47 protein-coding genes and 1 pseudogene (1 of these 48 running past the window's edge) are annotated in these 56,831 nt (G+C 74.0%); 24 read left to right on the top strand and 24 right to left on the bottom strand.

Features of this window, described 5'->3' with window-relative positions:
• The 3 genes from FB00_RS04200 to FB00_RS04190 all read right to left on the bottom strand — a co-directional run.
• Nucleotides 1-580 carry the 5' portion of a hypothetical protein gene (locus FB00_RS04200; protein WP_047231538.1) on the bottom strand. It extends 149 nt beyond the left edge of the window, so 580 of the gene's 729 nt are visible here — the first part of the coding sequence; its start codon is at nucleotides 578-580; its stop codon lies off the left edge, out of view.
• A gap of 168 nt (nucleotides 581-748) precedes the next feature.
• On the bottom strand, nucleotides 749-3,916 hold the full coding sequence (locus tag FB00_RS04195; RefSeq protein WP_082140956.1) for a family 43 glycosylhydrolase: 3,168 nt from the start codon (nucleotides 3,914-3,916) through the stop codon (nucleotides 749-751).
• A 501-nt stretch (nucleotides 3,917-4,417) separates the two neighbouring features.
• The gene (locus FB00_RS04190; RefSeq protein WP_052877419.1) at nucleotides 4,418-4,951 is read right to left on the bottom strand and encodes a potassium channel family protein; all 534 of its coding nucleotides are present in this window, start codon (nucleotides 4,949-4,951) and stop codon (nucleotides 4,418-4,420) included.
• 76 nt (nucleotides 4,952-5,027) lie between these two features.
• Here FB00_RS04190 and FB00_RS04185 point away from each other — a divergent pair, with 76 nt between their 5' ends.
• Nucleotides 5,028-6,488 carry a DNA repair protein RadA gene (locus tag FB00_RS04185; RefSeq protein WP_047231536.1) on the top strand — a complete coding sequence of 487 codons (1,461 nt, stop codon included), beginning with the start codon at nucleotides 5,028-5,030 and terminating at the stop codon, nucleotides 6,486-6,488.
• Between the two features lie 53 nt (nucleotides 6,489-6,541).
• On the opposite strand, the gene FB00_RS04180 is transcribed toward FB00_RS04185, so the two are convergent.
• Complete coding sequence (locus FB00_RS04180; protein ID WP_047231535.1) at nucleotides 6,542-7,207, bottom strand: GNAT family N-acetyltransferase; 666 nt, start codon at nucleotides 7,205-7,207, stop codon at nucleotides 6,542-6,544.
• 149 nt (nucleotides 7,208-7,356) lie between these two features.
• Between FB00_RS04180 and FB00_RS04175 the strand changes: the two genes are divergently transcribed.
• On the top strand, nucleotides 7,357-7,959 hold the full coding sequence (locus FB00_RS04175) for a TetR/AcrR family transcriptional regulator (RefSeq protein ID WP_047231534.1): 603 nt from the start codon (nucleotides 7,357-7,359) through the stop codon (nucleotides 7,957-7,959).
• Nucleotides 7,960-7,991: 32 nt separating this feature from the next.
• Here FB00_RS04175 and FB00_RS04170 read toward each other — a convergent pair whose 3' ends face one another.
• Both FB00_RS04170 and FB00_RS04165 read right to left on the bottom strand, forming a co-directional pair.
• Entirely contained in the window at nucleotides 7,992-8,642 is a 651-nt protein-coding gene (locus FB00_RS04170) for an NUDIX domain-containing protein (protein WP_047231533.1), read from the bottom strand.
• Entirely contained in the window at nucleotides 8,639-9,028 is a 390-nt protein-coding gene (locus tag FB00_RS04165; RefSeq protein ID WP_047231532.1) for an NUDIX hydrolase, read from the bottom strand. Before FB00_RS04165 ends, FB00_RS04170 begins: the two co-directional genes overlap by 4 nt.
• A gap of 51 nt (nucleotides 9,029-9,079) precedes the next feature.
• Here FB00_RS04165 and FB00_RS04160 point away from each other — a divergent pair, with 51 nt between their 5' ends.
• The gene (locus tag FB00_RS04160; protein WP_047231531.1) at nucleotides 9,080-9,832 is read left to right on the top strand and encodes a DeoR/GlpR family DNA-binding transcription regulator; all 753 of its coding nucleotides are present in this window, start codon (nucleotides 9,080-9,082) and stop codon (nucleotides 9,830-9,832) included.
• Nucleotides 9,833-9,846: 14 nt separating this feature from the next.
• Here FB00_RS04160 and FB00_RS04155 read toward each other — a convergent pair whose 3' ends face one another.
• The gene (locus tag FB00_RS04155) at nucleotides 9,847-10,815 is read right to left on the bottom strand and encodes a COX15/CtaA family protein (protein WP_082140954.1); all 969 of its coding nucleotides are present in this window, start codon (nucleotides 10,813-10,815) and stop codon (nucleotides 9,847-9,849) included.
• Nucleotides 10,812-11,654: an alpha/beta hydrolase gene (locus FB00_RS04150; RefSeq protein WP_052877418.1), complete on the bottom strand. Its 843-nt coding sequence runs from the start codon at nucleotides 11,652-11,654 to the stop codon at nucleotides 10,812-10,814. The genes FB00_RS04155 and FB00_RS04150 overlap by 4 nt, the downstream gene beginning before the upstream one ends.
• A 63-nt stretch (nucleotides 11,655-11,717) precedes the next feature.
• On the opposite strand from FB00_RS04150, the gene FB00_RS04145 reads away from it, so the two are divergent.
• The 3 genes from FB00_RS04145 to FB00_RS04135 all read left to right on the top strand — a co-directional run bounded on the left by FB00_RS04145 (nucleotide 11,718) and on the right by FB00_RS04135 (nucleotide 14,177).
• Nucleotides 11,718-12,206, top strand: a complete 489-nt coding sequence (locus FB00_RS04145; protein ID WP_047231530.1) for a MarR family winged helix-turn-helix transcriptional regulator — start codon at nucleotides 11,718-11,720, stop codon at nucleotides 12,204-12,206.
• 119 nt (nucleotides 12,207-12,325) lie between these two features.
• Nucleotides 12,326-13,411, top strand: a complete 1,086-nt coding sequence (disA, locus tag FB00_RS04140) for a DNA integrity scanning diadenylate cyclase DisA (RefSeq protein ID WP_047231529.1) — start codon at nucleotides 12,326-12,328, stop codon at nucleotides 13,409-13,411.
• A gap of 43 nt (nucleotides 13,412-13,454) precedes the next feature.
• Nucleotides 13,455-14,177: a class I SAM-dependent methyltransferase gene (locus FB00_RS04135; protein ID WP_047231528.1), complete on the top strand. Its 723-nt coding sequence runs from the start codon at nucleotides 13,455-13,457 to the stop codon at nucleotides 14,175-14,177.
• A 460-nt stretch (nucleotides 14,178-14,637) separates the two neighbouring features.
• Here FB00_RS04135 and FB00_RS04130 read toward each other — a convergent pair whose 3' ends face one another.
• Nucleotides 14,638-19,290, bottom strand: coding sequence for a discoidin domain-containing protein (locus tag FB00_RS04130; protein ID WP_231581706.1), 4,653 nt, complete (start codon nucleotides 19,288-19,290; stop codon nucleotides 14,638-14,640).
• A gap of 615 nt (nucleotides 19,291-19,905) precedes the next feature.
• Nucleotides 19,906-20,733 (bottom strand): hypothetical protein, encoded by an 828-nt coding sequence (locus tag FB00_RS20910; RefSeq protein ID WP_052877417.1) that lies wholly within the window; start codon nucleotides 20,731-20,733, stop codon nucleotides 19,906-19,908.
• A 208-nt stretch (nucleotides 20,734-20,941) separates the two neighbouring features.
• Here FB00_RS20910 and FB00_RS04120 point away from each other — a divergent pair, with 208 nt between their 5' ends.
• Nucleotides 20,942-21,871, top strand: coding sequence for an A/G-specific adenine glycosylase (locus tag FB00_RS04120; RefSeq protein ID WP_047231527.1), 930 nt, complete (start codon nucleotides 20,942-20,944; stop codon nucleotides 21,869-21,871).
• A 3-nt stretch (nucleotides 21,872-21,874) separates the two neighbouring features.
• On the opposite strand, the gene FB00_RS04115 is transcribed toward FB00_RS04120, so the two are convergent.
• The 4 genes from FB00_RS04115 to FB00_RS04100 all read right to left on the bottom strand — a co-directional run bounded on the left by FB00_RS04115 (nucleotide 21,875) and on the right by FB00_RS04100 (nucleotide 27,338).
• Complete coding sequence (locus FB00_RS04115) at nucleotides 21,875-23,860, bottom strand: glycoside hydrolase family 127 protein (RefSeq protein WP_082140953.1); 1,986 nt, start codon at nucleotides 23,858-23,860, stop codon at nucleotides 21,875-21,877.
• Nucleotides 23,861-23,997: 137 nt separating this feature from the next.
• Nucleotides 23,998-24,741, bottom strand: coding sequence for a carbohydrate ABC transporter permease (locus FB00_RS04110; protein ID WP_231581705.1), 744 nt, complete (start codon nucleotides 24,739-24,741; stop codon nucleotides 23,998-24,000).
• A 152-nt stretch (nucleotides 24,742-24,893) separates the two neighbouring features.
• The gene (locus FB00_RS04105) at nucleotides 24,894-25,913 is read right to left on the bottom strand and encodes a carbohydrate ABC transporter permease (RefSeq protein ID WP_082140952.1); all 1,020 of its coding nucleotides are present in this window, start codon (nucleotides 25,911-25,913) and stop codon (nucleotides 24,894-24,896) included.
• 108 nt (nucleotides 25,914-26,021) lie between these two features.
• Entirely contained in the window at nucleotides 26,022-27,338 is a 1,317-nt protein-coding gene (locus FB00_RS04100) for an ABC transporter substrate-binding protein (RefSeq protein WP_052877416.1), read from the bottom strand.
• 325 nt (nucleotides 27,339-27,663) lie between these two features.
• On the opposite strand from FB00_RS04100, the gene FB00_RS04095 reads away from it, so the two are divergent.
• Nucleotides 27,664-28,695: a LacI family DNA-binding transcriptional regulator gene (locus tag FB00_RS04095; protein ID WP_047231526.1), complete on the top strand. Its 1,032-nt coding sequence runs from the start codon at nucleotides 27,664-27,666 to the stop codon at nucleotides 28,693-28,695.
• Here the strand turns inward: FB00_RS04095 and FB00_RS04090 are convergent.
• Nucleotides 28,688-29,266 (bottom strand): amino-acid N-acetyltransferase, encoded by a 579-nt coding sequence (locus tag FB00_RS04090; protein ID WP_047231525.1) that lies wholly within the window; start codon nucleotides 29,264-29,266, stop codon nucleotides 28,688-28,690. The genes FB00_RS04095 and FB00_RS04090 overlap by 8 nt on opposite strands.
• A gap of 71 nt (nucleotides 29,267-29,337) precedes the next feature.
• The gene (locus tag FB00_RS04085; RefSeq protein WP_047231677.1) at nucleotides 29,338-30,288 is read right to left on the bottom strand and encodes a sugar-binding transcriptional regulator; all 951 of its coding nucleotides are present in this window, start codon (nucleotides 30,286-30,288) and stop codon (nucleotides 29,338-29,340) included.
• A gap of 230 nt (nucleotides 30,289-30,518) precedes the next feature.
• On the opposite strand from FB00_RS04085, the gene FB00_RS04080 reads away from it, so the two are divergent.
• The 6 genes from FB00_RS04080 to FB00_RS04055 all read left to right on the top strand — a co-directional run bounded on the left by FB00_RS04080 (nucleotide 30,519) and on the right by FB00_RS04055 (nucleotide 37,892).
• Complete coding sequence (locus FB00_RS04080; RefSeq protein WP_047231524.1) at nucleotides 30,519-32,267, top strand: glycerol-3-phosphate dehydrogenase/oxidase; 1,749 nt, start codon at nucleotides 30,519-30,521, stop codon at nucleotides 32,265-32,267.
• 194 nt (nucleotides 32,268-32,461) lie between these two features.
• Nucleotides 32,462-33,208: an MIP/aquaporin family protein gene (locus FB00_RS04075; RefSeq protein ID WP_231581704.1), complete on the top strand. Its 747-nt coding sequence runs from the start codon at nucleotides 32,462-32,464 to the stop codon at nucleotides 33,206-33,208.
• A 139-nt stretch (nucleotides 33,209-33,347) separates the two neighbouring features.
• Nucleotides 33,348-34,865, top strand: coding sequence for a glycerol kinase GlpK (gene glpK, locus FB00_RS04070; protein WP_047231522.1), 1,518 nt, complete (start codon nucleotides 33,348-33,350; stop codon nucleotides 34,863-34,865).
• Nucleotides 34,866-35,026: 161 nt separating this feature from the next.
• Nucleotides 35,027-35,536, top strand: a complete 510-nt coding sequence (locus FB00_RS04065; RefSeq protein ID WP_047231521.1) for a pyridoxamine 5'-phosphate oxidase family protein — start codon at nucleotides 35,027-35,029, stop codon at nucleotides 35,534-35,536.
• Between the two features lie 67 nt (nucleotides 35,537-35,603).
• The gene (locus tag FB00_RS04060) at nucleotides 35,604-36,569 is read left to right on the top strand and encodes an NAD(P)-dependent alcohol dehydrogenase (protein WP_047231520.1); all 966 of its coding nucleotides are present in this window, start codon (nucleotides 35,604-35,606) and stop codon (nucleotides 36,567-36,569) included.
• A gap of 18 nt (nucleotides 36,570-36,587) precedes the next feature.
• Nucleotides 36,588-37,892: an alpha/beta fold hydrolase gene (locus FB00_RS04055; protein WP_047231676.1), complete on the top strand. Its 1,305-nt coding sequence runs from the start codon at nucleotides 36,588-36,590 to the stop codon at nucleotides 37,890-37,892.
• 51 nt (nucleotides 37,893-37,943) lie between these two features.
• Here FB00_RS04055 and FB00_RS04050 read toward each other — a convergent pair whose 3' ends face one another.
• Nucleotides 37,944-39,464, bottom strand: a complete 1,521-nt coding sequence (locus FB00_RS04050; RefSeq protein WP_047231519.1) for an XRE family transcriptional regulator — start codon at nucleotides 39,462-39,464, stop codon at nucleotides 37,944-37,946.
• A gap of 119 nt (nucleotides 39,465-39,583) precedes the next feature.
• Here FB00_RS04050 and FB00_RS04045 point away from each other — a divergent pair, with 119 nt between their 5' ends.
• The 3 genes and pseudogenes from FB00_RS04045 to FB00_RS04040 all read left to right on the top strand — a co-directional run bounded on the left by FB00_RS04045 (nucleotide 39,584) and on the right by FB00_RS04040 (nucleotide 43,032).
• The gene (locus FB00_RS04045) at nucleotides 39,584-41,524 is read left to right on the top strand and encodes a phosphoenolpyruvate carboxykinase (GTP) (RefSeq protein ID WP_047231518.1); all 1,941 of its coding nucleotides are present in this window, start codon (nucleotides 39,584-39,586) and stop codon (nucleotides 41,522-41,524) included.
• A 94-nt stretch (nucleotides 41,525-41,618) separates the two neighbouring features.
• Nucleotides 41,619-41,891: pseudogene (locus FB00_RS22620) on the top strand (PRC-barrel domain-containing protein); the annotation flags it as partial.
• A gap of 454 nt (nucleotides 41,892-42,345) precedes the next feature.
• Nucleotides 42,346-43,032: a hypothetical protein gene (locus FB00_RS04040; protein WP_047231517.1), complete on the top strand. Its 687-nt coding sequence runs from the start codon at nucleotides 42,346-42,348 to the stop codon at nucleotides 43,030-43,032.
• A 110-nt stretch (nucleotides 43,033-43,142) separates the two neighbouring features.
• On the opposite strand, the gene trpS is transcribed toward FB00_RS04040, so the two are convergent.
• On the bottom strand, nucleotides 43,143-44,291 hold the full coding sequence (gene trpS / locus FB00_RS04035; RefSeq protein ID WP_047231516.1) for a tryptophan--tRNA ligase: 1,149 nt from the start codon (nucleotides 44,289-44,291) through the stop codon (nucleotides 43,143-43,145).
• 242 nt (nucleotides 44,292-44,533) lie between these two features.
• Here trpS and FB00_RS04030 point away from each other — a divergent pair, with 242 nt between their 5' ends.
• Nucleotides 44,534-45,457: a S1C family serine protease gene (locus FB00_RS04030; protein ID WP_047231515.1), complete on the top strand. Its 924-nt coding sequence runs from the start codon at nucleotides 44,534-44,536 to the stop codon at nucleotides 45,455-45,457.
• Between the two features lie 44 nt (nucleotides 45,458-45,501).
• The gene (locus FB00_RS04025) at nucleotides 45,502-46,374 is read left to right on the top strand and encodes an SMP-30/gluconolactonase/LRE family protein (RefSeq protein WP_331386736.1); all 873 of its coding nucleotides are present in this window, start codon (nucleotides 45,502-45,504) and stop codon (nucleotides 46,372-46,374) included.
• Between the two features lie 16 nt (nucleotides 46,375-46,390).
• Here the strand turns inward: FB00_RS04025 and FB00_RS04020 are convergent, their stop codons facing one another.
• The gene (locus FB00_RS04020; RefSeq protein WP_047231514.1) at nucleotides 46,391-47,245 is read right to left on the bottom strand and encodes a fumarylacetoacetate hydrolase family protein; all 855 of its coding nucleotides are present in this window, start codon (nucleotides 47,243-47,245) and stop codon (nucleotides 46,391-46,393) included.
• A 75-nt stretch (nucleotides 47,246-47,320) separates the two neighbouring features.
• Nucleotides 47,321-48,325, bottom strand: coding sequence for a C-terminal binding protein (locus FB00_RS04015; RefSeq protein ID WP_047231513.1), 1,005 nt, complete (start codon nucleotides 48,323-48,325; stop codon nucleotides 47,321-47,323).
• A gap of 70 nt (nucleotides 48,326-48,395) precedes the next feature.
• Between FB00_RS04015 and FB00_RS04010 the strand changes: the two genes are divergently transcribed.
• From FB00_RS04010 to FB00_RS03990, 4 genes are all read left to right on the top strand, one after another.
• On the top strand, nucleotides 48,396-49,208 hold the full coding sequence (locus FB00_RS04010) for an SDR family NAD(P)-dependent oxidoreductase (RefSeq protein WP_047231512.1): 813 nt from the start codon (nucleotides 48,396-48,398) through the stop codon (nucleotides 49,206-49,208).
• A 56-nt stretch (nucleotides 49,209-49,264) separates the two neighbouring features.
• On the top strand, nucleotides 49,265-49,597 hold the full coding sequence (locus FB00_RS04005) for a nuclear transport factor 2 family protein (RefSeq protein WP_047231511.1): 333 nt from the start codon (nucleotides 49,265-49,267) through the stop codon (nucleotides 49,595-49,597).
• A 505-nt stretch (nucleotides 49,598-50,102) separates the two neighbouring features.
• Complete coding sequence (locus FB00_RS03995; RefSeq protein ID WP_047231509.1) at nucleotides 50,103-50,627, top strand: TetR/AcrR family transcriptional regulator; 525 nt, start codon at nucleotides 50,103-50,105, stop codon at nucleotides 50,625-50,627.
• 56 nt (nucleotides 50,628-50,683) lie between these two features.
• Nucleotides 50,684-51,376: an NAD(P)H-dependent oxidoreductase gene (locus tag FB00_RS03990; protein ID WP_052877415.1), complete on the top strand. Its 693-nt coding sequence runs from the start codon at nucleotides 50,684-50,686 to the stop codon at nucleotides 51,374-51,376.
• Here the strand turns inward: FB00_RS03990 and FB00_RS03985 are convergent.
• The 4 genes from FB00_RS03985 to FB00_RS03970 are packed head-to-tail and all read right to left on the bottom strand — an operon-like array spanning nucleotide 51,361 to nucleotide 55,953.
• Entirely contained in the window at nucleotides 51,361-52,200 is an 840-nt protein-coding gene (locus tag FB00_RS03985) for an SDR family NAD(P)-dependent oxidoreductase (RefSeq protein ID WP_047231508.1), read from the bottom strand. The genes FB00_RS03990 and FB00_RS03985 overlap by 16 nt on opposite strands.
• Nucleotides 52,197-53,519 carry an enolase C-terminal domain-like protein gene (locus tag FB00_RS03980; RefSeq protein WP_231581703.1) on the bottom strand — a complete coding sequence of 441 codons (1,323 nt, stop codon included), beginning with the start codon at nucleotides 53,517-53,519 and terminating at the stop codon, nucleotides 52,197-52,199. The genes FB00_RS03985 and FB00_RS03980 overlap by 4 nt, the downstream gene beginning before the upstream one ends.
• Nucleotides 53,516-54,313, bottom strand: a complete 798-nt coding sequence (locus tag FB00_RS03975; RefSeq protein WP_047231507.1) for an SDR family NAD(P)-dependent oxidoreductase — start codon at nucleotides 54,311-54,313, stop codon at nucleotides 53,516-53,518. Before FB00_RS03975 ends, FB00_RS03980 begins: the two co-directional genes overlap by 4 nt.
• Nucleotides 54,310-55,953, bottom strand: a complete 1,644-nt coding sequence (locus tag FB00_RS03970) for a hypothetical protein (protein WP_052877414.1) — start codon at nucleotides 55,951-55,953, stop codon at nucleotides 54,310-54,312. Before FB00_RS03970 ends, FB00_RS03975 begins: the two co-directional genes overlap by 4 nt.
• 150 nt (nucleotides 55,954-56,103) lie before the next feature.
• Here FB00_RS03970 and FB00_RS03965 point away from each other — a divergent pair, with 150 nt between their 5' ends.
• Entirely contained in the window at nucleotides 56,104-56,790 is a 687-nt protein-coding gene (locus FB00_RS03965) for a GntR family transcriptional regulator (protein ID WP_047231506.1), read from the top strand.
• The last annotated feature ends 41 nt before the right edge of the window (nucleotides 56,791-56,831 follow it).

Genomic DNA, 56,831 nt, shown 5'->3' with positions numbered 1-56,831 from the left:
CGACGTCACCGGTGTCCGTCGGCTCGCCCGCCGCGGTGACGAGGTCCTGCGCGGCGGTCTCGGCCTCGGCGACGGTGGGCCACTGCCCGGCGACCATCGTGACCGTCGTCGCGTCGGCCCCGTCGCCGTCCGCGTACACGAGCTGGTACGCCTCGAGGGCACGGGCCGCGGTCCACGCGTCCGTCGCCGAGTCGCTCCGCAGCACGAGGTCGAGCACGGTGTCCGGGAGCGCCGTCGCGAACGCGGTCGTCCCGGTCCGGGCCGCGGGCTCGAGGGTCGGGGTCGGCGGGTCGGCGGTGACCGTGACCGTCGGCTCGGGGTCGGCCGCGGCGTCCGCGCGCGCGAAGCCTGGCCACCCCCAGGCCAGGAACGCGAGCACGAGGCCGACGACGAGCAGCAGCCCGACGAGCACCACGAGCCGGCGCCGCCGGTAGACGGCCGCCGACGCGGGCCGGGAGTGACGTCGGTCGCTCGCGCCCACGGCGTCGGTGGGCCGGCGCGGCGACGACCCCGCGGCGGTCGCGGGACGTGCCGGGGTGGCGGCGCGTCCCGTCGGGCTCCCGCCGGGCGGCTGGCTCATCGCGCGTACCTCCGCTGCTCTCGGTCCTCGCGGGCCCGGTCCTCGCAGGCCCGGGCTCTGCGGCCAAGCGTAGGACGCGCGCGTGCCCGACCCCCCGCGCTCGTGCGGGGTGTCGGGCACGCGTCGGCGGTTCACCCGCCCGTCATCGCCCGAGGGGCGTCGGGGTCCTCACCCGCAGCCCAGCGCGGCGTGCTCCGCCTCGGTCTCCGTCGTGACCTCGACGCCGTCGACGGTGCTCGTGGCACGCACCACGACGGTGCCCGCCTCGACCGCCGCCGCGCGGACCGCGAACGACTGGTAGGCGCTCTTCCCCGGGGCGACCGCCGGGAACGACCGCGAGCCGTACGGCGTCTCGAGGACCAGGTCGACCGGGGCGTCGTGACCGTGGGTGGCGACCACGGCGACGTAGGCCTTCCCGGCGAGGCAGCGCGCCTGCGCGGTGACCGTCACGGGCAGCTCGGGTTCCGGACCGCCCGTGCCCGGGTCGTCCGCGAACGCCCGCCACTCGGTGACCGCCACCGCGGAGTAGGTCGTCCCGTTCCCGTTCGCCGAGAAGGTCGCTCGCAGGCGCGACGTGGTGACGGGGTCGAACGTCACGGTGTTGAAGGCGGTCGTGCTCGTGCCGTACCCGGAGGGGTTTGCCACCGGGACCCACGCCTGCGCCGCCTCGTCCCAGTACTCGAGGACCCAGGAGTCCGGACGGACGACGCCGTCGCCGCTGCCGGGGTTCGAGTCACGCCAGAACTTCAGCTCGGCGCCCGTGAGTCGGATCGGTCGCGACCAGTCGTACCGCACCCACTGGGTCGCGGGCCGGGTACCCGACCAGGTGCCCCAGATCTGGGCCTGGCTCGGGTTCGCCGGGTCGGCGTCGTCGTGGAGCGCGCCGACGCTGTTCCACCCCGCGGTGTACGAGGCGCTCACCGTGGCGATCGGTGCGACGTTGCCCGTGAGCGGGCCCGAGATGTCCGCCGGGATCGTGACGACCTTCGGCGTCTCGGCGTTGCCCGCCGCGTCGACCGCGCGGAAGGACACGCGGTGCTGGCTCGTGTCCGGCGCGGCCACCGGCCCGTCGTACGTCCGCCACGACCCGGTGCCGATCGCGTACTCGACGCGCGCGACCCCGGAGGTCGCGTCGGTCGCGGCGACCGTCACCGTGCGCGCGGCCGGGTCGAGGGTCCCCGTGCTGACCGGCGCGACGCGGTCGATCCGGACGTCGAGGGCCGCCTCGTCCGAGACGTTCCCCGCACGGTCTGCGGCCGTCGCGAGGACGCGGTGCTCGCCGTCGCCCGTCACGGCGACCTCCGTGGTCCGCGTCGGCTCCGTGCTGGCCGGGGCGCCGTCGCCCACACGCGTGGTGAGGACCACGCGCCCGCCCGAGTCGTCGGCGCCGTCGACCCGGACCCGGACGTCGGAGCGGAACCAGCCGTCGCTGCCCGCGCTGCCGAGCGGCGTCAGCGTCACGGTCGGCGCGGTCTCGTCGCCCTCCGCCGCCTCGGCCGGGATCACGGTGACCTCCGTGCTCACGCGACCGCCCGCGTAACCGAGCACGGACCCCTCGACGGAGAAGGTGCCGGGGGCGGCGACGTCGGCGGCGGTGACCTCGTCCCAGAAGGCGGGGACGTGCAGCGTCTCGCCGCCCGCGAACGTCACCGGGACCGTCCCCGGCAGGGCGGTCTCGCCCACCTCGACCGTCACGCCGGGCGGGTCGACGGCGGCGGGCTGCTCGGCGAGGACCTTCCACTCCTCGACGGCCACGGCCGAGTACGTGCTGCCGTTCGTCGAGGCGTCCAGGACGGCGCGCACCTGCGTCGTCGTGACCGGGTCGAACGTCGTGTCCTGGAAGCCGCTCGTGCCGGTGCCGTAGCCGCTGGGGTTCGGCACGTCGACCCACGCGCCGCCGTCGGAGGCGTCCCAGTACTGGATGCGCCACGACGCGGGGGCGGCGACGCCGACGCCCGTGCCCTGCGGCTGGTCGTTCCAGAACTCGATCTGCGAGCCGGCGAGCCGCATCGGCCGGTCCCACGTGTACTGGACCCACTGCTGGGGCGGGTTGTGCCCCGTCCAGGTGCCCCACATGTCCGGGGGCAGCGGGTTGGGCCGCACGATCTCGTCGTTGAGAGCCTTCTTCCAGTACTGCGTGGGGACGGGCTCGTTCGACACCGTGACCGTCGCCTCCTGCGCGACGTTCGCGCGCGGGGTCATGTCCCTGACCGGGGCGGGCGTCGTGACGACCTGCTTCATGCGCGGCGGCGACTGCGTGTCGTCCCACTCGACGCGGTCGATCGCGACCGAGCGCCGGAAGTGGTTGCCGCCCTCGGCGTCGGCCGTGTGGTACGCGATCCACCACTCGCCGTCGAACTCGAGGATGCCGGGGTGGCTCGTCGTCGACGACACCGGTGCGAGGACCGTGCCCCGGTAGGTCCACGGCCCCTCGGGCGACGACGCCGTGCCGTACGCGATGCACGCGTGGTAGTTGGCGGGGGTGCACGCGGACGTCGGTCCCGCGTTGTTGCCCGCGTACGCCAGGTAATAGGTCCCGTCCCGCTCGAACGCCCACGCCGCCTCGAAGAAGCCGGTGAGCCCGGTGACCGTGCGGACCTGGCCGACCGGGGTCTTCATGTCCTGCGCGAGCTCGAGCATGCGCAGGTTCGAGAAGCTGCCCCACCACACGTAGACGCGGGCGTCGTCGCCCTCGCCGTCCACGAGGACCGTCGGGTCGATGTTGTGGATCGTGTTCGGGGTGGGGACCCGCTGGGAGATGATCGGCGCGCCGACGTGATCGGCCCACGGGCCGGTCGGGGAGTCGGACACGGCGACGCCGATGCCGAACGCGTCGCTCGCGGGGCTGTTCGCCTCGTGCACGGGGACGTACCAGTAGTAGCGCCCGTCGACGCCCGCGACGACCTGCCCCGCGTACGCGCGGCCCGGCGTCGCCCAGTCGAACACGTCCTCGGGCCGCATGAGCGACGGGTGGTGCGTCCACTCCCCCGCGTCCACGTCGCTCGTCACGAACGCGCCCCACTCGTTCATGACGAAGTCGTTGCGCGTCGGGCCGGCCTCGTCGTGGCCCGTGTAGACGTACAGCGCGTCCTCGTCCGTGGCGTTGCCGGGTGCGCCTGCCGGGACGACGAGCGGTGCGGGGTCGGCCGAGTAGTAGCTCCCGTCGCCGAGGATCGGGTTCTGGGTGCTCGTGAAGGTGTACGGGTCCGCGGCGGCGGCCGGGGTCGCGGTCGCCGCGAGCCCCGTGAGCGCGAGCCCGGCGGTGAGCACGCTCGCGAGCGCTCGCCTCGGACGATCCCTGCCGTGCGACGGTCGGGCGGTCGGTCTGTCGGTCATGGCCTGGTCTCCTGACGGTCGGGCCGCGGCGCGGCCTGCGGGTCCTGCGTGGAGGTCGTGCGCCCCGGGAGTTCCCTCGGCCCCCGGGGCGCACGGTCGTGGAGCCCGTGCCGGCGGGCAGGACGGCCGGGTGCGCGTCCGGCCGACGGTGACGCCCCCGCGAGCGGGGGTCGGACGCGTCACCGCCGTCGTCGCGGCACCGTCGGGCGCGGGGTGGCGGTCGTGACGGGCGGGCCGACGGCGCCGCGCACCTCGGCGGTGCGGCGTGCGGGCCGTCGTCGCGCTCGCGTCGTCACGGGCGTGCACCTCTCGTCGTCGAGCCGGTCGTCCGGCGCCGACCATGCCACACGCGGAAACCACTTCGCAATGGTTTTCGGTCGACACTCCCGCGAGGGGCGTGGCGGGTGGAACCTCCTGTTGCCCCTCGAGAGCCGGGATCCGCAGGATGGCGCGCGCGAGCCGGCCATGGCCGCGTCGCGACCGGTGTTCAGTCGAAGAAAGTCAGCCGACCCGGTTTTCGGTCTGCGGCCCGTGCTCGCGGTGCCGCTCCGCACGCGCGCGGGCGCGCGACGTCGCGATGGACACGAGCACGCCGACCACGACCAGGTCGAGCACGATCTGGACCATCGCCACGATCTTCGCCCCCTCGCCGACCGGGTGGACGTCGCCGTACCCGACGGTCCCGAGCGTCACCACGGCGAAGTACAGCGCGTCGGTGCGGTTCTCGATGCCGACGAACTGGTCGGCCATGAGGTAGTAGGCGAGGGCGAAGAACGTGACGACCGGGAGGAGCAGGCCCATGACCGACTGGACCCGGACGCTCGGCGTCCCCCAGGCGCGGAGCTGGCGGCGCACCTGGACCACGAGGAGCGCGCACAGCAGCGCCAGCCCGACGACGAACGCCACGAGCTGGACGACCTCCGGGGCCTCGTCGGTCGGCAACGGGACGCCGTAGTAGACCGTGAGGCACGCCGTCGTGGACGCGACCGTCAGGATGAGCGTCCACCACGGGCTGTCGTGCGGGAGCCTGCGCATGCGCCCAGCATCCCGCGCAGAGGCGTTCTCGTCGCGGCGTCGTGCCCGTGTCGGCGGTCGTGGCTAGGTTGGGCGCGTGACGTCGTCCACCACCGCTGCGCGCTCCGCGGCAGCCAAGCGAACCCGCCCCGCCTACCGCTGCTCCGAGTGCGGCTGGACCACGGCCAAGTGGGTGGGGCGCTGCGGCGAGTGCCAGGAGTGGGGCACGGTGACCGAGGACGCCCCCGCGGCCTCGGGCCCGCGCACGACCGCGGTCACGCCGACGCGCTCGCCCGCGCGCCCCATCGGGGAGATCAGCGTCGACGCGGCTCGTGCGACCCCGACGGGCGTCTCGGAGTTCGACCGCGTGCTCGGAGGCGGCATCGTGCCGGGCGCCGTGGTCCTGCTCGCCGGGGAGCCGGGGGTCGGCAAGTCGACCCTGCTCCTCGCGGTCGCGAGCAATGTCGCGTCCGGCGGGACGGACCTGCCGACGGTGCGCCCGGTCGGCGACCGCGCGGCCACGACCGGCCGCCCGGCCCCGACGCCGCGGCGCGTCCTCTACATCACGGGCGAGGAGTCGGCGGGGCAGGTGAGGCTGCGGGCCGAGCGCGTCGGCGCCCTCGCGCCCGGCCTGCTCCTGGCGTCCGAGACGGACCTCGCGACCGTGCTCGGCCACATCGAGGCGACGGAACCGGACCTGCTCGTCGTGGACTCCGTGCAGACCATCGCGTCCGCCCAGGTCGAGGGTGCGCCCGGCGGCGTGAGTCAGGTGCGCGAGGTCGCGGCGTCGCTCATCGCGGCGGCGAAGGCGCGCGACCTGCCCGTCATCCTCGTGGGGCACGTCACCAAGGACGGCTCGGTCGCCGGGCCGCGCACGCTCGAGCACCTGGTCGACGTGGTGTGCCAGTTCGAGGGAGACCGCCACTCGCGCCTGCGGCTCGTGCGCGCCGTGAAGAACCGCTACGGCCCGACGGACGAGGTCGGCTGCTTCGACCTCACGGAGAACGGCATCGTCGGCCTCGCCGACCCGAGCGGGCTGTTCCTCTCGCACACCGGCGCCGGGTCCCCCGGCACGTGCGTCACGGTCACGCTCGAGGGCAGGCGCCCGCTCGCCCTCGAGATCCAGTCGCTCGTCGTGCCGAGCTCGCTGACCAACCCGCGCCGCACCACGAGCGGCGTGGACTCGAGCCGCCTCGCGATGATCCTCGCGGTCATGCACCGGCACGCGGGCGTGCGGCTCGTCGACCAGGACGTCTACGCGTCGACCGTCGGCGGCGCCAAGGTCACCGAGCCGGCCGCCGACCTCTCGATCGCGCTCGCGGTCCTCTCCGCGCGCGAGGACGAGGCGCTGCCCCAGGGCACGGTCGCTTTCGGCGAGGTCGGCCTCGCGGGCGACATCCGGCCCGTGACGGGCCTGGACCGCCGCCTCGCCGAGGCCGCGCGCCTCGGCTTCACGCGCGCCGTCGTGCCGCGCGGGTCGTTCCCGCGCCCGATGGAGGGCATGACGATCCTCCCCGCGCGCCACCTCGGCGAGGCCGTCGAGCTCGCGCGGACCTGACCGCTCCGCCGCGCCCCCGACCCGACCGTTTCGCCCGGCCCGTTGCGCGGCGGTCAGCCGCCCGAGGTGGCCGCCGCGGCCCGGTCGACACTTCCGGCGTAGAGGTAGACGCCGAGCGTCGCCGGCTCGCGGTCCAGGTACACCGTCATCTCCTGCCCCGCGGCGCGGGTCATGCCGTGCTTCTCGTAGAACCCGTACGAGCACAGCGAGTCGGTGTAGAGGTGGAAGTCCGTCCTGCCGTGCTGCCGGAGGTGCGCGAGGAACTCGCGGTAGAGCGCCTTGCCGGCACCGAGCCCGCGCGCGGCCGCGCCGACGGCGAAGAGGGTCAGCTCTTCGGTGAGCGGCGCGGTGGTGCGCCGGCGCAGGGACCGGTAGACGCCGTCGAAAGCGAGGTACTGCCGCAGCGACCTCCACTCGGGCAGGCCGAGGACGACCAGCCGGAGCACGTGGCCCGCGGTGCGCAGCCGGTTGCCCAGCACCCCGGGCAGGGGCGCCCGGCCCGAGACCCCGCCCATGAGGACGCCGACGACGCGTCCGTCGAGGACGGCGACGCGCGCGTAGGTGCTCGCGAGGAGGCGCTCGCGCAGGTAGACCTCGAGCGCGCCGTCGAGCAGTTGCGGGGCCGGCACGTAGCGATGGATCGCGAACGCCTCGTCGATGATCGCCTTGACGTCGTGCGCGTCGCGCGGGGCGTAGGGGCGGTACGTGATCGTGGTCATGACACTCCTCGGTCCGGCGCGGTTCGTCGTCGGCGCCGTCGCCGAAGGGTGGGCGACGTACCGACCATATGGACTGTAGTAACGACCAATGGGACGGTTGTGTTCCCCAGTGCCTAATGTCGAACCGAGCACGATGGGAGGATGGGGCCATGACCGGTGGTGGACAGCGCGCCCGGCGCGACCCCGTGCGCACGCGGCGGCTCCTGCTCGACGCCGCGGCCACGGCCCTGGCGACGCACGGCCTGGGGGTCAGCGTCGACACGATCGCCCGCACGGCCGGGGTGTCCAAGAGCGGGCTGCTCCACCACTTCCCCACCAAGGACGACCTGTTCGTCGCGCTCGCACGCGACGCTTACGAGCGCTTCGCCCGCGAGGTCGAGGCGCACACCGAGCCGGCGGACCTGGCCCCCGGCCGCATCATGCGCGCCTACCTCCGCGCGTCGTTCGCGGCGCTCGGCACCGACGAGCCGACCACCGGCTACTGGGGGGTCGAGGCGCAGCTGAGCGTCGTCCCCGCGGTGGCCGACGTGATCCGCGCGAACGCCGAAGACTGGCAGGAGCGCCTCACCGCCGACGGGTTCGACCCCGACGTGATGCGACTCGTCCTGCTCGCCGTGACGGGCGCCGAGATGGCGTCCGGCGTGGGAGCCGCACCGGCGAGCACCGCGCGCCGGGTGGAGGAGCAGCTCCTCCGACTGACCCACCGCGCCGACGCGCTCCGCGGCCTCCTCGACGTGGCGCCCGCGCCGTAGCCCCGACTGCACGCCCTCACCGAGCGGGCTCGTCAACGGCCGAGAGCCCACCACTGCAGCAGCATGATGGTCTTGCCGTCGACGATGCGGCCGTCGCCGATCATGGCCAGCGCGTCGTCGAGCGGGAGCTCGACGACCTCGATGTCCTCCCCCTCGGCCGCCACTCCTCCGCCTGTCCCTGTGCGGTCGCGCGGGGTGTACGGCGCCGCGAAGAAGTGCACCTTCTCGGTGACGGAGCCCGGGCTCATGTAGGCGGTGAAGACGCGCGCGACCGGCCCGACGGTCACGCCGAGCTCCTCGGCGACCTCGCGCCGGATCGCGGTCTCGGGGTCGTCGTCGTCCAGCAGGCCGGCGGCCGTCTCCAGGAGCATGCCGTCCTCGTGGTCGTTGACGTACGCCGGGAACCGGAACTGCCGCGTGAGCAGGACGGTCGACCGCGTCGCGTCGTGGAGCAGGATCGTCGCGCCGTCCCCACGGTCGTACGTCTCGCGCTCGAGCGTCTGCCAGCGCCCGTCGCGGCGCCGGAGGTCGAAGGTCGTGCGGCGCAGCACGTGCCACCCCTGCGACGTGAGCTCGACGTCGCGGACGACGACGTCCGGGTTGCGTCGCAGCGCGCGACCGGCCCGGTCGAGACCCGTGCGGCCGCGGTGGTCGGGGACGTCGACGCCGGGGACCCCGCTCACCGCGCGCTCGCCGGAGAGGTCTCGACGCGACGGGGCAGCTCGGAGACGTCGTGGTAGACGGGGAGGCCGCGGGCCGTGGCGATCGCGACGTCCTGGTCGGCCCCCGCCGACTCGCCGGGCAGGCGCAGCACCGCGTCGCAGTGCTCCAGGAGACGCCGCGCGGTCGGGTAGAGCACGTCGGCAGCCAGGTCGTCGTCCACCGTGGCACCCGCCGAGCGCAGGACCGGGAGCGCGACCCACTCGCCGATCATGGGGACGTGCCCCGCGGCGAAGACGGGCCAGGCCGCCTCCTCGAGACGGCGCAGGTTGGCCTCCATGGCGGCGTGGTCGCCGTCGGTCCCGGATCGGTAGGGGCCGGCGATGAGGACGAGCAGGGGTCGGTTCATGCCTCTAGAATAGGCATGAACGTGCAGTATCAGGAACAAACGAGGAGAAGCATGCTGGCCGCCGAGAGACGAGACCTGCTGCTCGCGACCCTCCGCCGTGACGGCAAGATCGTCGCGAAGACTGCGGCGGCGGAGCTCGGGCTCTCGGAGGACAGCATCCGCCGGGACCTTCGCGAGCTGGCCGCCGAGGGGCTCTGCCAGCGCGTGTACGGCGGGGCGCTGCCGGTCTCGCCGGCCGTCGCGGACTACGCGGGACGCCGGCAGGTCGCCGTCGCGGGCAAGGAGCGGGTGGCGGCGGCCGCGGTCCGCCTGATCGACCCCGGGAGCACCGTCATCCTCGACGGCGGGACGACGGCCCTCGCCGTCGCGGCGGCGCTCCCGCCGGACCTGCGCTGCACGGTGGTGACGCACAGCCCGACGGTCGCGACGGCGCTCGTCGAGCACCCGGTCGCCGACGTGATCGTCCTCGGCGGCAGGCTCTTCAAGCACTCGGCGGTGACCAGCGGGGCGGCGACGGTCGAAGCCGCGCAGCACGTGTCGGCCGACCTGTTCCTGCTCGGCGTCACCGGCATCCACCCCGACGCCGGCCTCACCACGGGCGACCCGGACGAGGCCGCGACGAAGCGGGCGCTCGCCGCGCGCGCGGCCGAGACGTACGTGCTGGGCTCGTCGGAGAAGGTCGGGGCGGCGTCGCCGTTCCGCGTCGTCGGGTTCGACGACGTCGCCGGCGTCGTCACGGACGCCGACCTCGCGTCGGACGTCGTGCGCGCACTTCGCGAGCGGGTCCGCGTGCTCCCCGCCTGACGACGTCAGAACGTTCAGGAACGTGCACGCCGTGGACCCGGGCCGTATCCCGCGACGCACAGCGCGACGACCGTCGTCGCGGCCGCGAGCAGCACGGCGAGCACCATGTCGGCACCGACCGCCACGACGGGCAGCCCGTGGCGCGCCTGGTAGAGGCCCAGCAGCACCTGGACGCCCTCCAGCGCGAGGAGCGCGAGGAGCCAGACCCGGACCGGCAGGCGGCGCGCCCACGCCACGACGGTGAGCGCGACCGTGAGGGCCACGAGCGCGTAGCTCGGCCAGGCGTGCACGTGCTGGAGGAGCGTCGCGTCGAACCCGTTGCGGCCCGCCTGCTGGTCGCCCGAGTGCGGCCCCGCGCCCGTGGTGAGGACGCCGAGGAGGATGGTCACGACCGCCGTCGTCACGAGGACGGCGGTCGCCACCCGGAACGCCGCGGGCGCGCGGTCGGTCCCGTCGTCCGCGGGGACGACCCGGAGGCGGACGAGGAACGCCGCGCACACGCACGCGAGGGCGACCGAGGCGACGTAGTGGAAGCCGACGACGAACGGGTTGAGCCCGGTGAGCACGGTCACCCCGCCCACGAGCGCCTGCGCCACGACGCCCAGCACGACCGTGCCCGCGAGCAGCGCGAGGTCCCGGCGCTCGTGACGTACCCGGACGACCAGGAGCAGCACGACCACCGCAGCGACGCCGACGACCCCGGCCAGCGTGCGGTTGCCGAACTCGATGAGCCCGTGGACGCCCATCTCCGGGGTGCTCACGAGCGAGTCGGACGTGCACAGGGGCCACGTCGGGCAGCCCAGGCCCGACGACGTCAGCCGGACGGCCCCGCCGGTCGCGACGAGGAGCACCTGGACGGCGAAGGAGACCCACGCCGCCACGACGACCCTCCGGTCCAGCCGGTCGGGCAGCCGTCGCCACCATCGCCGCAGCACGGGCTCTCCGACGTCCGCCCGGTCGGCCACCCGCTGGTCCGCGCTCATCGGCCCACCGCGCCCAGGAACGGCACGAGCGCCTCGGTGATGCGCTCCCGCGCCTCGTCGTCCGAGATCGTGGGCGTCCCGTCGCCCGGCTGCGCCCCGTAGTCGCCGAACTGGGCGTGCGTCGCGCCGTCGATGCGCACGCGCTCGGCGCCGGGCGGCATGAGCGCCATCGAGGAGGTGATCGACTCCTCGTCGACGAGCCCGTCCCGCGTGCCCGTCACGGTGAGGGCGGCCAGGTCGGAGCGGCCGGAGAGGTCGCCGAGCGAGCAGTACGACGCGAGCAGGACGAGGGCGCGCACCTCGTCCGACTCGGCGTACGTGCACGCCCGGACGCCGCCCATGCTGTGCCCGCCCACGGCCCAGGCGTCGACCTCGGGGGCGAGCGCCGTGAACGCCTCGAACGGCCGGCGCTCCAGCAGCGCGAGGTGGAGGAACGGTTCGACGAGGACGACCGTCGTGCCCTGCGCGGCGACCTCCTGGAACGTCGCCACGTACGCCTGCGGCTCGACCTTGGCCCCGGCGAGGAACACGAGACCGCTGCCGTCGCTCTCCCCCGCGGGGCGCAGGACGACGGCGTCGCCGCGGTCGTCCAGGCGGACGCGCGGGTCCTCCTGCACGGCGGTGAGACCCGCCGGCTCCGCGGGGAAGGTGTCGTCGGCCCACACGAGGAAGGCGCCGACCGCGACGACGAGCAGGCCGACCAGCACGAGCGCGACCGTCACGAGCACGCGGCGGACCCGGGACCGACGGGGTGCCGACGGCGTGGCGGGAGAACCGTCCGGCGGAGCGGCGCCGTCGTCGGGAGCGTGCTGCGCCGGGGGCGCGAGCAGGAAGGGCATGGGGCAGCTCCTGGGAGGGCAGATGGTACGGCTACCGTAGCATCTCGCTTGTAGGCTGATCCGATGAGCCAGCACCCCGACGCCCGACCGGCGCTGTCGGTCCACCTGCTCCGGGACCTCCAGGACGCGATCGGCGAGGCCACCTCCGCCCTGGCGCACCGGTTGCGGATGAGCGCCACGGACGCCGCCGCCCTCGAGCACGTCGCGCTGGCGGACCAGCCGCTGGGCCCCGGGGAGCTCGGCGCGCGGCTCGCCGTCACGCGCTCGTCGGCCACCGAGGTCGTGGACCGGCTCGCGCGCGCCGGGCACGTCGAGCGCGTCCGGGACGAGACGGACCGGCGCCGGTACCGCCTCGAGCCCACCGCCGCCGCCCGGTCGCGCGTCCGTGCCGAGCTCGACCCGCTCCGACGTTCCCTGGACTCCGCCGCCGACGGCTTCTCGCCCGCGCAGCAGCAGGTGATCGCCGCGTACCTGCGCGCGGTGACCTCCGCCTACCGCTCCTTCGCGGCCACGCCGGACGGGGCCCCGGAGTCTCCCCGCCCCCACCGGTGACCGCCGGGCGGCGCGGGCGAGCGCCGTCCGGCGCGTCGAGACCGGATCGTGACCGGATTTGTGGCCCGCTGCCGCGGGTTCCCGGGGGTGGAAAAGGGCTCGCAGCGTAGGATTCCCCCGTGGCCAACTCCCCTGCGCACCCCGACGAGCTGCTCCGGGAGACCCTCGCCGCCGTGGCACCGGGCACCGAGCTCCGTGACGGTCTCGAGCGCATCCTCCGCGGCCGGACCGGCGCGCTCATCGTGCTGGGCCTGGACAAGGTCGTCGAGGAGATGTGCTCGGGCGGGTTCGTCCTCGACGTCGGCTTCTCCGCGACGCGCCTGCGCGAGCTGTCGAAGATGGACGGCGCCGTCGTCCTGGACCGCGACGCGAACCGCATCCTGCGCGCAGCCGTGCAGCTCCTGCCGGACCCGACCATCGAGACGACCGAGTCCGGGACGCGGCACCGCACCGCGGAGCGCGTCGCCAAGCAGAGCGGTTTCCCGGTCATCTCGGTGAGCCAGTCCATGCGGATCGTCGCCCTGTACGTCGGCGGCCAGCGCCACGTCCTCGAGGACTCCGACACCATCCTGTCGCGCGCCAACCAGGCGCTCGCGACGCTCGAGCGCTACCGCGCCCGGCTCGACGAGGTGTCCGGCACGCTGTCCGCGCTCGAGATCGAGGACCTCGTCACGGTCCGGGACGTGTGCGCCGTCGTGCAGCGCCTCGAGATGGTCGCCCGCATCTCCGAGGAGATCGCCGGGTACGTCATCGAGCTCGGCACCGACGGCCGGCTCCTCGCGCTCCAGCTCGACGAGCTCATCGGCGGGATCGGCTCCGACCGCGAGTTCGTCATCCGCGACTACGTGGACCTGGGTCGCAAGGACCGCTCGCTCGCCGAGGTCCAGAAGGCGCTCGGCGGCCTCGACTCGACCCAGCTCCTCGACCTCGGCCAGATCGGCCGCGTGCTCGACCTGCCGGGCGGCGGCGACGCGCTCGACGCCGCCGTCGCGCCGCACGGGTACCGCCTCCTGTCGAAGGTCCCTCGCCTGCCCGCCACGATCATCGACCGCCTCGTCGCGCACTTCGGCGGCCTGCAGAAGCTCCTCGCGGCGAGCATCGACGACCTCATGACCGTCGACGGCGTCGGCGAGCAGCGCGCCCGTGCGGTGCGCGAGGGCCTGTCGCGGCTCGCGGAGTCGAGCATCCTCGAGCGCTACGTCTGACCCACCTGACCGTCCGACCGACGAGCCCGCACGGAGGGGGACCGTGGACCACGTCGACGAGTGGTCGGCACTGGCCGACGCCTGGGCGCGCTGGTGGGCGCCCGCGGCGGCCCCGGCCCAGCAGGCGATCCTCGACGCCGCGAGCGTCGGGCCCGGCTCCCGCGTGCTCGACGTCGGGTGCGGCACCGGCGAGCTCGTCGCCATGGCCCTCTCCCGCGGTGCGGACGCGGCAGGCTGCGACGCCGCGGCCGGGATGATCGACGTCGCCCGCCGGGTCGGCCCGGACGCGGACCTGCGCGTCGCCCAGGCCGAGCGCCTCCCGTGGCCCGACGACGCGTTCGACCTCGTGACGCTCGTCAACGCCCTCGCGTTCACCGACGTCGCCATGACCCTGAGCGAGTGCCGGCGCGTGAGCGAGCTGGTGGCCGTCGCGACGTGGGCGGAGGACGACCTCAACGACCTCACCGTCCTCGAGCGGGCCGTCGCCGGCGAGGACCACGAGCCGAGCGACGAGAGCCGCGAGGAAGGCCACCTCGGCGCGCTCCTGGCCGAGCACGGCTTCACCGTCGTCACCGAGGGCGTCGCGGACGCGCCGATGGTGCTCGCCGACGCGCACGAGGTCGTCGCCGCCATCATGTTCGGCGAGTCCGACGAGCTGCGCGCCGAGCTCCGCCCCGACGTCCTCGCCGCCGCGCGCCCCTTCCGCCGCCCCGACGGCACCTACCTCCTGCGCAACGCCTTCCGCTGGGCCCTGGCCCGCCGCTGACGCACTCCCGCCCCGCCGAGGCAGAACCGTGGTTCGCCGAGGTAGAACCGTGATCGGGTCTCAGGCCCGCCTGTTCGGGTCCGCGGCGCGGGTGCACTCGGTGCTCAGGGCGGGGGCGAGACGAACCCCACCACGCGGGCAGTCGCCAGGGTGAGCGCAGACCAGGGCGAGACGACGTAGGGCGGGGTGGGTGGTGGTGCCGCGTCGTGGCGGGCCTGGCGGGAGCCGCGAGGAACGAGCGGCGGATGGTAGACGCGGCACCACCACCCACCCCGCCCACCCAACGCGACCACACGCCGTCGGGCGAGAGACCACGGCTCAACCTCGCGTGACCACGGCTCTACCTCGCGCGACCAGGGCTCTACCTCGGCAGACCAGGGTTCTCCCTCGCGCAGACGGGTCTCGCCCCGGTCCGTGGGGACGGACCGAGGCGAGACGGGTGCGCGACGCGCGCTGCGGGTCAGCCGCAGGTGGCGGCGTCGTACTGCTCGGTGACGGTCGTCGACCTCCCCTCGGCGTCGGTGGCCACGACCGTGACCTCGCCGGCCTCGACCGACGTCGCCCGCGACGCGAACGACTGGTAGGCGTTCTTGCCGGGCTCGACGCCGTTGACGGTCTTGGTCCCGAACGGCGTGTCGAGGCGGACCGTGAGCGGCACCTCGTCGTCGTTCTGCGCGCGGACCGCGACGTAGACCTTGCCGGCGAGGCAGCGGGTCTCCGCCGTGACGGTGACCGTCGGACCGGCGGGGACGCCGTCGCCCACGGTCAGGGTGAGCGTCGTCGTCGTGGTGCCGGCGGTGCTCACGTAGTCCGGGAGGACGAGGTCACCCTGGATCACGTACACGCCCGGCGTCTCGACGACGGACTCGTCGTAGTCCCACTCGACGCCGATCGCCTGGTTGTCGCGCGAGCCGTCGTTGTAGGAGACGAGGACCGTGGTGGGCAGCCACGGCTGCTCGCCGACGTCGACGCTCTGCTCGAACTGCTCGGCGCCCTGGATCGAGATGCCGCCCTGCGAGCTCTCCGGCCGCACGTACACCTGCGCCTCGGCGATGAGGCCGTAGGTCGTGTTGGTGCCGTAGACCGTGAACGGCTCGACGTTGGTCTCGGCCACCATGGCGGGCGTGATCGGCTGCCACGTGAAGTCGACCGTGCCGCGGCGGCCGCTCGAGTAGACGACGTCGAGCGACGTCGGCAGCTCGGGCACCTCGCCCGTGACGGTGCGCAGGATCACCGGGCTCGCGACCGAGTCGACGGTGTCCCCGTTGACGCGCCACCGCAGGACGCCGGTGCCGGCGCCGCCGGTCTGCACGCCGGTGATGCGGACGCGCAGGTAGCTGGCCTCGACGGGCTCGAACTCGAGGCGGTTGTACGCGTTGCGCTGGAGCGCGCCCGCGTACGTCGAGCCCTCGGTCAGGGTGACGGGTGTCCAGTCGGTGCCGTTCTGCGAGTGCTCGACCGTGTAGGTGTCCGCGCGCGGCATGCGCGTCCCGCCGTTGTCGTCGTACCAGTAGATGTCGGTCGACGCGACGAGCACCGGGGACTCCCACGCGTACCGGATCCACGCCGCGGTCTGCGGGCTCGTCCCGTTCGCGGGCTGGCCCCACGTGCCCCAGCCGTTGCCCGCGCCCGGGTTCGAGCTCGCGGGCGTCGAGGGCTCGTTGACGCGCAGCGGGTTCTCCCACGACGCCGACCCGCTCGTCGTGATCGTCGCGAGCGCCCCGAACTCGGCCGACGTCGCCTTCTCGGTGAGCTCGACCTCGACGTCGCGCTCGGTCGTGAGCTCGCCGTCGGACGCGGTGAGGCGGAAGGTGTACTCCCCTGCGGCCGTACCCGTGACCGTGGTGGTCAGCGCGTCGGCGTCGCCGAAGATGACGCTCGCGCCCTCGGGCGCGGAGACCGTCGACCACCCGGAGGTGAGCACCCCGTCCTCGGGGATGCCGTCGTCGGTCACGGTGCCGACGAGCGTCGTGGACAGGTTGCCGTCCTTCGACCGGTCGACGTTCACCGTGACGGTCGGGGCGTCGTTGACGACCTCGGGCACGTCGCGGCCGGAGTCGAAGACCTGGATCTCCGAGATGGCGGTCCAGTACGACGGCGTGTTCGTGAACGCGACCCGGACCGTGTCCGTGGTCACGGCCTCGAAGAGCGCCTCGTTGAACTTCGGACCGGGGATCTTCGGGGCCTTGAACGCGTCCGGCACCGTGGTCCAGCCGCCCGAGCCGTCGGGCACCTGGATCGAGTACCGCAGCGGCTCGCGGTAACCGCCCGCCTGCCGGTCGCTGACGAACCAGACCTTGACGTTGTCGAACGTCGTGGGCTCGCCGAGGTCGAGCTCGACGTAGCCGGTGTCACCCTCCGTCCCGTAGTTGCCCCAGTAGGGCTCGTTCACGGTGTTGCCGTCGGTGACCGCGGCGAGCGACACGGGCCGCTCGGTCTCCTTGATCGCCCCCGGCGTGTAGTTCATCGAGCCCGTGCTCCAGCCCGGCGTGTGGAACTGGCGCCACGGCGTCGGGCGCGCGCCCTGCTGGGTGGCCGACGACGACAGCTCGGCACCGCGCGCGAGGTTGCCCGCGTCCTCGGTGAGGTCGATGCCCGCGGTCTTGAGGTAGGAGACGACGCGCTCGTCCTCGATCGGGGTGTCCACTGCCGTGGGCACGTCGGCCCCTTCGTCCGCGACGACCTCGACCTGGAGGTCCTCGTCGGACTCGACGACCTCGTTGGCGGCGGGGTCGTAGACGAACCGGCCGAGCGCGTCGGCCGCGGCCTTGCGCTCGCCGTCGACGAACAGGCTGTAGCCCTCGCCGAGGCCGTAGTGCGACCCGTCCTCGTCCCAGACGATCGTGACGTCCTTGCCGTGGTAGCGCAGGTTGTTGACCATGAAGTGGTCGTACCCGAGGTCGATCGGCCACAGCTCGATCTTGTCGTCGGACCGCGGCTGGATGCCGCCCATGTCCTCGACGTAGATGTAGTTCATGTTGCCGAGCATCACGTGGTTCGGGTTGTTGCGGTTGAACGTCTGCGTGCTCGCGTTCCAGTTCGAGTAGTACTCGGCCTGGTTGGGGACGAGCGCGTTGCCGTTCGGGTAGATGCTCCACGCCATCCAGTCGAGCAGCTTGGCCGCGTACTCGGGCGTGACGTAGGTGTGGTCGGGGTCGTAGTGCCGCAGCGCGGACCGCACGCCGCGGTACTGGACCGTGAAGTTGATGTTGGAGAAGTTGTTCGACCCCCCGATGCCGTACTTGGCCCGGTCGTACTGGTTGGCCGTGTAGAACGGGAAGATCGGGAAGTTGTCCCCGTAGCGCAGGAAGCGGAACCCGTCGACGTACGTGTCGGCGTCCTCGACCGGGATGAGGTTCTCGGCGTAGATGTCGTAGAGGTTCGACTCCTTCGCCGGGATGAGGTCGCGCTCGGCCTGGCTCAGCGGGTTCTGGTTCCCGCCCGACGTCGCGCCGTGCGACGTGCCGGCGAGGAACATGCGCGTCTCCTCGCTCCACAGCCGGCCGAGGATCGCGTCGCGGATCTCGTCCGCGGTCTGGCCCATCTCGGCGACCTTCTCCGGGTCCGCCCCCGCCATCGCGTAGAGCTGGCGGGCGGCGTCGAACGCGCCCCACACGTACGCGGACTCCGGTCGCTCGATCGTCCGCGCGCCCGGCGCCCCCGCGTTGACCTTGGGGTACCCGAAGCTGATCGCGTCGGAGTCGTTGCCGGGCATGTAGTTGGTGTCGTAGGCGATGAGCTTGTCGTCGTTGCCGTCGTAGTGCTCGAGCTGGCCCGTGCCGTCGCCCTCGAAGTACGTCGCGAAGCGCTCGGCGACCGCCGGACCGCCGCCGTGCACGTTGAACGCCTCGAGGCCCGCGGTGCCGAGGTACTGCGAGTAGTGGTTGTTCCAGCTCGTGTGGCCGGGGCTGTCGAGGAACGCGGAGGACCCGGACAGCTCGCCGATGTTGAGGATCTGCCCGTAGCCCAGGTACGGGTTGCGGATCCACTTGGTGTCCTGCAGGTGCATGGGCTGCGTGAGCGCCACCGAGTTCTGGTAGAGGTTCACGCCCTCGATCGTCGTCGGGTACTGGTACACGTAGCCCGGCTCGTTCGCGTCCAGGCTGTTGTACCGCTCGCCCCACCAGCGGTAGACGATCGCCTTCTCGATCGCGTCGTCGGGCACGTCGATGTACGGGATGTCCTGGGCCCACTGCCGGTTGAACGCCGTGACGCCGGTGCGGAACGCGTCCGCCGGCGACAGCTCGGCGTACTCGTGGAAGCTCTCGACCGACTCCGGGAGCGTGTCGCTGGACAGCACGCCGAGCACGGACAGGTCGAGCGATCCGCCCGCGGGGACCGTGACCTCGCGGTCGAGGTTGGTGCCGACGCGCTCGAACCCGGGCGCCTTGAGCCCGATCGTGACGTCGGACCACGGGGTGTCCACGAGACCGTTGTTCGACCCGCTCGTCAGCGTCCGCGTCCCGGTGAGCTCGTCCGCGGAGTCCGTCGACGTCGTCGCGAGCGGTGACGCCGCACGGACCGTGAACGTCACGTCGCTCGCGCCGGGGTTCGTGAACGTGATCGCCGACAGCGCCACGTTGTCGTACGTGATGAGCTTCTTGAGGTCGGCGGTGACACCGGTCGACCCGACCGTGTAGCGCGCCTTCGCGTGGCTCGGCGCGTTGAAGCGCTGCGCCCCGACCTCGGTGATCGTCTGACCGGGCACGGTCACGGTGTAGAGGTTGCCGAGGTTGTTCGGCCCGCCCGCGAACGCGGAGCCCGCGAAGCCCATGACCGCCCAGTTGCTGTTGCCGCGCAGGTAGAGCGACCGCCCGCGCGTCTGGAGCACGGTGTTGCTCGCCGTCCCGCTCACCCCGAGCACGCGGTCGAGGTAGTAGTCGGTGCCGCCCGCGGCCAGGTCCTTCTCGAAGATCGACCCGTGCATCGAGCCCGCGGTCCACGGGACGCCCGGCTCGAGCGCCGCGGCGACCGGACCCAGGTTCGTGTAGACCGGGTCACCGATGTCCATCGAGTCCGTCGTGCCGTCGGTGTAGACACCGACGTCGCTCTCGTTGCCCGGCACCACGTCGGCCTGTGCCGCCGGTGCCAGTGCGACGCCGGTGGCGGCCATCGCACCTGTCATCGCCGAGGCGACGACCCTTCTCCACGCTCTCCCCGACATCACCAAGTCCTCTCCATCGGGAACCGGAACAGGTTTCGGGACGACGGCGGGGACTCGCGTCGCGCGGGTGGACTGCCTCGTCCGCCCGCCCCGCTGCGGGACGCGTGACCCTGATCGTCGTGCCGGCTCGCGCCGCCCCGCGGGCCGGTGGTGACCGGGGCCGTCGGCCCCGGCTCCCTCCGCGGTGAGGTCGCCAGACGCGAGCCAGTCAACCAGCGCACCACGTCCACCGCAATGGTTTTCGGTCTCGACTTTGAGCACCGATCGACGGCAGGACAGTGTCTCTTCGCGCCGTAATCCATTGTGTTTGCGGGCCGTTCCGATCGTGCGACGCAATCTCACACACCGGAGAGATCAGTTCGGATCTTCTGTACCGAAATCAGTCACTCATCGGTTTCACTCCGTCTGAGCACGCGGAGGAAGGGCCCGTCCTCGACGAGTTGCCCGGCCCGGGGCTCGGGATGACGGCAGGGCGTCGCACGGAGGTTGCGCGCCACCACGGCTTCAGGGCGACCCGGCACGACGGCTCGGCCGGAGCGCGGCCGCTGCTCGAGCGGACGACCGCTACGCGCCGTCGGCGGGCGGCGTCGTCCCGGCCGGGGGCTGCTCCGCGGGCGGGGCGGTCCCGCCGGCCGGCGGCGTCGCGCCGTCCGCCGGCGCCGTCCCGTCGGCCGGTGCGGTGCCCTCGGCCGGACCGGTCCCGTCGGCGGGAGCCGTCGGCTCCGCCGGGTCGGGCGTGGGCGCGGGCGGCTCGAGGAGCGTGAAGGTCACGGGCTCGCTCGTCGCCCCCTCGACGCCCGCGACGCTCAGGACCGCCGTGTACGTGCCCGGCCCCACCTCCGGCTGGTCGGGGGCGCAGCCCTCGACCGAGCGGTGCCGGTCCCAGCGGACGAGCTTCGACGGGTCCTCGTCCCCGGTGCTCATGAGGAGCAGCCGCTCCGTCGAGCCGCAGTGCGCGGACGACCACACGAGCTCGTCGCCGGAGTAGACCTGCACCTGCCGCCCGGCGTCGGAGCCGTCGACGAGGCACGGCCGTCCGCCGGACTGCCGGAGCGTGACGCTGAGCTGGACGGCGCGGCCCGGCTCGTACTCCGCCGCGCTCGTCGTGAGGCCCAGCTCCAGGGACGCCGCCGTGCAGTCCTGCGGCGGTCCGGCGGCCTCCGGTGTCGGCGGCGGCGACTTGCCCTCCTGCGCCGACTCGTCCCCGGCGAGCATCGGCTGCACCGCCCGCACGACGACCTGGCCGAGCAGCACGAGACCGACCACGAGACCGACGAGCAGCGCGAGCGCGACCAGGCGGCGGCGGAGCAGGGCTCCGCGCGACGGCCTCCCCGCCCCGGTGCGCGGGCTGTCGCTCGGCCTGGGGGCGCGGTCGGTCCGCGGCGTGCTCACGGGGTCCTCCGGTCGTGCGGGTGGCTGGTCGCGACCACGGTATCCGCGACGGGTGCCGGGCCTCGTGCTGCCGCGCCGACGGCCGCCCAGGTCGGGGCAGAATAGGTCGTCCCCACGACCTCTCGGCGTCTCGCCGCCGGCCGGCACGACCGCACGCCGGCACGTCGTCGCGGGGCGCACCCGACGACCGAGAGGGACGACAGCCGCCATGACCGTTCCGGCCGCGCGCCCGGTCCGCACGCCCGCCCCCGCCCCGGGCCACGACCCCCACGCCGACCTGCGCGACGCCGTCGGGCGCTGGTTCGGGGAGACGGCGCGCGACCTGCCCTGGCGCGCCGCGGACCGCACCGCGTGGGGCGTTCTCGTGAGCGAGGTCATGCTCCAGCAGACCCCGGTGGTCCGGGTCGAGCCGGCGTGGCGGGACTGGATGGCGCGCTGGCCCGAGCCGGCCGACCTGGCGGCGGCGGCGACGGCCGACGTCCTGCGCGCGTGGGGCCGGCTCGGCTACCCGCGGCGCGCGCTGCGCCTCCAGGAGTGCGCCCGCGCGATCGTCGAGCGGCACGACGGCGAGGTGCCGCTCGGCGAGGAGGCGCTGCGCGCCCTTCCGGGCGTCGGCGAGTACACCGCCGCGGCGGTGACCGCGTTCGCCCACGGGCGGCGCGCGGTCGTCGTGGACACCAACGTGCGCCGCGTCCTGGCACGGGCCGTCGGCGGGACCGCGCTGCCCGCGCCGTCCTACACCGCCGCCGAGCGCGCGACCGCCGCGGCGGTCGCCCCGCCGGGCGACGCGGACGCCGTGCTGTGGGCCGCCGCGTCGATGGAGCTGGGCGCGCTCGTCTGCACGGCCCGGGCGCCGCGCTGCGGCGCGTGCCCCGTGCGCGACGCGTGCGCGTGGCGCCGCGCCGGGCGACCGGGCGACGAGCACGCGGCACGCCGGCGCACGCAGGCGTGGGCGGGCACCGACCGCCAGGTGCGGGGCAGGGTCATGGCCGCGCTGCGCGAGGCGCCGGGTCCGGTGCCGCGCGGCGTCGTGGCCGAGGTGTGGCACGACGCCGCGCAGCTCGACCGCTGCGTCGCGAGCCTCGTCGAGGACGGGCTCGTCGAGCAGGTGGACGACCTCTACCGGCTCCCCGCCTGACGGTCAGACGGTCGGCAGCCAGACGCGCATCGTCGACGGGCCGCGCCCGGCCCAGTCGTGGTACGGCACGAGCCGGACGTCGACGGAGACCTCCGCCGGCGCCTCGGCCGGGACGGACCCGCGCGCGGCACCCGTCCACCCGGGCGCCCCGCCGCGGAGCGGCGTGTACGGCCACGGGGCCGCCGCCGGGTCCACGAGCAGGCCCCGCACGACGACGCGCCCGTCCTCCTCGCGTGGCGGGACGGCCACGTCGACGCGCAGGTCGGCGACGTCGCGCCCGCCCGGCAGGTCGACGGACTCCACGCACAGGACCTCGGGGCCGCGCTGGACGGCGACGCACCCGCGCACGGCGTCCACGCGCTCGTCGGGCACGAGGAACCGGGGCGTGACGTCGAGGTCGAGCGTGACGACGCTCCCCGCGCGCAGGTCGGGCACCGCGACCGTGCCCGCGGGCACCTGGCGGGCCGGGCCGTCGTCGACCACGAGCAGCCCCGAGCCCGACCACGCGGGAACGCGCAGCGTGAGCGCCCAGCGCTCGGGCGCCTCGACGACGCGCACCCGCACGCGCCCGTCCGCGGGGTAGCCGGTCTCGACGTCGAGCGCGACGGGCTCCCCGGACGGCAGCGTCGCGCGGACCTCGCTCGTGGCGTACTGGTGGAGCTGCACGCCGCCGTCGTCGACGGTGGCGAGGTACCCGGCGAGGCTCGCGAACGTGCGTGCGACGTTGGGCGGGCAGCACGACACCTCGAACCACGGCGCGCGCAGCGACGACTCGGCGCGCTTGCTCACCTGGTCCGGTGCGGCGGGCTCGCCCGGGACGCGCTGGTGGAGCGTGTTGGCGTAGTAGAAAGCGCGGCCGTCGTGCGCGGGCGACGTCGCGACGACGTTGAACAGCGTGCGCTCGACCACGTCCGCGTACCGCGGGTCGCCCTGCGCGAGCAGGAGGCGCCACGCGACCATCACCGACCCGATCGACGCGCACGTCTCCGAGTACGCGCGGTCGGGCGGCAGGACGAAGTCCTCGCCGAACGCCTCGTCCTGGTGGTGCGAGCCCTGGCCCCCCGTGACGTAAGTGCGCGCGGCCTGCGTGCGCTCCCACTGCCGCGCGACCGCGGCGACGAGCTCGTCGTCGCCCGTCTCGACCGCGACGTCGACCGCACCGGCGGCGAGGTAGTTCGCGCGGACCGCGTGGCCCCGGAAGACGGTCGCCTCGCGCACCGGGACGTCGTCCTGGTAGTAGGAGCGCCCCCACTCGATGTCCGCGAGCGTGCCGTGCCCGCGCCGCTCGACGAAGAGGGCCGCCTGCCGCACGTACCGGGGCTCGTCGAGCGCGCGCCCCAGCTCCGCGAGCGCCACCTCGACCTCCGCGTGCCCGCAGACCCCCTGGATGCCGTCCGGGCCGAACGCCTCGCACACGTGGTCGGCGGAGCGGCGCGCGACCTCGACGAGGAGGTCGTCCGGGTGCCCGGTGCGCGCCCGCGCGACGGCCGCCTGCAGGAGGTGGCCCTGCACGTACAGCTCGTGGCCCCACTCGAGGTCGGTGTACCGCGCAGGCTGGCCGGGGTTGCCGAACCGCGTGCACAGGTAGCCGTCCGGTGCCTGCGCCGCCGCGACCCGCTCGACGATTGCGGCGAACCGCCGCTCGAGCGCGTCGTCGGGGCGGCGGCCGAGCTCCCACGCCATCGCCTCGAGCAGCTTGTACACCTCGGAGTCGCTGAACTCCCGTCCCCGCCGGGTCGTCGCGACGTCGCCGCGCACGACGGCGTCGAAGTTCGGCAGCCAGCCCTCCGCCTCGAGCCAGTGCTCGATGTGCCCCAGGGTCGCGGCGCGGTTGACCTCCTGGCGCTCGGCCCAGAACCCGCCCGTGATGCGCACCTGCGCGAGCCCGAGCGGCTGCAGCCGCCCCGTCGCGGGGACGACCGGGCGTCCGCCGTCGGTCGGGCGGGCACCGGTCCCGGTCGTCCGGGGCACGGTCGGGGTCGTGGTCATGGCAGCACCTCCGGAGGCGACGGCGCCGCCTCGTGGTTCGTCGGGTCGTTCGTGGGGTCGTTCGTGGGGCGCGTCGGCGGGGACGCCGGACGGCGTCGGCCCGGCAGCCCGGGGGGTGGGAGCAGGGGCGTGGGTCGTCATCCCTTCAGCGCTCCGGACATGAAGCCACGCACGTAGTGGCGCTGGAGCAGCAGGAACAGCACGACGCACGGCGCGGCGAGCACGACGACGCCCGCCTGCGTCGCGCCGTAGTCGACGATGCCCATGACCTGCTGGCGCATGTTGGCCACCGCGAGCGGCAGCGGCGCCTTGGTCGAGTCGGTGATGAGGATGAGCGGCGCGACGAAGTCGTTCCAGGCCGCGAGGAACGCGAACAGGCCCACGGTGATGAGTCCCGGCTTCACGGCGGGGACGAGCACCCGGCGCAGCGCCCCGAACGACGAGCACCCGTCGACCATCGCCGCCTCGTCGAGCTCGCGCGGCACCGACTCGAACGAGATGCGCATCATGAAGGTCGCGAACGGGAGCTGGAACATCGTGAGCACGAGCGCGAGGCCGAGCAGCGAGTTCTGCAGGTGCAGCGTGTTGAGCAGCACGTAGAGCGGGATGAGCAGGGTCGCGTACGGGACCATGAGGATCGCGAGCGTCACGAGGAAGAGCACGTCGCGGCCCGGGAAGCGGAACCGCGCGAACGCGAACCCGCCCAGCAGCGACACCCCGAGCGTGAAGAGCACCGTGAGGCCCGAGACGACGACGGAGTTCCACAGGTACTGCCCGATCCCCGCCTGGTAGCTCGCGAGGGTCGCGTAGTTGCCGAACCCCCAGCCGTCCACCTGGGCGCTGCCCGGCTGCGGCGAGAACGACGCCACCCCGGCCCACACGAGCGGGAACAGGAAGACGATCGCGAGCCCCCCCGGTGAGCACCCAGTACGGGGTGCGCGTGAGGACGCCGGCGATGCGGGCGCGGGGCGCGGGCCGCCCGGGTCGCGCGGGGCGCGTCGCGGGGGCGGGAGCGGGTGCGGTGACGGCCATGTCACTTCTCCTCGGGTGCGCGCATGCCACGGACCTGCGCGACGTTGATGAGCACGAGGGCCGCGAGCACGATGATCGACAGCGCGGCGGCCACGCCCAGGTCGTTCTGCCCCTGGAAGGCGATGTTGTAGATGAGCTGCACCACGGTGATCGTGCTGTTGTCCGGACCGCCCTTGGTGAGGATGTAGAACTGGTCGAACGCGAGCAGCGAGCCGGTGACGCACATGATCGTGCAGAGGGCGAGCGACGGGCGCAGCAGCGGGAGCGTCACGCGGCCGAACGTCTGCCAGCGGTTCGCGCCGTCCATGCGCGCCGCCTCGTAGACCTCGTGCGGGATGCCCTGGAGGCCCACCATGAGCAGGAGCATGTAGAAGCCCGCGAAGCGCCAGACGATGAGGAACACCGTCGACCACAGCGCGCCCTCGGGCGAGCCGAGGAACGACACCGGCTCGTCGACGATCCCGAGCCGCTCGAGCAGCGGCGAGATGGGGCCGACCTGCGGCGAGTACAGCGCGTAGAACAGCAGCGACGCGGAGGCCAGGCCCAGCGCGCTCGGCACGAGGATCGACGTGCGCAGGAAGCTCTTCCACCGGCTCGACTCCTGGACCAGGAGCGCGAACCCGAGCCCCAGGCCGATGAGGAGCACGGTGGCGATCACGGTGTACTTCACCGTGAAGACGACGGAGTCCCAGAAGAACCGGTTCTCGACGGCGTCGCGGAAGTTGTCGGGGAAGTTGACGCCTCGGTTGCCCGCGAGCAGCGGCCAGTCGGACGCCGACATCTGGCCCACCAGCAGCACGGGGAAGATGAAGAGGACGAGCACGAACACCGCGGTCGGGGCGGCGTAGGCCCACCCGCGGGCCGCCTGCGAGCGCCCGGGACGACGGCCGCGCCGCCTGGTGCTCGGGCTCGCGGTGGCGGTGCCCCGGGGCGGCCGGTCGTCGCTCGCGGCGGGGCCCTGCGGCGCCGCGCCGTGCGGCACGGGCGGGGGCGGCGTCGAGGACGCGGACTGCACGGACATGAGAGGTCTCCTGGAACAGGGGTGAGGGAAGCCGGACCCGGCCCGCCGCCGCACGGTGGGCGCGGCGGCGGGCGCTGTGGTCACGCGGAGGTGGTCGTCACCCGGGGGTCACTGCGAGAGGACCGCGGTGATCTCCTCGTTGTCCGGCTCGATGCTCGAGCCGTCGCCGAACACCGCGTTGCGCACGAGCGTGAGCCACGGGCTGTTCGGAGCGTTGAACGCCTGCTGGAAGTTGCGCGCGACGGGCGTGCGGCCCTTGCTCGCGATCTCGTTGATCGTCACGACGCGCGGGTCGGCCGACGAGTACTCGTTGTCGACCAGGTCGGCGCGCGAGACGACGTCGCCGTTCTTGGCGAGCACCTCGACCTGCGCCTCCTCGGACATCATCCAGGAGAGGAAGTTCCAGGCCTGGTCGGACTGCTCGCTGTCCTTGGAGATCCCGATGCCGTCGCCGCCGACGAAGGTCGACTCGCCGCCGCCCGGACCCGGGATCGGCGCGACGCCGACGTCCACCGTCTCGTCGGCGGTCGACAGGAGCGTCGCGGGGTACGGCATCACGCCGACCTTGCCCTCCTGGAAGGGGGCGACCCAGGTCGCGCCGGTCTCGTCGCGCGTTCCGGCGCCCACGGCGTCGGAGTCGACGAGGTCCTTGTACACGGCGTAGACGTCCTGCGCCGTGTCGCTCGCGAGGAGCGACTCGGTGCCGTCCGCGCTGAGCACGTCCTCGTCCGCGGCCCAGACCGACGGGAACCACGTGAACACGAGGCACCCGCCGCAGTTGCCGCCGAAGAAGGTGCCGTCGACGCCGCCGCCGAGCGCGTCGACCGCCTTGGCCTGCTCCGCGAACTCCTCGAGCGACGTCGGCCCGGCCTCGGGGTCGAGGCCGGCCTGCTCGTAGAGGTCCTTGTTGTAGAAGAGGACCGAGATGTCGAGCACGAACGGGAGGACGTACTCCTGGTCCTCGTAGGTGCCGGCCTCGAGGTGGCCCTGGTTGATCTGGTCCGCGAAGTCGAGCTGGTCGATGCGGTCGGTGACGTCCTGGAACAGGCCCTGCTCGACCCAGTTCGGCACGTAGACGATGTCGGCGGCGAAGAGGTCGGGCAGGCCCCCGCTGCCCGCGGCGGCGCCGACCTTCGCCACGTAGTCGTCGTTGGGGACGATCGTCAGCTCGACCTGGTTCTCGTGGCTCGCGTTGTACACGTCCACGAGCAGGTTGGCCTGCTTCTCGAGCGGCGCACGCGTCCACAGCGTGAGCGTGCTGCCGTCGTCGACGCCCTCGACGCCGCCCTCTCCCGCCCCGCCCGTCGCGGCGTCGTCGCCGCCGGTTCCGGACCCGCCGCACGCGGCGAGCCCGAGCGCGACGAGGCCGACGAGCGTCGTCGTGGCCACGGACCTCTTCCAGGAGGCCCCGCGGTGGTTCTTCATCTCGTGTCTCCTCGTACTCGTCTTCGAGCCGTTGCACCTGCGCCCCGTGCTCGCGCTGGGGGCGAACACGTTTTCGGTCCTCGTGTCGCGCTGCGGCGCGCTCCACGTGGCCGACCCTCCCCTCAGGCGGCTAGTGTTCGAGGTCCTGGCGTCGCCTGCGAGCCCCCTGCTCGCGACGTGCGTCGGAACCGAAACTAACCGAAAAGGTTTTCTGAATGTATGGCAGCGCGGTAGTCTCGTCAAGCACGACAGCGGGTTACAGTTCGATCACGGCTCGATCGTCGAGGGCGCAGCGCAGCGCACCGGCAGGAGGGGGAACGGCCTCATGACGACCCAGAGCGGGAGCGCCACGCCGCGCGCGGCGACCCTCACCGACGTCGCGCGCCTCGCGGGCGTGTCCATCGCGACCGCGTCGAAGGCGATCAACGGGCGGGACCAGGTCAAGGCGGAGACGCGACTGCGCGTCCTGGAGGCCGCCGAGCGGCTGTCGTTCGCGCCCAACGCTCTCGCGCGCGGGCTGCTCAAGGGACGCACCGGCACCGTCGGTCTGCTCACGAGCGACCTCGAGGGCCGCTTCTCGATCCCTGTGCTCATGGGCGCCGAGGACGCTTTCGGCGCCGGTCGCGTGTCGGTCTTCCTGTGCGACGCGCGGGGCGACGCCATCCGCGAGCAGCACCACGTCCGCGCCCTGCTCTCGCGGCGCGTGGACGGCCTCATCGTCGTCGGGTCGCGCACCGACCCCCGGCCTCCGCTCAGCGCCGACGTCCCGGTCCCCGTCGTCTACGCCTACGCGCCCTCGGAGGACCCCTCGGACGTCTCGATCACGGCGGACAACGTCGGTGCCGGCCGGCTCGCCGTCGAGCACCTGCTCTCGTGCGGGCGACGCCGCGTCGCGCACGTCTCGGGCGACCCCGGGTACAAGGCCGCGCAGGACCGTGCGGCGGGCGCCGAGGCCGCGGTCGCCGCGGCCGGCCTCGAGCTGGTGGGCGGCCAGACGTTCTTCGGCTCGTGGAGCGAGGGCTGGGGACGCGGGGCGGCGCGCATGATCGTCGAGCAGCACGGCGACGTCGACGCGTTCTTCTGCGGCTCCGACCAGATCGCGCGCGGCGTGCTCGACGCGCTGCGTGAGCTCGGCCGGGACGTGCCGGGCGAGGTGTCGGTGATCGGGTTCGACAACTGGGAGGTGCTCACGACCAACGCGCGCCCCCAGCTCACGAGCGTCGACATGAACCTCGAGCGCCTCGGACGGGTGGCGGCGCAGCGCCTCTTCGCGGCGATCGACGGCACCGTGCGGCCCGGCGTCGAGGAGCTCCCCTGCCGGGTCGTGACGCGCGCGTCGACGGTCCCGATCAGCTGAGCAGGGCGGGGCCTTCCGGCACGTCGTCGAGGTCGAGCAGCATGCGCGTGTTGCCGAGCGTGTTGGGCTTCACGCGCGCGAGGTCGAGGAACTCGGCGACGCCGTCGTCGTGCGAGCGCAGCAGCTCCGCGTACACCTCGTGGGAGACGGGGGTCCCCTCGATCGCACGGAACCCGTGCGCCCGGAAGAAGTCGACCTCGAACGTCAGGCAGAACACCCGCCGCAGTCCGAGCGCGCGCGCCCGCGCGAGCAGCTCGACGACGAGCGCGTGCCCCACGCGGTGGCCGCGCCAGGCGGGGTCGACCGCGAGGGTGCGGATCTCGGCGAGGTCGTCCCACATGACGTGCAGCGCGCCGCACCCGACGACGAGCGGTGCGCCCTCGCCGTCGGGCTCACCGGTGGCGCCGGGCTCCACCTCGGCGACGACGAACTCCTGGACCGCCTCGTAGTACCCGACCATCTCCTTGGCCAGGAGGATCCGCGCCTCCGCGTAGGGCTGCACGAGCGCGCGGACCGCGCGCACGTCCGCGGGCAGGGCGGGACGGACGCGGACGGCGGAGGTCGTGGGCACCGCGTCACTGTACGCGGATCAGACCCCTCTTGCATATTCATGCAGCCGGTCGCATACACGCGCGGGTCCTCTCAGCCGCCCCCGACGAGCCGGGACGCGGTGATCTCGTCCACCACGAGATCCGTGACGACGCCGGCGCGCAGGGCCGCGCGCAGCGGCGCCACCTTGTTGTCGCCCGCCACGGCGCACACGCGCCGGGGCACCCTGCGCAGCTCGTCAGGTCCGGGCCCGGTCGCACGCTCGTTGAGCGCGATGTCGCGGTAGGTGCCGTCCGCGCGCAGGAACACCGTGCACACGTCGCCGACGACCCCCTCGGCGTCGAGGACCGCGATGTCGTCGGGCTCGAGGTAGCCCGCCGAGTACACGTGGGACGGCACGCCCCCCGCGACGGCGCCCACCGAGAAGAGCGCGATGTCCACCCGGTGCTGCACGTCGAGGACGCGTCGCACCGACCGCTCGCGCCACATCGCCCGCTTGGTCCCGGCGTAGTCGAAGAACGCCGGCACTGGGAAATGGTGCACGTGCGCGTCGAACGCGGTGCCGAAGCCCGCGATGAGGTCACCCGCGTAGTGCACGCCCGACGTGCGCGTGTTGGCCGCGCCGTTGAGCTGGACGACGGCGCTCCCCCGCGTCGGCTTGCGCGGCAGGTGCCGGGAGATGGCCGACAGCGTGGTCCCCCACGCGATGCCGAGGATCATGTCGGAGTCGAACCACGTCGACAGCAGGCGGGCGGTCGTCAGGGCGACCTGCTCCAGCCGCTCGACCTGCGGCGCCTGGTCCGGCACCGGGACGACGTACGCGTCGATGCCCCACGTGCTCGAGAGGTGCTGACCCAGCCCAGGACCGCGGCTCCGCGCCGGCCGCAGCGAGATCTCGACCAGCCCCGTGTCGCGCGCACGCTTCACGAGGCGCGACACCGTCGACCGCGACGTGTGCAGGTGCTTCGCGATCACCTCCATCTTCATGTCCTGGAGGTAGTACATCGACGCCGCCCGCAGGACGTCCTGCTCCCGGTCCACCATGGCGGTCTCCTTCCGCTCGACCTCCATTCTGCACGTTTGTGCACCACGGTTGCGCGTCCGTTCGACGCGTGGTGGTCTGGAGGGCGTGCCGTCGCGCCGGAACCCCGGCGTGCGCACGACGGTTACCGCTCGCGCACCCTGGTCGGGCGTGGGACCGTCGCTGTGAGCGCACCGTGGGCGCATCGTCCCGCGGCGTGCCCGCAGCACCGAGGGACGAGAGAGGGAGACGGATGGCATCCACGAGACTCACCGCGGAGTCGCGCCGGCAGGCGCTCGCCGCGCTCGAGGCCAGCACGAGCGCCGACGCGGAGCTCGACGTCCTCGTGATCGGCGGGGGCGTCACCGGCGCGGGGATCGCGCTCGACGCCGTGACCCGCGGGCTGTCGACGGCGATCGTCGAGGCCCAGGACTGGTCGGCCGGGACGTCGAGCCGGTCGAGCAAGCTCGTCCACGGCGGGCTGCGCTACCTGCAGATGCTCGACTTCCACCTCGTCAAGGAGGCGCTCACCGAGCGCGACCTCCTGCTCAAGGAGATCGCGCCGCACCTCGTGCGGCCCGTCCCCTTCCTCTACCCGCTCGAGCACCGCGTGTGGGAGCGTGCCTACGTCGGTGCGGGCATCGCGCTCTACGACACGCTCGCGAGCGTCGCCCCCGGCAAGCGGGCGATGCCGCTGCACCGGCACCTCTCCCGCAGCGGGATGGAGAAGAAGTTCCCCGACCTCGCGCACGACGCCGCGGTCGGCGCGGTCCAGTACTGGGACGCGTCCGTCGACGACGCCCGTCTGGTCACCACGCTCGTCCGGACCGCCGCGTCGTACGGCGCGCACGCCGCGTCGCGCACGCAGGTCGTCTCGCTCACCAAGGGCTCGACGGGCGCCGTGAACGGTGCCGTCCTCGTGGACCTCGAGACCGGGCGCGAGGTCACCGTGCGGGCGCGCGCCGTCATCAACGCGACGGGCGTGTGGACCGAGGACACCGAGGCGCTCGCGGGCAGCGAGGGTGGGCTCCGTGTGCTCGCGTCCAAGGGGATCCACATCGTCGTCCCGCGCGAGCGCATCAAGGGCAAGGTCGGGCTGATCCTCCAGACCGAGAAGTCGGTGCTCTTCGTCATCCCGTGGTCGCGCTACTGGGTGATCGGCACCACCGACACGCCGTGGGAGCAGGAGCTCCAGCACCCCGTCGCGACCGCGGCCGACATCGACTACGTGCTCGAGCACGCGAACGCGGTGCTCGCGCACCCGCTCACGCGCGACGACATCATCGGCACGTGGGCCGGTCTGCGACCGCTCCTCCAGCCGGGCACCAAGGAGGGCACGAGCTCCGCGAAGGTCTCCCGGGAGCACACCGTCGCCTCCCCGACCCCGGGGCTGACCGTCATCGCCGGCGGCAAGCTCACGACCTACCGCGTGATGGCCAAGGACGCCGTCGACTTCGCGATCGGCCAGCGCGCGAGCGCCCTGCCGTCCATCACGCAGAAGATCCCGCTCCTGGGCGCCGTCGGCCTCGACGCCGTCCGGCGCCAGGCGCGGCCGTGGGCCTCGCGCTACCGCTGGACGCCCGCGCTCGTCGACCACCTGCTGCACCGGTACGGCTCCAACCTGCGGGAGATCGTCGAGCTGTGCGAGGCGCGGCCGGACCTGGCCGAGCCGCTCGAGCACGCGCCCGCGTACCTGCGTGCCGAGATCGCGTACGGCGTCTCCCACGAGGGCGCGCTGCACCTCGAGGACCTCCTGCTGCACCGCACCCGGCTCAACTACGAGGTCGCCGACCGCGGCCTCGCCGCGCTTCCCGAGATCGCCGACCTCGTCGCCGAGCTCCTCGGGTGGGACGACGCGACCCGCGCCGCCGAGATCGCCAGCTACACCGACCGCGCGAACGCGGAGGCCGCCGCCGAGCAGGAGCCCGACGACGCCTCCGCCGAGCGCACCCGGCTGGAGGTCGACGACGTGTCGCCCCTGCAGCCGCTCCGCACCACCTGACAGCAGAACACCGCTCGCGAGCGAGCCTCGGGCGCCGTCCGGCAGGGGACGGCGCCCGACCGGCCCTCGCACACCGACCTCACGGGGCGCACGCCGACGGCGGACCGACCCGAGGACCCGACGCTCAGGCGCGCCGGGACGGTTGAGACAGAGAAGTCCACCACGAAAGAGAGAGCACGATGGATCAACTCCTCATGAACGCCTTCTGGTCCGAGATCCTCGGCACGGCGACCCTGATCCTCCTCGGTGCGGGCGTCGTCGCGAACGTCATCCTGCCGAGGACCAAGGGCTTCAACGGCGGCTGGCTCCTCATCAACTTCGGATGGGGCCTCGCGGTCTTCACCGCCGTCTACGTGGCCTACAAGTCGGGTGCGCACCTCAACCCCGCCGTGACCATCGGCCTGTTCACCGCGCAGGAGCCGTTCTACTCCGTGACCGGCCCGGAGGGCATGGTCACGGCGACGATCGAGCCCACCGTAGGGAACATGTTCATGTACTTCGGGGCGCAGATGATCGGTGCCTTCATCGGTGCCGTGCTCGCGTTCCTCGCGTACAAGAAGCACTTCGACGAGGACGCCCCCGGTGCGACCAAGCTCGCCGTGTTCTCCACCGGTCCGGAGATCCGCTCCTACGCGTGGAACTTCATCACGGAGGTCATCGCGACCTTCGTGCTCGTGTTCTTCGTCGTGGCCTCCGGCAAGACGCCGTCGGGCCTCGGCCCGCTCGCCGTCGCGCTCGTCGTGGTCGCGATCGGCGCCAGCCTCGGTGGTCCCACCGGGTACGCGATCAACCCTGCCCGTGACCTCGGTCCCCGCATCGCGCACGCGCTGCTGCCGATCCGGGGCAAGGGCTCGAGCGACTGGGCCTACTCGTGGGTCCCCGTCGCCGGTCCGCTGGTCGGCGGTGTCCTCGCCGGCCTGCTCGGTGCCGCCTGGGTCTGACCGACCCGGACGAGCCGGACCTCTCCCCCGCGTGACCGGGGAGCCGGGGGCCTCCCCGGTCACGCGGCCCGCCGCCGTCGGGCGCCGGGCACCCACCACGCAACCCACACCCACACCGACGTGAAGGACTGAACGCACCATGGCCGACTACGTTCTCGCCATCGACCAGGGGACCACGAGCTCCCGGGCCATCGTCTTCAACCACTCCGGGGAGATCGTCTCCACCGGGCAGCTCGAGCACGACCAGATCTTCCCGCGCGCGGGGTGGGTGGAGCACAACCCGGAGCAGATCTGGAACAACGTCCGCGAGGCCGTGGGCCTCGCGCTCACCCGCGCCAACGTCACGCACAACGACATCGCGGCGGTCGGCATCACCAACCAGCGCGAGACCGCCGTCGTGTGGGACAAGACGACGGGCAAGCCGGTCTACAACGCGATCGTCTGGCAGGACACCCGCACGCAGAAGATCGTCGACGAGCTGGGCGGCTCCGACGGCCCCGAGAAGTACAAGTCGATCGTCGGCCTCCCGCTCGCGACCTACTTCTCCGGCCCCAAGGTCAAGTGGATCCTCGACAACGTCGAGGGCGCGCGCGAGAAGGCCGAGGCGGGCGACCTGCTGTTCGGCAACACCGACACGTGGACGCTGTGGAACCTCACGGGCGGCGTCAACGGCGGCGTGCACGTCACCGACGTGACCAACGCGTCGCGCACCATGCTCATGGACCTCGACACGCTCTCCTGGCGCGAGGACATCGCCGCGGACATGGGCATCCCGCTGTCCATGCTCCCCGAGATCAAGTCCTCCTCCGAGGTCTACGGGCACGGTCGCCAGCAGGGCCTGCTCCCCGGCGTGCCGATCGCGGGCATCCTCGGCGACCAGCAGGCGGCGACGTTCGGCCAGGCGTGCTTCGAGGTCGGGCAGGCCAAGAACACGTACGGCACGGGCAACTTCATGCTGCTCAACACGGGCACGGAGAAGGTCATGAGCCAGAACGGCCTGCTCACGACCGTCTGCTACAAGATCGGCGACCAGCCCGTCCGCTACGCGCTCGAGGGATCGATCGCCGTCACGGGCTCGCTCATCCAGTGGCTCCGCGACAACCTCGGCATGTTCGAGGACGCGCCCGACGTCGAGTGGCTCGCGGGCAAGGTCGAGGACAACGGCGGCGCGTACTTCGTGCCCGCGTTCTCCGGTCTCTTCGCCCCGTACTGGCGATCGGACGCGCGCGGCGCGCTCGTCGGCCTCACGCGGTACGTCAACCGCAACCACATCGCGCGGGCCGCGCTCGAGGCGACCGCTTACCAGACGCGCGAGGTGCTGGACGCGATGAACGCCGACTCCGGCGTCGACCTCACCGAGCTGCGCGTCGACGGCGGCATGGTCGCCAACGAGCTCCTCATGCAGTTCCAGGCCGACCAGCTCGGCGTGGACGTCGTGCGCCCCAAGGTCGCCGAGACCACGGCGCTCGGTGCCGCGTACGCCGCGGGCATCGCCGTCGGGTTCTGGAAGGGCGAGCAGGACGTCATCGACAACTGGGCCGAGGACAAGCGGTGGAGCGCGTCGATGGACGACGCCGAGCGCGAGCGCCTCTACCGGAACTGGAAGAAGGCCGTGACGAAGACGTTCGAGTGGGTGGACGAGGACGTCGAGCAGTAGGCCGGTCGTCGCGTCGCTCGCGGGACGCGGCACGTGCGGAGGGGCGGGGCGCCGGGTGCGCCCCGCCCCTCCGTCGTCTCCGCCCGGCGGGCGAGCCCCCGGGCACGTGCCTAGCGTCGGAGGAGGTCGCGACACGGCGGCCTGCCACGACGGGAGACGCCATGACCGACACGCACCACGAGCTGCCGCACGCCGGGTCCGACGAGGTCGAGAAGGTCCGCGAGCTCGTCAAGGACGAGCGGATCGCCATGCTCACGACCGTCGCGGAGGACGGGAGCCTCGTCAGCCGGCCGATGGGCGTGCAGGCCGTCGACTTCGACGGCGACCTGTGGTTCTTCGCCGCGGCGGACTCCCACAAGGTCGCGGAGATCGCCCGCGACTCCGCCGCCAACGCCGCGTTCTCCGGGACCAGCTCCTGGGTGTCGCTCTCCGGGCGCGCCACGCTCGTGCACGACCCGGACAAGATCCGCGAGCTGTGGAACGCCGTCGCCGACGCATGGTTCCCCGACGGCCCGGACACCCCCGGGGTCGTGCTCATCCGTCTGCACGCCGAGTCCGCCGAGTACTGGGACTCCCCCGGCGGCCGCGTCGCGACGCTCTTCAGCCTCGTCAACGCGAAGGTCACCGGGCGCCCGTACGAGGGCGGGGAGAACGAGACCGTGGAGCTCTGAGGGCTTCGCGCTGCCGACCCGCCCCGCCGCGGTCGCTCCCGCCCGCGGGAGTCCCTACGGTGGTCGGGTGCGCGCGTGGGTCTACGAGCGGTACGGCGGCGTCGACGAGCTGCGGCTCCGTGACGTGCCGACGCCTGCACCGGAGAAGGGCGAGGTCCTCGTCGAGGTGGTCGCGACGTCCGTGAACCTGTCGGACTGGGAGGCGCTCCGCGGCAGCCCGGGCTACGCCCGCCTCGACGGGCTCCGCGCACCGCGCACCCGGGTCCTCGGGTCCGACGTCGCCGGTCGCGTCGTGGCGGTCGGGGACGGCGTCACGCGCTTCCGTCCGGGTGACGAGGTCTACGGCGACAACCTCCCGCGCCGCGGCGGGTTCGCGGAGTACGTGGTGATGCCGGAGAAGGCGGTGGCGCACAAGCCGCCCGGGCTGACCTTCGCCCAGGCGTCCGCGATCCCGCAGGCGGGCGCCATCGCCGTGCAAGCCCTCGCGGCGGCGGCGCCGGGGGCTCGCGTGCTGATCAACGGCGCGGGCGGCGGGTCCGGGAGCCTCATGGTCCAGCTCGCGGTCGCGCGGGGCCTGCACGTCACCGCGGTGGACAACGCCGGCAAGCTCGACTTCCTCGAGCGGCTCGGCGCGCACGAGGTGATCGACTACCGGCGGACCGACTTCACGCGCACCGGCCCGTACGACCTGGTGGTCGACCTCGTCGCGTACCGGTCCGTGTTCGCCTATCGGCGCGCGCTCGCCCGCCGTGGTCGGTGCCTGATGGTCGGGGGCACGCTGCGGACGCTGCTCCGCATGCTCACCGTCGGGCCAGTGCTGGGAGCGCTGACCGGTGCACGGCTCGGCGTCCTCGTCGTGCGGCAGGGCCCGCGCCACTTCGCGCCGCTCGCCGACCTGTGCGCCGCCGGCGACGTCGAGATCCACGTGGACCGCACGCTCCCCTTCGCGGACGTGCCCGCCGCGCTCACGCTGCACGGTGAGGGACGCGCCCTCGGGAAGGTCGTCGTCACCGTGCGCGACGCCGCTGGCTAGGGTGGGCGCGTGAGCCTCCTGCGCGAGACCAGCTACACCGTCCCCGGCATCCACGTCACCGACCGCGAGCTCGTGGTGCCGCTCGTCTGGGGCGACGACGGCGACCCCCGGCGCCTGACGCTGTTCGTGCGCGAGCTCGTCGACCCCCTGCGACGTCGGGACGACCTGCCGCTGCTCGTCTTCCTCCAGGGCGGTCCGGGCGGCAAAGGGCCGCGTCCCACCGGTCCCGACGGCTGGCTCGGCACGGCGCTCGACACCCACCGCGTCGTGCTGCTCGACCAGCGCGGCACCGGCCGTTCGTCGGCGGTGCGGGGCGCGGCGCTCGCCGGGCGCGGGACGGGCGCCGCCCAGGCCGACCACCTGGCGCACTTCCGCGCCGACTCGATCGTCGCCGACGCCGAGCACGTGCGGCGCACGGTCTACGGCGGTCGGCGCTGGTCCTCGCTCGGGCAGTCGTACGGCGGGTTCCTCACCATGACGTACCTGTCCCGCGCTCCCGAGGCCCTCGACGCGTGCTTCGTGACGGGCGGCCTGCCGGGGCTGACGGCGGACGCGCGCGAGGTCTACCGCCGCACCCAGCCGCGCGTCGTCGCGAAGAACGCCGCCTACCGCGAGCGCTACCCCGACGACGCGGCCCGGCTCGGGCGCGTCGCGGACCGCCTGGCCGCCGGCGACGTGCGGCTGCCCGACGGCGACGCGCTCACGGTGCGCCGGCTCCAGACGCTCGGCATGGACCTCGGCATGCAGCCCGGCCCGGAGCGCATCCACTGGGTCGTCGACGAGGCGTTCGACGCCGACGCGCCCGACGAGCTCACCGACACGTTCCTCGCCGAGGTCGCCGCGGCGACGTCGTTCCGCACCAACCCGCTCTACGCCGTGCTGCACGAGTCGATCTACGCGCAGTCCGGCACCGGACCCACGGCCTGGGCGGCCGAGGCCGTGCGCGCCGAGGACCCCGCGTTCGACCCGGCGGCCCGGCCGCTGCTGCTCACCGGCGAGATGATCTACCCCTGGATGTTCGACGAGGTCGCCGCGCTGCGCCCCTTCCGCGCGGCGGCGGAGGCGCTCGCCGCCCGCGAGGGCTGGCCGGACCTCTACGACCTCGACGTGCTCGCCCGCAACGAGGTGCCGGTCGAGGCGGCGGTGTACTTCGACGACATGTTCGTCGACGCGGGCCTGTCGCTCGAGACCGCCGCGCACGTGGGCAACGTCCGGACGTGGGTGACGAACGAGTTCGAGCACGACGGCCTGCGCACGGGCGACGTCTTCTCCCGCCTGCGCGACCGCCTCGCCGCCCGCGGCGGCCCCCTCCCCACCCGCTGAGTGCATGAAATAGTCGCGTCTGCGGCCCGCGGACGCGACGATTTCATGCACTCAGCGGGGGGCCGGTGACGGGGCGTGCTTGGCGAGGAACGCGTAGACCTCCGTGGCGTCGACGCCCGGGAACGCGCCGGACGGGAGCGCGGAGAGCACGTGCTGGTGCATGCGCGCGCTCGGCCACGACGCGTCCTCCCAGCGCGCCGCCGCGTCGGCCGCGGGGCGGCGGCAGCACGACTCGTCCGGGCACGACGACTGGCGCCGCACGGTCGTGTCGCGGCCGCGGAACCACTTGGCCGACGCGAACGGCACGCCGACGGCGATCGAGAACTGGCCGGTCGTCGTGGTGCCGGTCTGGGTCGAGCACCAGAACGTCCCGGCGGGGGTGTCGGTGTACTGGTAGGACTCCTGCGCGCGGTCGCGACGCGTGAACGCCTCCCGGACCGCCCACTTGCGGCAGACCATCTGGCCCTCGATCGCGCCCGTGACGTCGGCGGGCAGGGGCAGCCCGTCGTTCTCGTAGCCGCGGAACAGGGCGCCGTCGTCGCCGACGCGCAGGAAGTGCAGCGGGATGCCGAGGTGCACGGTCGCGAGGTTGGTGAAGCGCTGCGCCGCGGCCTCGTGCGTCACGCCGAACGCGTCGCGGAGGTCCTCGACCGCGAGGTCCTTCTCGCGCTTGCGCCGCTCGAGGAACTCGACCGCGGCGGACTGCGGGATGAGGCAGCACGCCGCGAAGTAGGTGATCTCGACGCGCTGCCTCAGGAACTCCGCGTACGAGCGCGGGCGCTCGTGCCCGAGGACGCGGTGCGCGATGGCCTGGAGCGCGAGCGAGCGCAGCCCGTGCCCGCCGGGGATGGACGCGGGGGGCAGGTAGATGCGCCCGTTCGCGAGGTCCGTGACGGTGCGGGTCGAGTGCGGCAGGTCGTCGACGTGCCAGATGGTGAAGCCGAGCTGCTCGGCCATGCGCGCCACGGTGCGGTGGGTGAGCGCCCCGACCGTGTACCCGGCCTTGCGCGCCATGTCCTCCGCGAGCTCCTCGATCTCCGGGTAGTAGTTGTCCCGGGCCTGCCGTTCGAGGCGCAGCTCCGTGTTCGCGCGGCGCGCCTCCTCGGGCGTCGCGACGGCCTCCGTCGCGCGGCGCTGGAGCTCGGCGTGCAGGCCGACGAGGTTCTCCAGGACGGGGAGCGGGAGCTTCTGGCTCGCCTTCACGGCGGGCAGGCCCAGCCCGGCGAACAGCGGCCCCCGCTGCGCGCGGTCGAGCGCGATCTCCAGGGCGGCCCGGCGCGACGGCGGCTCGTCCGTGAGCAGGTCGGTCAGCGGCACGTCGAGGGCCTGGGCGAGGTGCTGGAGGAGCGACAGCCGCGGCTCGCGGCGCCCGTTCTCGATCATCGACAGCAGGCTCGGGGCGGTGCCGACCGCCTCGCCGAGCGCGTCGAGCGTGAGGCCGCGCGCCGTGCGGAAGTGGCGCAGGCGGCGGCCGAGCGTGATGAGGTCCGCCTGCGGCCCGGGCGGCGTCGCCTCTCGGGCGCGACCACCGGGCGGTCCGCTCGGGTGCTCCGTGGGCGGTGATGTGGCCATGGCTTGACGATATGTCAATATCGGCGATTCTTCACAGCGTTCTAGTTGGAAATCTCGCTCTCCGCGGCGCGAGGGTGGAAGGAGCACGAGGCCACCGCCGACCCTTGGGAGCGCCCCCGATGAGCACAGCCGCCCGCACCGACCACCCGCGCCGTACGCGGTCCGCCGCCCTGCTCGACGACGTCGAGACCGACCTCGTCGGGCTGCGCGCGACGTCCGGCTCGGCCTCCGCGCTCGGGAGCGGCGACCCGCGCCCGCGCGACGCCCGCGCGTGGGTCCGGGAGATCGCGAACCTCACCGAGCCGGACGCGATCGTGTGGTGCGACGGCTCCGCGGCGGAGAAGCAGCGGCTCACCGACCTCCTCGTCGACGCCGGGACCCTGCTCCCCCTCGACCCCGAGCTGCGCCCGGGCAGCTACCTCGCGCGGTCCGACCCGAGCGACGTCGCGCGCGTCGAGTCGCGGACGTTCATCTGCTCGCGCGCCGAGGTCGACGCCGGCCCGACGAACAACTGGCGCGAGCCCGAGGCCATGCGCGCCGAGCTGCGTGACGTCTTCGAGGGCTCCATGCGCGGCCGGACCATGTACGTCGTCCCGTTCTCGATGGGCCCGGTGGGGGGGCCGATCTCGCAGGTCGGCATCGAGGTCACCGACTCGCCGTACGTCGTGGTGAGCATGGGGATCATGACGCGCGTCGGCCGGGAGGTCATGGACCTCATCGACGCCGGCGCCCCGTTCGTCCCGGCCGTGCACTCGGTCGGCGCCCCGCTCGTCGACGACACCGGCGCGGTCGCGGACGACGTCCCGTGGCCGTGCAACGACACCAAGTACATCGTCCAGTTCCCCGAGACGCGCGAGATCTGGTCGTACGGCTCCGGGTACGGCGGCAACGCGCTGCTCGGCAAGAAGTGCTTCGCGCTGCGCATCGCGTCGGCCATGGCACGCGACGAGGGCTGGCTCGCCGAGCACATGCTGCTCATCCGCGCGACGTCGCCCGAGGGCCGCGCCTACCACCTCGCCGCCGCGTTCCCCTCGGCGTGCGGCAAGACGAACCTCGCGATGCTGCGCCCGACGATCCCGGGCTGGACGGTCGAGACGATCGGCGACGACATCGCCTGGCTGCGCCCCGGCCCCGACGGCCGCCTGCGCGCGATCAACCCCGAGGCCGGGTTCTTCGGCGTCGCGCCGGGGACCGGCGTCGAGACGAACCCCGCCGCGGTCGAGACCTTCGCGCGCGACACGATCTTCACCAACGTCGCGCTGACCGACGACGGCGACGTGTGGTGGGAGGGCCTGACGCCCGAGCCGCCCGCGCACCTGATCGACTGGACCGGTGAGGACTGGACGCCCGACTCCGGCCGTCCCGCCGCGCACCCGAACTCCCGGTTCACCGTGTCCGCCGCGCAGTGCCCCACGATCGCCGACTCGTGGGAGGACCCCGACGGCGTCCCGGTCGACGCGATCGTCTTCGGCGGGCGCCGCGCGACCAACGTGCCGCTCGTCGCGCAGGCGTACGGCTGGGAGCACGGCGTGTTCATGGGCGCGACCATCAGCTCCGAGCAGACCGCGGCCGCTGAGGGCACCGTCGGTGCCCTGCGCCGCGACCCCTTCGCGATGCTGCCGTTCTGCGGCTACAACATGGCCGACCACTGGGCGCACTGGCTGCGCGTCGGGGCGTCGCTCGACCCCGACAAGCGACCGAAGATCTTCCAGGTCAACTGGTTCCGCAAGGACGCCGACGGCCGCTTCCTGTGGCCCGGGTTCGGCGAGAACTCGCGCGTGCTCGCGTGGATCGCGGCGCAGGTCGACCGCTCGCGCGGCGTGCGTACCGACTGCGGCGCGGTCAAGAGCCCCGTCGGCCTGCTCCCTGCGCCCGGTGCGCTCGAGCTCGGCGGCCTCCACATGGACGACGGCGACCTCGACGCCCTGTTCGACGTCTCGCCCGAGCAGTGGCTCGCCGAGGCCGAGCTGACCGCGGAGTTCTTCGACACGTTCGGCAACCGCGTCCCCGACGAGCTCTGGGCGCAGCTCGCCCGACTGCGGGACCGGCTCGGCGCCTGACCCGCCGGCCGCAACCGCGCCGCGTCGCCGCGCTCGGGCGACGCGGCGCGGGACGCATGCCGCCCACGTGCGTGCGCCCGTGCGCGCTCGCACGATGGAGGTGTCGGCTCCAGCAGACGGGCCTCGGTGCAGCACCGTCCGAGGACCCATCATGATCAGCACGGACCAGATCGAGAGGCTGCTCGCCGGCGGCACCGTCGTCTCGCAGGCCGGTGAGAAGGTCGGCAAGGTCGGCCAGGTCTTCCTCGACGACCACAGCGGCGAGCCCGAGTGGGTGACGGTCAAGACCGGCCTGTTCGGCACCGCCGAGTCCTTCGTGCCCCTCGCGGACGCGGACGTCCAGGGCGACGAGATCCGCGTCCCGTACACCAAGGACACCGTCAAGGGCGCTCCTCGGGTCGACGACTCCGAGGGACACCTCTCGCTCGACGAGGAGGCGGAGCTCTACCGCTACTACGGAAGGCGCTCGACCTCCGCCGACGCCGACCCCTCCCACGACGAGAGCTCCCGACGGGAAGGCGCCGCGAGCGAGGGTGTCGCGAGCGACGGCGCAGCGGACGACGAGGGTGTGGTCGGCAGGCACGCCGCCGGTCCCCCCACGGACGACGCAGCCGCCGCACCCGGCGGCCCCCGTCCCGCTCCGGGGCCGCCCCGGGCGACACGTACCGCCTGCGTCGGTACGTCGTCACCGAGTACATCGCCGAGGCCGTCCCGGCCGACGCGGTCCCTCCGGCGCCGGAGCCTCGTGAGGCGAGCGCCACGGGAGACGCATCCACAGGAGACGCATCCACAGGAGACGCATCCCGAGAGGAGCACCGGCCATGAGCACCAGCTACGGGGCCACCCCGCCCCAGAACGACCCGCGCGACCCCGACCGGCGGGACGACCGCGTCGGAGCGGACCGTGCCGGCGACGAGCGCGCCGCGTCCGGACCCGTGGCACGCGACCGCGAGTCCGTCGTGGCACGCGAGAAGGAGGAGTACGGCGGCATCAAGCTCGGCTCCGCCTTCTTCGGCTGGCTCACCGCCACCGGGACCGCCGTCATCCTCACCGCTCTGGCCGCCGCTGCAGGGGCGGCGTTCGGCCTCTCCGGCACCACCGACGCCCAGGAGGCCGTCGACCAGGCGGCCGAGAACGCCGAGACGATCGGCATCGTCGGCGGCATCGTGCTGGTGGTCGTCCTCTTCGTCGCCTACTACTGCGGCGGGTACGTCGCGGGCCGCATGGCGCGCTTCGACGGCGCGAAGCAGGGCCTCGCGGTGTGGCTGTGGGCCGTGGTCATCGCGATCGTGCTCGCCCTCCTGGGCCTCGTGGCGGGCAGCCAGTACAACGTGCTGTCGCAGCTCAACACGTTCCCCCAGATCCCGGTGAGCGCGAGCGACCTCACGACCGGCGGCGTCATCGCCCTCGTCGCGGCCGCGGTGGTGAGCCTCGTCGGCGCCGTCCTCGGCGGTATCGCGGGCATGCGCTTCCACCGCAAGGTCGACCGGGCCGGCTTGGACGTCTGACGGCGGCGGTGTCGCCGCCCCGACCGAGACACCGCGGGTCGAGCGCTGCGCACGGGAGGGCAGCGCTCGACCCGGAGCTGATCACCGGGTCCGACCCGCGAGCTCGTGCGTCAGTACGACGTGCCCATGAGGTCGTGGACGTCGGCGAGGGTGCGGTCGGCGACGGCGTTCGCGCGCGCGTTGCCCTCCCGGAGCACGTCGAGAGGGTCGGGGCCGTCGCCGGCGGCGAGCACCCGCCGCCGGGCGCGCAGGGGCCGCAGGTGCTCGACGAGCGCCTCGGTCACCACGTGCTTGAGCCGGCCCGCGCCCGCCGCGCCCACCTCGTCCGCGAGCGCCTCCGGCGTCGTCCCCGCGGCGAACGCGCCGAGCGTGAGGAGGTTCGCGACCTCCGGCCGACGCTCGGGCTCGTAGGTGACGTGGCGCTCGGAGTCGGTGCGGTGGCGCCGCACGAAGCGCGCGGTGGCGTCCTCGTCGTCGCGCAGCTCGAGCGCGTTGCCCGCGGACTTGCTCATCTTGCGGCCGTCGGTGCCGAGGACGGTCGGGGCGGGCGCGAGCAGGACGTCGGGCTCGGGGAAGTACGGCTGCGCGGCGGCGTAGCGCTGGTTGAAGCGCCGCGCGATCGTGCGCGTGATCTCCACGTGCGGGAGCTGGTCCTGCCCGCCGGGCACGAGGTTGCCGTGGCAGAACAGGATGTCGGCGGCCTGGTGCACGGGGTAGGTGAACAGCAGGCCGCTCATGGGCCGCCCCTGCCGGACCGCCGCTGCGGCGGCCTCGGCCTTGACCGTCGGGTTGCGCTCGATCTCGGCCGTCGTGACGAGGCTGAGGAACGGGAGCAGGAGCTGGTTGAGAGCGGGGACGGCGGAGTGGGCGAAGATCGTCGTCCGGGCGGGGTCGATCCCGGCGGCCAGGTAGTCGAGGACGACCTCGCGGACGGTGCCGCGCAGGTCGCCGGCGTCGTCGCGGTCGGTGATGACCTGGTAGTCGGCGACGACGAGCACGACCTCCACGCCGTCGTCCTGCAGCCGGACCCGGTTCGCGAGGGTGCCGAGGTAGTGGCCCAGGTGCAGCGCGCCGGTCGGGCGGTCGCCGGTGAGGACGCGGAACCCGGACGGGTCGGCCGCGAGGCGCGCCTCGATCTGCGCGGACCGCTCCCGCGCGGCGGCGACGGACGCGGTCGAGGACGGCGGTGCGGACGAGGGGCCGGACGGCGTGGCAGCGGTCGGACGGGTCGTCTCGGTCGGGTCGAGGGTCGTGGTCATGGCGCTCTCCTTCGGTGGGGAGCCACGCACCACGCCCGGTCGCGGACCGGAGAGGCCCGGACATGACGACGTCCCGGCTGCGGCGCGCAGCTCGGGACGTGGGCAGGACAGGTCACGGCTGCGGGGGCAGCCACCACCAGCTCTGCGTGATCATGCGGCTCACTCTACGCCCGACCGAGCGGCGCCTCGTCCGCCGACGGTGAACGCCGGACGGTCGCCGCCGCCCCCGGCGTTGACCCGACATGGGACCTCTCGACAACTACTCGCGGACCGTCTCGGGCGTCGCGGCCCGCGTCATGCCGGCCGTCGCGGCGCTGCGGCTGCGGCACGGGGCGCGCGAGGCCGGCGGCTCGGCGGTCGTGCTCACGGCCGACGGCCTGCTGCTGACGAACGCCCACGTGGTCGGCCCCGCGACGGGCGGCACCGCGGCGTTCTCCGACGGCACGACCCGCCCCTTCGACGTCGTCGGCACCGACGCGCTCTCCGACCTGGCGGTCGTGCGCGCCCGCGGCGAGACCCCGGACCCGGTGGCGCTGGGCGACGCCGACGGGCTCGTCGTCGGTCAGCTCGTCGTCGCGATCGGGAGCCCGCTGGGGCTCTCCGGGACGGTGACGGCCGGCGTCGTGAGCGCGCTCGGGCGCTCGCTGCCGACGCGGGACGGGACGGCGGCGCGCATCGTCGAGGACGTGATCCAGACCGACGCCGCCCTCAACCCGGGGAGCTCGGGCGGCGCGCTCGCGACCGCCGACGCGCGCGTCGTCGGGATCAGCACGGCGGTCGCGGGCGTCGGGCTCGGGCTGGCGGTCCCCATGAACGCGACGAGCCGGCGCATCGTCGACGCGCTCGTCCGCGACGGGCGCGTGCGGCGCGCGTACCTGGGCGTCGCGAGCCTGCCGGTCGCCGTCGCGCCCGGCCTGGCCGCACGCACCGGGCACGACCGTGCGCTTCGCGTGGTCCACGTGGTACCGGGCAGCCCCGCCGACACCGCCGGGCTGCGCGTGGGCGACCTGATGATCCGCGCGGGCGGCGCCGACACGGTCGAGGCGCAGTCGCTCCAACGGCTCATGCTCGACGAGGCGATCGGGCGCCGCCTCGAGATCACCGTGGTCCGCGGCGAGGCGCTGGTCGACGTGGTCACCGAGCCCGTCGAGCTCGGGCGGTCCTGAGCCCCCGGCGTTCGTCGAGCGAGTCCGTCGGGGAGGATGGACCCGTGCCTGAGATCTCCGTCGACAACGTCACCGGTCCCGTCGCCTACCACGCGGAGGGCCCGGTGTGGTGGCCTGGCTGGGGCGGCCTCCGGTACGTGGACATGCTCGCGGGCGACCTCCTGACGCTCCGGCCCGACGGCGGCGTCGACCGCCTCCACGTGGGCGACCACGCGGCCGTGGTGCGGCCACGGACCGGGGGCGGGTTCGTCGTCGGGCTCGCGCGGTCGGTCGCGGTGGCGGACGGCGACGACGCCCCGGTCCGCACGCTCGCGTCGCTCGTCGACGACCCGACGGTCCGCCTCAACGAGGGGGCGGCGGCGCCCGACGGCGCGTTCTACGTGGGCGGCCAGGCCGAGGGCGAGCGGCCGAGCGCGCTGTACCGGGTGGAGGCCGACGGGTCGTCGCGCGTCGTGCTCGACGGCGTCGAGGTGTCGAACGGGCTCGGGTTCTCGCCCGACGGGTCGCGGGCGTACTACGTCGACTCGGCGACGCGGCGCATCGACGTGCTCGACGTCGTCCCGGCCGCGGAGGACCCGCGCGGGCTCGTGCGGCGCCGCTCCTTCGTGGAGATCGACCCCGACGACGGCATGCCCGACGGCCTCACGGTCGACGCCGAGGGCGGCGTCTGGGTGGCGCTGTGGGGCGGCGGGGCCGTCCGGCGGTACTCCCCCGACGGCACGCTCGACGCCGTCGTCCCGCTCCCGGTGTCGCAGGTGAGCGCGTGCACGTTCGGCGGCGACGACCTCGACCGGCTGTTCGTCACGACGTCGCGCCAGGGGCTGGACGACCCCGACGCGGACGAGGCCGCGTCGGGGTCGCTGTTCGTCGCGGACCCGGGCGTCCGGGGGCTCCCGGTTCTCCCGTTCGCGGGCTGACCGGGGCTGCGGGTCCTCAGCGGACGGCGTCGCGCACGCGCTGCTCGGCGCGGCCCAGGCCGTCGATCTCCAGGGTGACGACGTCGCCGTCGCGCAGGTACGGGAAGCGCCCGGACAGGGCGACGCCCTGCGGGGTGCCGGTGTTGATGAGGTCGCCGGGCTCGAGCACCATGTACTGCGACAGGTGGTGCACGAGGTACGCGACGTCGAAGATCATGTCGGCCGTCGTCGAGTCCTGACGGGCCTCGCCGTTGACCCAGGACCTGAGCCTGAGGTTCTGGACGTCCACCTCGTCGGCCGGGACGAGCCACGGGCCGAGCGGGTTGAACGTCTCGCAGCTCTTGCCCTTGGACCACTGGCCGCCGGAGACCTTCATCTGGTAGTCGCGCTCGGAGACGTCGTGCGACAGCACGTAGCCCGCGACGTGGTCGAGCGCCTCCTCGGGCGACGACAGGTAGCGCGCCCGGCGACCGATCACGATGCCGAGCTCGACCTCCCAGTCGACGGTCGTCGCGCCGGGCGGCACGAGGACGTCGTCGTACGGTCCGACGACGGTGTTCGAGTGCTTCCAGAAGACGATCGGGACGTCGGGCGGCGTCGAGCCGGACTCGGCGGCGTGCTCCGCGTAGTTCATCCCGACGCACACCACGGCCGTGGGCCGCGCGACCGGTGCGCCGACGCGCAGGTCGTCCGCGCCGTCGAGCACGGGCAGCGCGCCCGCGGCGAGCGCCGCGCGGACCCGGCCGACGCCGTCGGCCGCGAGGAACGCGCCGTCGATCTCGGCGGTGAGCGGGTGGAGGGAGTACACGACCCCGTCCTCGCGGACGGCGGGACGCTCCTGGCCGAGGGGGCCGAGTCGGACGAGCTGCACGGGTGGGTCTCCTAGGTCTGGGAGGGCGAGCGGTCGCCCCGCGGCACGGAGCGGCGCGAGACAGTGTGCGCGTTCTCAGGCGAGGGCGCGCGCGTGGTCCGGGTTGACGATCGACGGCACGGGACGGGCCGCGAGGAAGTCGACGGCGTTGCGGGCGGTGTGCACGGGGAGGTCCTGCATGGCCTCGGGCGAGAACCACGCGGCGTGCGGGGTGAGCAGCACGTTGTCCAGGGTGCGCAGGCGCGAGTCGGCGGGCAGCGGCTCGGTCGCGTAGACGTCGAGCGCGGCCGAGCCCACGTGGCCGGACGCGAGGGCGTCGGCGAGCGCGTCCTCGTCGATGAGCGGCCCGCGGCACGTGTTGACGACCCGCACGCCCGGCTTCGCGGCGGCGAGCGTGCGGGCGTCGAGCAGGTGGCGCGTCGAGGCGGTGAGCGGCGCGTGCAGCGTGATGACGTCGGCGCGCGCGACGGCCTCGTCGATCCCCACGGCCTCGTGCCCGTCGGCGGCGACGGCCGCCGCGTCGACGAACGGGTCGTGCACGAGCACGCGGTAGCCGAGCGCCCGGGCGGAGCGCGCCACCTCGGAGCCGATCCGCCCGTACCCGATGACGGCGACGACGGTGCTGGACAGGCGCGCGGCGTGCTGCGCGGTCGGGGCCCACGTGCCGGCGCGCAGCGCGCGGTCGTAGGCGACGAGGCCGCGGTCGAGCGTGAGGATCATCGCGACCGTGTGGCTCGCGACCTCCTCGATGCAGTAGGTCGGGGTGTTGGCGACGGCGACGCCGCGCTCGGTGGCGGCCGCGACGTCGACCATGTCGTAGCCGATGCCCATGCGCGAAACCATGCGCACCCCGCCCGGCCCGGCGACGGCGTCGAGCACGCGTGCCGTGATCGGAGCCCACTGCACGACGAGCGCGGAGGGCGCGGACCCGCTCTCGGCGGCCTCCTCGACGGCGGCGATCACCTCGTCCTCGGTGCGTGCGGCGGCGCGCACGGCCCGGAGCCCGGCGGCGGTCAGGGTGTCCTCGCACGCGGTCCCGGGCAGGTCGCAGTCGGTGATGACGACGGTGTCGGCTGTCATGCGATGGATGCTATAGCAAATAGCACCCTCGACCAACCCTCGGGCCGGTCAGATGCTATAGCGTGGCCTCATGACCCTTGCCCCGGACGGCGCCCGCCGCCGCCTCGCCCTCGTCACCGGCGCCAGCTCCGGCATCGGCGCCTCCACCGCCCTCCAGCTCGCGCGCGACGGGCACGACGTCTGGCTCACGTACACCGGCGGCGAGGCCGGCGCGCGCGCCACCGCCGCCCGGTGCGAGGAGGAGGGCGCCGCGACGCGCGTCTCGCGCCTCGACCTGCGCGACACCGCGTCCGTCGAGGCGCTCGTCGCCGAGGTCACCGACGACTGGGGACGCCTCGACGTGCTCGTCAACAACGGCGGCGTGTGCCCCTACCGCGCGCTCGACGACATCGAGCTCGACGAGTGGGACCTCGTCATGGAGACCAACGCGCGCGGCACGTTCGTGCTGTCGCGCGCCGCGCTCCCGCTGCTGCGCGCGGGCCGTCCGTCGCCCGCCGGCGCCACGGTCACGCCCGACGAGCGGGCCGCGCGCGACCGCGCGATCGTCAACCTCTCCTCCATCGCGGGCGAGCAGGGCGCGCTCAAGACCGGCGTGCACTACGCCGCGAGCAAGGCCGCGATCCTCGCGATCACGCGCTCCTTCGCGCGCATCCTCGCGAGCGAAGGCATCCGCGTGAACGCCGTGACCCCCGGCCCCGTGACGAGCGCGATCACCGACCAGCTGGCCCCCGACGCCCGCGCCGGGCTCACCGCGTCCATCCCCCTCGGGGACTTCGGCACGCCCGACGACGTCGCGTGGGTCGTCGCGTCGCTCGCCTCCCCGCGCGCCGGGTTCGTCACGGGCGCGACGTACGACGTCAACGGCGGCGTCCGGATCGACTGACCGCCGGTCCACCGGTCCGCCGCGACACTCGCCCACCCCTGCCCGAGGAGGCACCCATGAGCACGTCCCCGTCCGCCGTCGTCACCGCCCAGGTCGACGCGTTCAACGTCCGCGACCTCGACGGCTTCTGCGCGACCTACGCACCCGACGCCGTCGTGAGCGGCGTGACCCCCGAGCCGATCGTCGGTCGCGACGCCCTTCGCGCGTTCTACGCGAGCCGGTTCGAGGACACCGCGCTGCACTGCGTCATCGACGCGTCCGTGACGTTCGGCGACCGCTGGCTCGTCGCGCGCGAGCTCGTCACGGCCTCGAACGGCACCGGCGAGACCATCGCGACGTTCGAGGTCCGCGACGGCCTCATCACCCGCGCGAGCATGGTCAAGGGCTGACGTCGCGCCCCTGGCAGACTCCTGGTCATGACCAGGCCGCGACCGACACGCGTCGAGATCAGGTCGCGTCACCGCCCGGAGGGCGCCGGGGTGTACGGCGTCTCCGTGCTCGACGCCGGGGCCGACTCCTGGACCGGCCTGTACCTGTGTCGCGCGGCGGACGCTGACCATGCGCGACGACGCATCCGTGAGGCCGGGTTCCACAAGAAGCAGATCCAGGGTCGCTGGACGCCGACGGATCCGCCTCCCAGGGTCCCCGGCGAGCTCGCCGCCGACGACGAGCGGTGGTTCCGCTGCCGATGCGACGACGACGGGTGGGGCCCGTGGGAGCCTCTCCCGCGGGACTACCGACACCCGTCACCAGCACGCGGCGCCGTCGACCCGTCCGTCCGATGACGAGCGATCACGACGCTCCCGCGCCTCGCCGCCCTCCCGCTCGGGTCGCGCGTCGCGCGTCACTCCGCGACGGGTCGCGGAGGTAAAACGATCGTTGTACGTTGGAGCGATGAGCACGACGCGGGCGAGCATCGTCCTGAGCTCCGAGCGGGTCTTCGACCGGCGCGGCTTCGCCGCGACGGGGATGGACCAACTCACGCAGGAGGCAGGCGTCTCCTCCCGGACGCTGTACAAGCACCTGGGCAGCAAGGACGGTCTCGTCGCGGCGGTCCTGAGCGCCCGTGCCGAGAGGTTCTTCGCGGCGTTCGACGTCCGAGGCGTGGACGCGCTGTTCTCGACCCTCGCGGCGTGGACGGTCTCGGAGGGCGCCCGTGGCTGCCTGTTCCTGCGGGCGCTGGCCGAGACCGGCGGGGACGTCCCCGGTGTCGTCACGGCCGTCGCGGACTACCGCGACCGGCTCGTCGCCCTCGTCCGGCGGGCCGTCGTCGACGACCTCGACCGGGAGGACGAGCTGCTCGCCGAGCAGGTCCTCGTGCTCTTCGAAGGCGCCGTCTCGGCCGCGTCCTACCGCGGTGGCGACGCGCTCGTCGCGGCGCGCGCCGCCGCGACGGCGCTCGTGCGCCTCGCCGGCTGACCGGCGTGGCGACGGGCGCACCGCCCGCACCCCCCGAGAGAGAGGTGGATGAACCCATGACCTCACGACTCCTGACCGTCTTCGCCCACCCGGTCGCCGACTCCTACCCGGCTGCCGTCATGGAGGCGTTCCACGAGCCGTTCCGCGCCGCCGGGCACGACGTCGACGTCCTCGACCTGCACCGGGAGGAGTTCGACCCTCGCTTCACGCCGGAGGACCACGCCCACTTCTGGGGCGGCCCGGTGCCGCCGGAGATCGCCGAGATGCACGCGCGCGTCGAGGCGGCGGACCGGCTCGCGTTCGTCTTCCCCGTGTACTGGTGGGGGATGCCCGCCCTCATGAAGGGCTGGATCGAGCGCGTCTTCACGGGCGGCTGGGCCTACCAGTACGGGAGCGGGGTCCAAGACCGCGGCCGGGAGCCGCTGAGCTCGCTCCTGCGCGCCGTCCCGACCGCCGTGCTCGGCGTGGGCGGGTCCACCCGGCGGACCTACGAGAAGTACGGGTACGACGACGCCATGCGCACGCAGATCGACGTCGGGACGTTCGCCTACTGCGGGCTGGACGACGTGGAGAGCCACCTCGTCTACGACGTCGAGGGCGAGCACAACGCGCCGAACCGCGACGCGGGGCTCCGCCGTGCACGCGAGATCGGCGTCTCCTTCGCCGCACCCGACCGGACCCCGCGCCGCGCGAAGGACGAGCACCTCCGCCGGCGCGGCGTCCTGGCCGCAGGTCAGGCGAGGCCGTAGCGCGCGTCGAGGTCGGGGTCGTGGGGCGGGTTGCCGAACGACGCGGTCCAGGCGCCGTCGGCGGCGATCGACTGGCCGGAGACGTAGCCCGCCTCGTCGGAGAGCAGGAACGCGACGAGCGCGGCGATCTCCGCGGACTCGGCGATGCGCCCGAGCGGCGGTCCCTCCGCGAGCGCGCGCTCCTCGGCGGCCGGGTCGGCGGCGCGGGCGATCTGCGCGTCGAGGTGCGGGGTGCGCACCCCGCCCGGCGCGACGGTGTTGGCGCGGATGCCGTACCGCCCGTACGTCACGGCGACGGACCGCGCGAGCGCGTCGATGCCGCCCTTGGTCAGCTCGTAGGCGGCGTGGTCGGCGAACGCCGCGCGGCCGTGGATCGAGCCGGTGTTGACGATCGACCCGCCGCTCACCTGGTCGGTGAACGCCTCGACGGCAGCGGCGCAGCCCCACAGGTAGCCGAGACCGTTGATCTCGACGACGTCGCGCGCGTCCTGCTCGACCCGTGCTGCCCGCTCCGGGTCGGCGAGCGCGTGCAGCGGCGTGCGGACGGTGATGCCCGCGTTGTTGACCCATCCGGCGAGCGGTGCGAGGTCGCGCGCGGCCCGCGCCGCCTCGCGGTGGGTCTCGCGGTCACGGGAGTCCCCCAGCACGACGGCGGCGCACACCCCCTCCTCGACCGTCCTTGAGCCCGGGGTGCGCTCCAGCCCGACGACGGTCCACCCGTCGGCGGTGAGGCGCGCCGCCACGGCGCGGCCGATGCCCTTGCCGCTGCCGGTGACGACGACGCTGCGGTGCTTGTTCGCGGGTCCGGCTGCGGGTCCGGTCACGAGGGTGCCTCCAGGTCGAAGCGGTCGGGGTCGAGCGTGAAGCCCAGGCCGGGCGCGTCGGGCGGGGTGGCGTGGCCGCCGTCGAACACCGGGCCGCCGCGCACGAGCAGCGGCGCGGGGTCGTACGGGTTGCCCGCGGGTGTGCGGTCGAACGTCTCGACGCCGATGCCCGCCGCGCCGCCGAGGTGCACGCTCACCTCCGGGTACACGTGGCTGGAGACCACCATGCCGCGCGCGGCCCACGCGCGCACGAGCGGGTCGGCGACCGTGATGCCGCCGATCGCGACGACGTCGACGCGCGGCACGTCGAGCGCGCCCAGCATCGCCAGGTGCGCGAAGACCTCGGGGTCGGTCACCTCGTCACCGACGGAGAGCGGGAGCCCGGACGCGTCGCGCACGCGCGCGGCGCCGACCGCGTCCTCGGGGAGCAGCGGGTCCTCGAGCCACGCGAGCGCGGGCTCGGCGTCGCCGGGCTGTCCCGCCGCGCCCGTGACACCCCACGCGTCGAGGTCCGCGAGCGCCTCGTCCGCGTCGCGCCAGCCGAAGCCCACGTCGACGACGACGCCGCTGCGCCCCGCGACGGTCGGCCGGCCCGTGACGTCGGGCAGCTCGGCGCGCAGGATCGCGAGCAGGTCGCGCATGAGCGCACGGTCGGGCGAGCGCGAGATCTTCAGCAGCGGCCACCCGGCGCGCGCGTGCGCGAGCACCTCGTCCGCGACGTCGCGCGCGGTGCGGCCCGGCGTCGGGTACGCGGCGACGATGATCGCGGGGCGTGGCACAGCGACGGCCGCCCCGGATGAGACGTCGCGGGGACTCCCGGCCACGGCACGTGACGGAACGTCCGTGTCGTCGCCGACACCGGGCTCTGCGGACCCGGCGAGGTCCGCGCCGTCGTCGAGCAGGGACCAGACGGGACGCCCGGCGAGCCGGCCCGCGAGATCCCACAGCGCGACGTCGACCAGGCCGATCGCGCGCCGCACGAGGCCGACGCGGCCGACGATCGCAGACCCGCGCAGGGCCGCGTCCCAGGCGGCGCCGACGCTCTCGCGCGCGGCGATGCCGTCGGACGCGACGACCTCCCGACCCACCACGTGCGGGGCGACGAGCCGGTCGACAAGCTCGGCCATGGGTGCCTCGCGCGTGAGCGCGTACGACTCCCCGGCGACCGTGCGGCCGTCGTCCGTGTCGGCGATGACGCGCACGCCGACGTACTCGCGCCGCTCGACGGTCATCGCGCCCAGGCGCAGCGGCTGCGGCAGCGGGACGACCGTCGTCGCGGTCCGGACGGCGACGACGCGCGCGGCGGGCCCCACGCTCACTCCGGCTTCTTCGCGAGCGGCACGCCGTAGTCGACGAGGAACCCGCCGTCGACGTAGACGGTCTGGCCGACCATGTACGCGGCCTGGTCGGACACGAGCCAGCTCACCGCGTTGCCGATCTCCTCCGGCTGGGCCAGCCGGCGCGCGGGGATGCGCGCGAGGATCGTCTCCTCCGAGAGCGTGCCCTGCGCGACGCCCTGGCGGAACACGCCCGTGTCGATGTACCCGGGGGCGACGGCGTTGACCCGCACGCCGCGCGCGGCCCACTCGGCGCCCGCGGTCGCGGTGAGCCCGATGACGGCGGCCTTGGTGGTGGAGTAGGGCGCCCGTCCCGCGGAGCCGCGGGCCGAGACGGACGAGATGTTGACGACGGCACCACGACCCGCCGCGAGCATGTGTCGACCCGCGGCCTGGAGGCACGCGAAGACACCGTGCAGGTTGACGTCCACGACGGCCGACCACTCGTCCCAGGTGAGGTCCTCGAGCGCGCGGTGGCGCTGGATGCCCGCGTTGTTGACGAGCGCGTCGATCCCGCCGAACGCGTCGGCGAGGTCGTCGAACGCGGCGCGCACGGCGGCGTGGTCCGTGACGTCGAGCGGGGCCCACACGAGCCCGGGCGCGTCGGGGACGGCGCCGAGGTCGAGCGCGGGGAGGTCGTGCTGCACGACGTCCGCGCACACGACGCGGAACCCGTCGGCCGCGAGGCGCTCGGCGACGGCGCGGCCGATGCCGGCCGCTCCCCCGGTGACGACGGCGAGCGGGACGCGCGGGGCGTCGGGGGCGGGGGTGGTCACTGGTCCTCCTCGGGGACGGGACGGATCGGGGTCGCGGGTGCGGCGTGCGGTGGTGCGACCGCGCCGGGGGGCCAGGCCGCGGTGGCGGCGAGCACGTCGTCGACGACGGCGCACGCGTGCCGCTCCAGGCGTTCGAGCGAGCCCGGCGCGAGCGGCGACTGCCAGGCCTGGTAGGCGCCGACGTCGTACGCCTCGCGCGTGGGCAGGTAGACGAAGCCAGGGCCGTTGGTGAGGTTCGCGACGACGACGGGCCGCGCCCCGGCGTGGGCGCGCACCGTGCGCTGGAGGCGCGAGTACGCCTCGCCGGGGTGCGCGACGAGCAGCGCCTCGCCCACGCGCCACACCCACGTGGGGTGCTGGACGGTGGGGCCGGTGACGTAGCCGTCGCGCAGGTTGCGGGCGCGGCGCAGGCGCTCTTCGCGAGAGCGGGGGTCGATGCTCGCCCACTCGGCCTCGAGCTCGTCCCACGTCGGGAGGTCGCGCAGGTCGAGCGTGACGGGCTCCTCCACGGCGGCGAGCGTGCGGGCGTCGGGACGGGCGTCGGTGCCGGTGCCGACGCCGATGCCGGGGAGCGCGGCCGACGGCGCGGGCTCCCACACGGCGAGCGGCGCGCCGGACTCGACGACGTGGGTCAGCTCGAGCTCCGTGCCCGGCGGCGGGAGCTCGGCGAGCGCCGCGAGCACGGCGTGGCCGAGCGACGTGCCGTGCCGGTCGGCCACGGCGGTGTCGCCCGTGTACTGCTCGCGCGGGGCGAGCTCGCCCGACGCGCCCTGGAGGAACGCGACGGGGGCGGCCGTCTCGCGCTCGACGAGGTCGCGCATGGCGCCCACGTAGTCGGGCGAGACGAGCCGGTTCTGCCAGGCGAGCGTCGTCGGGTGGCACGCGTAGTTGACGATCGTGGCGAGGGTGACGGGGTCGCCCTCGGGCGCGACGCCGTCGGGCCGGGTGTCCGGGGCGCCGAGGGCGGGGCGCGTCGTGAGGCGCCCGACGACGACCGTGTCGTCCGCGAGGTCGGCGCCGGGCGAGCGTGGGGTGCCGGCGTCGGGGTTGAAGCCGACAAGCGGGCGCGGGGCGCTTCCCGCGACGGTCCCCGCGTCCCCGCCGGCGCAGCCGTCGAGCAGCGCCTCGCGGTTGGACGCGAGGCCGCAGCGCCCGGTCGTCCACTCGAGGGTCGCGGGTCGGAGCGACGCGATCGCCTCCACGGCGGCGTCGGCCGCGGCGCGCGCGAGGTCGCGCAGGTACGCGACGCCGCGGTCGCCGCCCGGGAGGTCGGCGTCGCCCGAGCACAGGACGGGCCCGGCGTGCGTGTGGGAGAGCGAGACGAGCAGGCGCTCGACGGGCAGGCCGGTCGCGTCGAGGACGGTCGTGCGCAGCGTCGCCTCGTCGTCGACCCGGCGCCACCACGTGCCGTCGACCGTCACGAGGACGAGCGGGTCGGAGGCGCCGTCGGCCGGGGTGCGCTCCTCGGCGAGCGCGACCGCCGTGAGCGTCATGGCGCGGTGCGCGCCCTCGGAGACGTCCCAGTCCGCCGGGCCCCAGTTGCGCGCCCGGATGCCCGGGGCGGGTGTCACGTCGCGGACGGCGACGCCCGCCAGGCCGACGAACGCGGGGACGGGGGCCCGCGTGTGCAGGGCGACCATCGCACCTCCTCTGGGCTCGGGAGTGCCGATGCTATAGCATGTTGCTCGGTCGACACGTCCGACCAGGGACGGCGCCGTGGCCGCTATCCTTCGGGGCGTCCGACCGACGACGATCCGAGCCCGCCGCCCCCACGACACCACGGAGAAGCCATGGCGCTCAAGAGCGTGCCGGACCAGAACGTCGCCGACCGGGTGACGGTCGAGCTGCGCGAGGCGATCTTCAGCGGCGACCTCGCGCCGGGCGAGCGGCTCGTCGAGCGCAAGCTCGCCGAGCGCCTCGGCACGAGCCACATCCCCGTCCGCGAGGCGCTCACGCGGCTCACGCAGGAGGGCCTCGTCGAGCGTCTCCCGCACCGCGGCGCGCGGGTCGCCGCCCTCACGAGCCGCGACCTCGAGGAGATCTCGAGCCTGCGCACGCTGCTCGAGCAGTTCGCCGTCGTGCGGGTCCAGGACGCGTGGGACCCCGCCAAGGAGGCGAGGCTGCGCAAGACCGTGCAGCAGATGGTCCAGGCGGCGGAGAAGGGCAGCAACGCGCGCGTCTTCGAGCTCGACCGGCGCTTCCACGAGCAGCTCTGGGAGATGGCCGACCACCGCATGCTCATGACGCTCAACGCGCAGCTCCGCAGCCGCATCACCGGCTTCCTGCGCGCCGCGAACGCCGCGCTCGAGCCCGAGGCGCGCGTCGCGCACGCCCGCACCCACGAGCTCATCGTCGACGCCATCGCGGGCGGCGACCCGGAGGCGGCGCAGCGCGTCATGGCCGAGCACATCGGCGAGGCCGCAGCCCGCCTCGCGAGCCACACCGAGGACGAGGCGGAGCCCGCCGTCGGGGCCTGAGCCCGCGCCGCCCGCCGGTGGCGCGTCGCGCCCGGCCGTCA

The organism is Cellulosimicrobium funkei (assembly GCF_001019615.1).
Lineage (GTDB): Bacteria > Actinomycetota > Actinomycetes > Actinomycetales > Cellulomonadaceae > Cellulosimicrobium > Cellulosimicrobium cellulans_E.
This window is presented reverse-complemented; position numbering and strand designations above follow the sequence as displayed.

Excerpts from the sequence above, each read along its gene's own strand:
- FB00_RS04115 (WP_082140953.1), bottom strand. The coding sequence starts at position 23,860 with ATGACCACGACCCCGACCGTGCCCCGGACGACCGGGACCGGTGCCCGC.
- FB00_RS03995 (WP_047231509.1), top strand. The coding sequence starts at position 50,103 with ATGAGCACGACGCGGGCGAGCATCGTCCTGAGCTCCGAGCGGGTCTTC.
- FB00_RS04180 (WP_047231535.1), bottom strand. The coding sequence starts at position 7,207 with ATGACCACGATCACGTACCGCCCCTACGCCCCGCGCGACGCGCACGAC.
- FB00_RS04190 (WP_052877419.1), bottom strand. The coding sequence starts at position 4,951 with ATGCGCAGGCTCCCGCACGACAGCCCGTGGTGGACGCTCATCCTGACG.
- FB00_RS04095 (WP_047231526.1), top strand. The coding sequence starts at position 27,664 with ATGACGACCCAGAGCGGGAGCGCCACGCCGCGCGCGGCGACCCTCACC.
- FB00_RS04040 (WP_047231517.1), top strand. The coding sequence starts at position 42,346 with ATGAGCACCAGCTACGGGGCCACCCCGCCCCAGAACGACCCGCGCGAC.
- FB00_RS04100 (WP_052877416.1), bottom strand. The coding sequence starts at position 27,338 with ATGAAGAACCACCGCGGGGCCTCCTGGAAGAGGTCCGTGGCCACGACG.
- trpS (WP_047231516.1), bottom strand. The coding sequence starts at position 44,291 with ATGACCACGACCCTCGACCCGACCGAGACGACCCGTCCGACCGCTGCC.
- FB00_RS03965 (WP_047231506.1), top strand. The coding sequence starts at position 56,104 with ATGGCGCTCAAGAGCGTGCCGGACCAGAACGTCGCCGACCGGGTGACG.
- FB00_RS04145 (WP_047231530.1), top strand. The coding sequence starts at position 11,718 with ATGAGCCAGCACCCCGACGCCCGACCGGCGCTGTCGGTCCACCTGCTC.
- FB00_RS04120 (WP_047231527.1), top strand. The coding sequence starts at position 20,942 with ATGACCGTTCCGGCCGCGCGCCCGGTCCGCACGCCCGCCCCCGCCCCG.
- FB00_RS03970 (WP_052877414.1), bottom strand. The coding sequence starts at position 55,953 with ATGGTCGCCCTGCACACGCGGGCCCCCGTCCCCGCGTTCGTCGGCCTG.
- FB00_RS04175 (WP_047231534.1), top strand. The coding sequence starts at position 7,357 with ATGACCGGTGGTGGACAGCGCGCCCGGCGCGACCCCGTGCGCACGCGG.
- FB00_RS04065 (WP_047231521.1), top strand. The coding sequence starts at position 35,027 with ATGACCGACACGCACCACGAGCTGCCGCACGCCGGGTCCGACGAGGTC.
- FB00_RS04045 (WP_047231518.1), top strand. The coding sequence starts at position 39,584 with ATGAGCACAGCCGCCCGCACCGACCACCCGCGCCGTACGCGGTCCGCC.
- FB00_RS04130 (WP_231581706.1), bottom strand. The coding sequence starts at position 19,290 with ATGGCCGCCACCGGCGTCGCACTGGCACCGGCGGCACAGGCCGACGTG.
- FB00_RS04160 (WP_047231531.1), top strand. The coding sequence starts at position 9,080 with ATGCTGGCCGCCGAGAGACGAGACCTGCTGCTCGCGACCCTCCGCCGT.
- glpK (WP_047231522.1), top strand. The coding sequence starts at position 33,348 with ATGGCCGACTACGTTCTCGCCATCGACCAGGGGACCACGAGCTCCCGG.
- FB00_RS04155 (WP_082140954.1), bottom strand. The coding sequence starts at position 10,815 with ATGAGCGCGGACCAGCGGGTGGCCGACCGGGCGGACGTCGGAGAGCCC.
- FB00_RS04030 (WP_047231515.1), top strand. The coding sequence starts at position 44,534 with ATGGGACCTCTCGACAACTACTCGCGGACCGTCTCGGGCGTCGCGGCC.
- FB00_RS04105 (WP_082140952.1), bottom strand. The coding sequence starts at position 25,913 with ATGTCCGTGCAGTCCGCGTCCTCGACGCCGCCCCCGCCCGTGCCGCAC.
- FB00_RS04005 (WP_047231511.1), top strand. The coding sequence starts at position 49,265 with ATGAGCACGTCCCCGTCCGCCGTCGTCACCGCCCAGGTCGACGCGTTC.
- FB00_RS04050 (WP_047231519.1), bottom strand. The coding sequence starts at position 39,464 with ATGGCCACATCACCGCCCACGGAGCACCCGAGCGGACCGCCCGGTGGT.
- FB00_RS04010 (WP_047231512.1), top strand. The coding sequence starts at position 48,396 with ATGACCCTTGCCCCGGACGGCGCCCGCCGCCGCCTCGCCCTCGTCACC.
- FB00_RS04085 (WP_047231677.1), bottom strand. The coding sequence starts at position 30,288 with ATGGTGGACCGGGAGCAGGACGTCCTGCGGGCGGCGTCGATGTACTAC.
- FB00_RS04075 (WP_231581704.1), top strand. The coding sequence starts at position 32,462 with ATGAACGCCTTCTGGTCCGAGATCCTCGGCACGGCGACCCTGATCCTC.
- FB00_RS04080 (WP_047231524.1), top strand. The coding sequence starts at position 30,519 with ATGGCATCCACGAGACTCACCGCGGAGTCGCGCCGGCAGGCGCTCGCC.
- FB00_RS04195 (WP_082140956.1), bottom strand. The coding sequence starts at position 3,916 with ATGACCGACAGACCGACCGCCCGACCGTCGCACGGCAGGGATCGTCCG.
- FB00_RS03990 (WP_052877415.1), top strand. The coding sequence starts at position 50,684 with ATGACCTCACGACTCCTGACCGTCTTCGCCCACCCGGTCGCCGACTCC.
- FB00_RS04015 (WP_047231513.1), bottom strand. The coding sequence starts at position 48,325 with ATGACAGCCGACACCGTCGTCATCACCGACTGCGACCTGCCCGGGACC.
- FB00_RS04150 (WP_052877418.1), bottom strand. The coding sequence starts at position 11,654 with ATGCCCTTCCTGCTCGCGCCCCCGGCGCAGCACGCTCCCGACGACGGC.
- FB00_RS04165 (WP_047231532.1), bottom strand. The coding sequence starts at position 9,028 with ATGAACCGACCCCTGCTCGTCCTCATCGCCGGCCCCTACCGATCCGGG.